The sequence below is a fragment of the Methanobrevibacter sp. genome, from assembly GCF_045611865.1.
Classification (GTDB): domain Archaea; phylum Methanobacteriota; class Methanobacteria; order Methanobacteriales; family Methanobacteriaceae; genus Methanocatella.
Genome location: NZ_JAZKXX010000026.1, coordinates 1 through 57671, shown reverse-complemented (window position 1 = coordinate 57671; position 57671 = coordinate 1). Strand labels below are relative to the sequence as shown.

Sequence of the window (57671 nt, the reverse complement as noted above, 5' to 3'; positions counted from 1 at the left end):
CCGTGGCTAAATCAAGAGAAATATCTGAAGAGTTAAAAGGTAAACTTCTTGGTTTAATGTTTTTCGAACCATCCACAAGAACAAAAATATCCTTTGAAACTTCAATGAAACGTTTGGGAGGAGACTGCATAGGTTTTGAAAACAGTGGATCAAGTTCTGTATCAAAAGGTGAGAGTATCGCAGATACTGCAAAAATGTTTGAAGGATATAGTGATGCTTTAGTTATAAGACACGAACTTGAAGGTGTGTCAAAATTTATTTCAGATATTGTTGATGTCCCAGTTATCAATGCTGGAGATGGAGCTGGTCAACACCCTACTCAAACATTATTAGATTTATATACAATTAAAAAAGAAATCGGTGAAATCGATAATTTAAAAATCGCTTTAATTGGTGATTTAAAATTCGGACGTACCGTCCATTCATTATCCAACGCTTTGGGATTATACAATAATGTGACAATATATCTAGTTTCACCACCAGAGCTAAAAATGCCTGATGAAGTGCTACATGACATGAATAAAACAAATATCACATTAAAAGAAGCTTCTTCTATTGAAGAGATTATTGATGATGTTGATGTTTTATATGTAACAAGAATCCAAAAAGAGCGTTTTGGTGATATTGATGATTATTTAAAAATAAAAGGTGCTTATATAATCAATAAAAAAATGCTTGAAGGAAAAGATGTTATTGTAATGCATCCATTGCCAAGAATTGATGAAATTGACGGTGATGTTGATAATACCAAATATAACAAGTATTACACTCAAGCAGCTAATGCTGTTCCTGTGAGAATGGCTATTTTAAAAATATTGATTAAAAACAACCCTAAATAGTGTAAAGGGTTGTTTCAAGTAATTCTTCATCACATTGAAGTTTAATAATGTTGGTTCTTCCTTTTCCACGACCACGTGAAATAGTATTTGTGGAAATAATACCTAACATTTCAAGTTCGTTGATAAAGTCAAATATTCTTCTGTAAGTAACAGCGTCTTTTTTAGAAATGTCTTTGTAAGCATCATAAAGCTTACCAGAAGTTATTTCCTCATCCTGTTTTGTTAAATTTAAAATAGATTCTAATACTCTTTGTTGTTGAAGTGGTAAAGTAGAAATGATTTCACTAACTTTATTGTGTTCAATTCTTTCTTTTGCTCTTTTTACATGATCACTTTCAACTTTTTTAGAATCTTCATCAAAAGCTAGTTCACCAGCATTTTTAAGTAAATCCAGAGCATATCTTGCATCACCTTCTTCTTTAGCAGCCATTGCTGAACATAAAGGTATTACATCACTTTCTAAAACACCATCGCAAAAAGATAATTCTGCCCTTTCAGACAATATATCAGATAGTTGATCTGCTCCATAAGGTGGAAAAACAATTTCTTTATCATTTAAACTACTGGTTACCCTTGATTTGATTAAATTTTTAAAGTCTAGGTAATTACTAATACATAAAACTGAAACATTGTCTGTTCTTGTTAATGTGTATAATATTCCATCTCCGTCTTTATCAAGTAAAATATCAATTTCGTCTAAAATAACAATTAAATGTAATTTTCTACCAAAAGCATTTGTTTTAAAAATATCTCTAAATGTGTTTACAACTTCACCTTTGGTCCAACCACGATTAGGAACATCCCGTCCAAGTTTGTTACACAATTGGGCAAGTACCTGGTATTCTGTGGTATAATCAGTGCATCTGATATATTCTACTTTAACAAAAACATTTTTCTTATTAGCAATGTCAATAAGTTGTTCACGTGCAAATTTTGATGCTGCAGTTTTACCAGTTCCTGTTTTACCGTATAAAGTTACATTAGATGGTGTCACATTATTTAAAACATCCACCCAGTATTTCGCTATCTGTCTTATTTGTTCTTCTCTGTGAACTAGTTTATCAGGTAAGAATCTATGATCTAAAGGACGTTTATCCTTGAAAATAGTATGAGTCATAGCTTCATTACTTTCTAAGTCTTCAAAAATATTTGACATATTTCCACCTTAAAAATTAAAAAAAAATATTAGTATAATTTCCAGTGTTATTATTATAAAATGTATCATAAATAAAGGTTTTTATTACAATTTCACAAATTCTTATTAAAATTGATAAATTCAAAAAAATTTATCTCATCTAAAAGATTTTAAAATACAAATAACTATTATAAAATTAATATTTATTAATATAATCAATTAAATTTCTATTAAAAAAGATTTAAAGTGAAATACATTAATTAAATTATGAAAATGAAATGGTATTATTTCAAATATAAAATAACTTTTTCAAGTGTAAATTTTAGAAAAAAACATGAATTTTACTGCCTTAAATCGCCTAAATGGCCTTGTTTTTGAAAAATTTATCATGATTTAAAACAAAGAGAGAGACATGTATTTCAAGTGAAACATATTTCATACAAAATCCGAAAATCAAGAGATGAATTTCAAGTGTAAGTGAATTGAAAAAAGAATATGAATCATTATAATGACAAAAAAAACATTTTAAAACAAATAAATAATAAAACAAAAGAAAAATAGTGGAGATAGATTTCAAGTGTTACAGATGAAATATACCTCTTCATTCTTACAAAAGCTTCGAAAACGTTATACTTGAAACGTACCTCTCCCTCTCTAGACAAACATGCTGTTTTCATTATCAGGTTTTTGCTGAGGTGATACGCTTCCGAATTTTTTGTCGATTAACCAAATACAATGTAATTTTGATTTAAATACTCTTTTTAATGTTCTAATAAATTCATTTTTTGTTAATCCATCTTCAAATATTTGATCAGTAATAATGAACTGCTGTAAAATGTTCTGGTTTACTTGAAGTTCATAATCAACCAAGAATTTATTTAAACCAAAGTTTAAATCAAGAATAAAACTTTTTTGAGTTTTTGGTTCAGCTTGTGTCATTAAGTTTATATGTTCAGGTGAAACCTGTGTAGCACAAGCAATAACGATACAGTCTTTTCCTTTTGGTTTAACAACATCCATTATATTGTCTTTTGGAAATTCAACTATAAAATGAAATTCAGCATTTTCATCATATTTCTTTTCTCTTAAGAATCCTTCGTCAACTAACCAATTTTTTATTGTTTCTTCGATTTCCATAAGCATCATCGTTTTAGTCAATTTATAATAAAATATTTATTTTTTTATTATATATAATAAAGTATGATTGATTACAATGGATTATTATTAACAAATGTTAGTAGTATTGTTTCATTTAAATTATTTTTATTTATTATATTGACATTGTTTGTATCACTTGGAATTGACATAATATTTGGTGAAATTCCAGGTAAAATTCACCCTGTTGTAATCATAGGATCAATAATTAATTTTTTTAAAAACATTTTTATTAAAATGAAGAATAAAACATCTGGATTATTCGTTGTTCTGCTGGTATTTGCTGTTGTTTCATTAATTTTATATTTAATTTATTTGATTTCATCAGTAAATCTAATATTATTATTTATAGTATTTGCAATACTTTTGTCATCTACTTATTCTGTTAATATGCTTTTACAAACAGCAGTTGACGTTAAAAACGACTTAAATGAAAGTATTGATAAAGCCAGAAAATCAGTTTCATACCTGGTTAGCAGAGACACTGATGAGTTAACAGAAAGTTTTATAGTTTCAGCTGTAATTGAAAGTCTTACAGAAAATATAACTGATTCATATGTTGCTCCTGTATTTTATTTCTTTATTTTTGCAATAATAATATTAATAAATCCAATAAATGATTATTTATATTATCTTTTATTAATTCCAGTATTATATAGAGCTTCAAATACTATGGATGCAATGCTTGGTTACCAAAATGATGAACTAAGATACATTGGTTATGTTCCAGCAAAATTGGATGATGTTTTAAATTATATTCCTGCAAGGATATCAGGTTTATTAGTTGTTGTTTCTGCATATTTGCTTAATTTGGATGGAAAAAACAGTTTTAAAGTAATGATGAGAGATGCAAGAAAATGCCCATCCCCAAATTCTGGTTACACAATGGCATCTGCAGCTGGAGCATTAAACATTCAATTAATTAAAAAGGATACATATATTTTAGGTGATGATAATAAAGTTATAATAGCTGATGACATTTCAAAAGCTGTTAAATTGTCAAAATTAACAATTATTTTATTTACAATTATTATGGTTGTTTTATTTACATTAGTATATGTGATATTATGAAAATAGCTATCATTTCTGTTTCAGATAAGGGTAAAAAATTAGCTTTAGATTTAAAGGAAAAATTAAACAATGATTCAACAATTATTAAAGCTGATTTGTATCATAAAAATGTTAAAAAGTATTTTCCAATTTTATTTGATGAATATGATGCAATAATTGCCATAATGGCTTCTGGAATATTGATTAGATCAATTGCCTCATTAATTGAATCTAAAGTTAGCGATCCTGCAATCTTAAACATTGATGATAATGGAGAATTTGTTATATCAACATTATCAGGCCATCTTGGAGGAGCAAATAAATTAACAAAGAAAGTATCCTCTTTAATTGATGCAACACCAGTTATTACAACATCCACTGATGTTAACAATAAGTTAGGAATTGATGTTTTAGCTCAAGATTTATATTTATCAATAGATAATACAAAAGAGATTTTATTTTTTAACAAAGCAATTTTAGAGGGTCGTGAGATTTTTCTTACAGTAAATCCAAATAAAAAATTTGATTATTTGTTCAATTATTTAAATAATAATACACTTGAAATCAATGTTTCAATTTACTATTCATCAAAAATGGAAATGGATGAGATTTTAGTTAGTTTAGATGACCATGAATTAATATTAAAAGAGAAAAAATTGGTTATTGGAATCGGTTGTAGACGTGGTAAAGAGTGTGAATACATTTATGAAGGATTAATGAATTCAATAAATGATTTAAATATAGATAAATCAAGAATTAACATGTTATCATCTGCTGAAATTAAAAAAGATGAAGAAGGAATTCTAAAACTATCTAAAAAGTTAAATATTCCTGTTAATTTCGTTGAACTTGACAAATTAAAATTATTTAAGTCAAATGATGTGGAAAAATCAGAATTTGTTTTTTCAAAATTTGGAATTTATGGCGTTTGTGAACCTTCAGCTTTAATTTCTGCAGGATTTGATTCAAAATTAATATATAAAAAAACGTCTTATAGTGGTGTTACAATAGCAATTGCTATTTCAAAATAAAAGAAAAAAGCTAAATTAGATTGATTCTAATTTAGAAAGAACTTCCCAAATTAAAGTTCTTGCATGAACTGGAATATTAGGGTCATTACTGATTTCATCTAATTTTCCAAGAACAGTACTTATTCTTACGGATTGATCCTGTTCATCATCTTTTAATAATTTACTAGAATCACTAGCAGCTTCTCTAATGTTACGAGGAACAGTGTTATTGTCTGCAATGTATTCTAAAATTTCACATACCTCATCAATCTGATTACTCATAATTCTCCCTCCAAAATGAATTATTAAAAACAAGTAAATAAAGTATTAAATAATATATTTGTTTACAATCACTTTAAATATTTTTTGGTAAATCAATTATATTTTTGTAGAAAAATATATATTAGTTTAAAATGCAATTATATATTATGTCAGATATAAGTAAAACAACAATAAATTTACCAGTAGAGTTAAAAAAAGAATTAAAAAAATTAGCAATTGATAATGACACTTCTTTATCAGGTTTAATCATTGAAATGATTGAAGAAGGATACGAAAAAAGAACAAATACAGTTGTTGAATCAGATGAAGATTAAACAATATCTTCTACTGAATTTAACATATAAGTAATAAATTGAGTTTTTGCAGTCTCTTCAACGAAAACTGCAAGTAATTTAGCTTCTTTTAGACAATCACTTACACAAATCACACCATGATTTTTCAAGATTAATACATCTTCATTTCCAAGTCCTTCACTGGCACTTTTAGCAAGTTCATCGGTTCCTGGTTTTTCATATTCAATATAAGAAAGATATGGAGATTTTATAGCACCGAAACCTTCGAGTCTTTTAAGTCTTTTAGATGAAAATGCAAATCCAGTTGCATATGGAGAGTGGGTATGAACAATAGCATTAACGTCAGATCTTTTTTTATATATCTCTAAGTGCATATTAACTTCAGAAGAGGGTTTACCTTTTGTTAAAATGTTACCATCAATATCAACCAAGACAATATCTTCTTCGCATAAATCTGATAATGATTTTAAAGTTGGAGTAATAGCAATTAAGTCTTTTTCATCTTTTTTAAACCTAACGCTAATATTTCCTGATTTTCCAGAAACTAATCCTTTATCATAGACTTCATTAGAAACTTCGATAATCTCAGCAATGTTTTTTTTCATCAAATAACCTCTTTTATATAAATTTTAAATGTTTATATTTTCCTTTATGAAGAACTGGTACTTCAGCAGGAGTTGGTTCAATATTATAGATTTTTTGGAATTCTGTTTGAGTCTGGAATGTACCTGAATTGATTAAATGAATTCCCTTAAATTTTTTATAAGTATTAATGTGAACGTGACCAGTGTGGAAAACATCTGGAAGTTCATCGATAACAAGATAATCTTCAAGTTCTGAAGCTAATGGAGTTCTTTCACCATAAATTGGTGCTAAATGTCTTTTTTTAAGTAATTCTTCCATTAACAAATCATTTCTTTCATGTGTAAATCCTTTAATGGCCATCACCAAATCATCAAAACTACGGCCATGGTAAATTAAGACATTTATTCCATCTAAAGATACAACACCAGGGTTTGATATAAATTCTACATTATCAAGCTGATATAATGCTTTAGCATATTCCTCAGGAACAGCTGGTTGAGGTTCAGCAACTCTAGAAGCATCGTGGTTTCCAGGAGCGATAATTATCTTAATATCACTTCTGATATTTCCTAAAAATTTAGCTGCTTCGTTGTATTGTTGTGTAATGTCTTTAATTGCTAATTCTTTTTCTTGATTTGGATATACACCGATACCATCTACAATATCTCCACCAATAATAAGATATTTAACATCTTCAGCTATTCTTCTTTGTTCTTCACTACCGTATTCACAGTTAATCCAATCTATAAATCTTGAAAATGCATCTTCTAGAAATGTTAAACTTCCAATATGAACATCAGATAAGAAAACAATTCCAAAGTCCATTTTCTTTTCAGGAACTCTTATAACACCAGGATTAATGAGTTGTTGGCCAAATGCAAAGTTAGAATCATCACTTTTATTAGCGATAACACCAATAACTTCATCCTTTACAAGTTTTTCGGCTTCAGCGAATAGTTCCTCTTTTTTATTTGAGAATAATATTGATATTGTTCCAGTATCATCTTCAAATTCAACAATTTTATGGCCGTTTTTACTTGATCTGATTTCACGAACCATTAAAATTAATGTTAAAGTGTCTTGTGAATCATCAATATCAGCTATTTTAGTGAAATTCCTGAGTTCAGGCCTTTTTTGCAAGATTGCAGATAGTTTTTCATATCTACTTTTAAAATAAGCAATTAAGTTTTCAAGTTCACCACTAGTGTAAGATTTTTTACTAGTGTCTTGCAAGATTTTAAAATCATATTTTACATTAGTTTTTTGTTCATTTCTTTTAAATGATATTTTTTCATCTTTAACAGTTTCTGAAGCTTCGAGAATCTCTTCATTAACATGTTTTTCCTTTATATCTGAATCTTTTTTGAATTCATCCATTGAAGTCTTTTTAATTTCTTTTGGTGGTGTTTTTACTTCAACTTCTTTTTTAACTTCACTATCTTCTGTTAAAGTTTTTTGAGTTTTATTTTCACCGGTTTTTTTAACACCAGTAATTTCATCAACAACATCACCACTAACAGACACCAAATCTTTTGATGTAAATTTATCGCTTTTTAACTTAACTATTAAAGATGATGCAAAATCTATAGGATTATCTGCATTAATAACAGTATTGTAAGCTTCTGGTGATAGGTTAATTCCTTTTTTTGCAAATTTTAATAAGATTTTATTTGTTGACATATCAATTAAAATTTTAAATTTCTATATTAATAAACTTTGAGAATTATTTTTTTCAATTTTGATTTTAACTTGTAAAATTCAACATGATTAGTAATGTTTATTATATATTAAAAAAAGAATTAACAGTATTATAGTAACCTATTGAAAAAATGATTGTGATAAAATGGCGAATAAAATTGTTAGAATTATCTTAATAATTGTTGTATTTATTATATTTTTTGAAGTAGGGTTAATTAGTTCATATACAATTGTAACTGCTGAACCTCCTAACGTTCCAGGATTAGTTGATATGCAAATTGAAAAAATTACTTCAATTTTCAGTCCTGAAAAAGTTAATGATGTTTTAGTTAAAGACCCAACTCCAATAAATATTTCTAATAAAAAGGATGTTGCTTTACAGCTGGAAGAGCTGTCTAAAGTTGATGGTGTTAATATTGATTCATTAAATGTCAGTACTTACGATGATACTGATAATGAAAACTTAACGGTTACTATTGAAGCTTTAGGTTATGCGTCTCCAAATTCAACATCTGGTCAAATAATTATTAGTCAAGATCCTTCATATAAGTTGATTGCCCAAGGTAATGCTGCATATAGAGGAACAGGACTAATGGTTGACACAAATACAATGGTTATAACTTCAGTATTAAAATTATATTAGTGGTTTAAATGATTAACGTAATCGGTATTGGTCAAAATAGGCAAAACATGACTTTAGGTGCCATAAAGGCTATTGAAGAATCTGATGTTATTATCGGTTATAAAAAATACATTAACCAAATTGAGGATTTAATTGCTGATAAGGAAATTATCAAAAAAGGTATGGGTGATGAGATAGCTAGGGCTGAGTTTGCTATTCAAAAAAGTAAAGAAGGCCAAACCGTATCATTAATTAGTTCTGGAGATCCAGGTGTCTTTGGAATGGCAAATGTATTATATCAGATTGTCAGCAAATATGATGATGTTGATATTAAGGTTTATCCTGGTGTATCTGCACTAAATTATGCATCAAGCCATCTTGGTGCACCTTTAAATGATTTTGCAGCAATCAGTTTAAGTAATATTTTAACTCCTTTATCTGAGATAGAAAAAAAGTTAAAGTATGCACTTGAAGCTAATTTAATTGTTGCAATATATAATCCAATTAGTAAGACACGTAAAGAACCTTTTAGAAGATTTAAAAAATGTGTTTTAGATGTTAAAGGTGAAAATGCATTAATTGGTATTGTAGATAGTGCTTATGAGCCTCCAAAAGAAACAATAGTTAAAATCAAAGATTTAACCGAAGACATTGTTAATATGTCCTGTACTTTAATTGTTGGAAACGATTTAACTTATATTCAGGAAGATAAGTTAATTACCCCAAGAGGTTATGTTATAAGGTCTAAAATTCATCCTTTATCACAAAATCATTATGAAAAATTTTTAAATGGAGAAATAGGGCATGGTCCAAATAGAGACTGTGAATTCTATCCATGTCATTGGGATGGTCAATACTGTGACTTTTGTTATTGCCCATTCTATCCTTGCGGAGATTCTTCAACTGGAGGGGAATGGATTAAAGGCAAAGGTGTTTGGAATTGTAAAGATTGCATGTGGTTACATGAAAAAGAAGCAGTTGAATGCTTAAGAGAGCCTTTGGAAAACATTTTAGAAGAAGTTGAAGATTTAAAAACAAAGAAAAAAACATTGTTGAAGATGAGAAGAGCATGTTTGTTAAAGAATAATCCAAATGATTTGTAAGAGGTAATTTAATTGTCAATCAAAAACCTTTTAATTGAAATGAAAAATTTGTCGGAACTCATGGTAGATTTAGCCTATTCGGCTGTTTTATTTAATAGTAAAGCTGCAGCTGAAGAAGTTATAGAACTTGAAAATAAAGTTAATGCAATGAATTACGAAATCAAGAAAGAATCATTGGTTGCTGCACGGTCTTATGAAGATGCAGAAAAATTAACCGCTTTACTTGAAATTGCAGAAGCTGCTGAAAGTATAGCAAATGCAGCAAAAGATTTAGCTGATTTAGTGATTACTGGATTTAAGCCACATCCAGTATTTAAAATGGTTATGGAAGAATCAGATAAAAGCATTGTTAGAGTTACAATTGACGAGTCATCTGAACTTGCAAATAATACTTTAGGAGATTTGCTTTTAGTAAACCGTACAGGTATGAGAGTAATTGCTATTAGAAGAGGTATATCTTGGATTTATGGTCCAGATAAACATACTACACTTTTAGCTAATGATACATTAATTTTAAAAGGAACAGAAGCTGGTGCTGAGTTATTAGAAAAACTTGCAACAGGGGCCTGTTCATTAGATGATATTCCAGAAGAATTAGATGAAGATTAAATTAGAGTGATAAAAATGATTGGGGGTAGTGATTTTTATGAAGGAAAAAAATCCGCAGAAGAAGATTCGCAGTTCACTATCCGCATCAGCAATCTCTGATTTTTATAATGTTCATAAATTTACAATTAAAGAAGGTTTAATTGCTCTTTTTATTTGTGCTGTTGGAGATTTAATCGCAGGTATAATTTTAGGCAAAATGACATTTTTCCTCGAAACATTTCCAGGACTTTTGGTTATAATTCCTGGAGCAATTGGAATGAGGGGAAATATATTCGGTTCTTTTGCATCAAGGTTGTCAACAAACCTTCACATTGGTTTAATAGCACCTGAATTTGAATTTTCAGAACAATTAAATTACAATATATTCTCATCATTTGTTTTAACATTGGTTCTATCAATATTTTTAGGAATAGTGGCTAAGATATTCTGTCTTTTGCTACACTATCCATCAATGTCAATAATTGATTTTATATTGATTTGTACAATAGCAGGTATTATTTCAAATTTAATCATGCTTCCAATTACAATGATAGTTTCATTTAAAAGCTTTAAACATGGTTGGGATCCTGATAATATTACAAGTCCAATTATAGCTGCTTTTGGAGATTTATTTACTCTACCAGCTATTATTTTATCAACTTTTATTCTAAATTATTTAGATATAAATATCCTAGTTAAAGATGTGGTTCTTGTAATTTTATTAATTGCTGTTTTAATAAGTTTTATTTATTGTTATAGGTTATCTGATGAAACAAAAACTATTTTAAGACAATCTACACCAATTTTACTTTTATGCTCCTTTTTAGGAGGTTCTGCTGGTGGAATCCTAAACAGTTCTGTTGAAACATTACTAACAAATCCAAGTCTATTAACTTTAATTCCTCTATTTTCAGGTGAAAGTGGAAGTTTAATTAGTATTTTAGGAGCTAGATTATCTTCAGGCCTTCACTCTGGTTTAATTGAACCATTAAGAAAACCTAAAGGAAATACAATTCATAACTTTATCATTTGCTTTATTTTAGCAATTATTGTATTCCCATTCATTGGATTTTTAGCTGAATCATCATCAATTGCACTTGGAACTATTGGAGTTGGTTTTGATAAAATTATATCAATTAGTTTAGTATCAGGACTAATCTTAGTTACAATAATGGTAATTCTTGTTTATTATGTTTCAATTACTTCATACAATAAGAATTTAGATCCAGATAATATTGTTATTCCAATTTCAACCAGTATCACAGATTCAATTTCAAGTTTGGTTTTAATTTCAATATCCCTACTTTTATTGGGTGTTTTGATTTAAAATCCTGCTTTTAATATGAATTTACATTCATTTATGGTAAAATAATCGTAATTTAAGTAATTTTTATCAAAATTTTTTGGAATGGAGACTATAACGGCCTTGGGATGTATTTTATCAATGTGAATAAATACTATTTCACTTGTATCTTTGTGGAAATCTATTTTATCATTAAGATAAATTGTTTTTGAGTAGGGTGCAATCCAATCTTCTTCGCCTTTATCTTGTGTTGTATCTATAAAGTAGTTTAAGTCTTCATTATCTTCTATTATTAGATAATAATCTGAATTTTTTAAATTTCCTTTAAAGATTTTAAAGTAATTACAGCCATTCATTTCTTGATTATGATTGTGATTACATTTTCCAGGATTTTGAAAGTCCTTTATAACATATTTTTTAAAAAAATCACATTTAACAAGTCTATTTACTGTATAAATGTTATTTGAAGAGGTATCTTCACCTATTTTTACACTTGAAATACTGCTCTTTAGTGGGGATAACTCCATAGACGATTTTAGTTTTAAGTTGAATAATTTATCAAAGACCAATTTTTTATAGTTCTTTCCTAAAACCATAAATTTTAAATAAGACACACTATTCGGCATAACTTCCCCGTTTTCATTTATAATTGCAAGGCCAGGTGTTCCTTTTTCATATTCCTCCCAGTTTTCTGGATTTCCGGGATTATTTATTAAATTATCAACTACTTCAGAACTTAGTATTTCAAAGTGTTGTGTTTCTTGTGTTTTTGTAACTTTACCTGTCATATCTTCACTAAATGTTAGAACAGCTCCAATTATCATTAATAAAATTATTAATATTATTCCTATTTCAATAAGTTTCATTTTCTATCAGTCCGTATTTTTTCCTATGGGAACTGTCTAAAATTAGACTATTCCAATCGTTTTCATCAATTTTTTGACCATTATAGTGGTCGCTAAAGACAACATGGTCAGAACAAGATAAAGATTCATTTTTAAGAGGGGTGTGAGTTTGAATAAATACTTCAAATCCATAGTGTGGACATTTCCCATCTCCTTCTAGGCGGCATAAATAACAACTTCCATCAGCACTTTCATGAAAGTAACCATTTTTAAGGCAGTCTTTTAAAACACCAGGATCTCCATGATGAGTATAAGGGTCATATGGACATTTTTTTATTATAAGTGGTGCTGTGGCTTCAATATAAGATTCAGGCGATTTTAAATTGTGTAAAACCATATATCCCGCTAAAGCAGTTCCGTAATGATATTTATTACCATAGGTTAAGATTCCAGATGCTACGGTTAGTTTGGCTATTGGAAGAGGATCTCTTAGGCCTTCAACAGAAACTAGCTTTTCTACAATATCAGAGTAACTTTCATCATCTTTTTGAATATTTAATTTAACTTTAAAAAGCAAATTCCAAGGTGAATCACTATTTTCAACAGATAAAACCTCAGATGTAATTTTAACATCGTATTTTTTTTCATATTCGACGTTTATTTCTTTTAAATGATTGTCTAGTTTATTTTTTATTTCTTTTTCACTGTTAAAAATAGGCCATCCGTCAAAAGCTTTTTGTGTTACTTCAGCAAGTGATTCTCTTTCAACAATTTCTAAGTTTTTAGAGTAATCTTCAACAATATATTTAAAATTATCATTTGATTGAAAGTCAATATTTCCATGTTCAATGTAATTTAATGTAGTTACAATAAAAATACAGAGTAATAGCAATACTACAATTAAAATTGCAGTACTACCTATGATTATATTTCCTTTAGAGTCGATTTTCATTTTTAAAAATTTGACATGTAATTTATAAATTTATTTTGCAAGTGCGACTTTGTGATTTTGCACAAAAACATATTACTATTTTTGAAAATTCAAAAAAAATAGTAATAAAAAAAATAGTTATTTATATTATTGTCAATAAATTATACTTATTAAAAATATATGGAGGATTAACATGTCAGATACTGTAAGAACATGGCGTCATATTCAACAAAGATATAATTTAATTGGTTCTAAATGTACCACATGTGGTGAGTTATTCTTCCCATCACGTGTAGTTTGTCCTAATTGTAGGAGAAAAGGTAATCTCGAACCATTCCAATTTTCAGGAAAAGGAAAAATATATACTTATTCTGTAATTAGATCCGCACCAGATGATTTTAAAAAATCAGCTCCATATGCTGTAGCTGTAATCGAACTCGAAGAAGGTGCAAAATTAACTTCACAACTTGTAGATTGTGATGTTGAATCACTTGAAATCGGTGACGATGTAGAAATGGTATTCAGAAAAATTAGAGAGGATGGAAAAGACGGAGTTATCTCTTATGGATACAAATTCAAAGTTATCAAATAATACTGCTGTAATTCTTGTAAGTCATGGAAGTACATTACCTTTCGCTGAAGAAGTATTTACAGAAATAAAAGAAAAGTTCATAAATAAATCAGGCCTTGCAGCTGAAATAGGTTACATGAAAGTTTCCAAACCTACTATTGCTGGTGCTGTTGAAATTTTAAAAGAAGAAGTCGATGATTTGAATAAAATTATTGCGCTTCCAGTATTTTTAGCTCCAGGTATTCATACAAATATTGATATTCCAACTTTACTTGGATTAGAACCATTAGAAATTGATCCAAGATGTCCTGATGGAAATTATCCAGCTGAACACTACTTATCAATAGCCGATGATGTTGATTTTGATGGTGAAATTGAGCTATTAAGTTCAATTGGGCCTCGTGATGAACTTTTAGATATTATTGATAAAAGAATTTCAGAAGCTTTATCAGAGTCCGAATTAGACGACGATGCAAAGACTGGAATTTTACTTGTTACCCATGGTTCTAGATTGAATTATAATAAAGAATTTGCAACTGAATTATATGATAAATTTGAAAAAACTTGCAGTTTACCTTCAAGTTTTGGATTTATGGAGTTATGTGGTCCTAGCATCCCGGAATCTATCAATAAATTAGCGGATGAGAATGATATTGATAGATTAGTTGTTGTTCCAGTGTTTATTGCTCCAGGAATGCATACAACACATGATATTCCGCATATTTTAGGATTCCTTGAAGATCACGAACATGAGCACTCACATGACCATGGAGATCATGACCATGTACATGACCTAACTCCTGTGGATTTTGATGGAGAAATTCTCTATCCTGAACCTATTAAAGCAGATGATATTTTAATCGATATTTTAATTGACATGGTAAATGAAAAATTATAATTTTTCATATATTTTTTTGAAAAATTTTTTAATCAAGATTACTTAAAGAAATTTAATATAAAACTTATAATTGGTGTTAAATATGGCTGATAAAAAAACCGGAATTTTATTATTATCACATGGTTCTAGATTGGACGATGGTGAAGATGTTATTAAAGCTTATAAAGAAATGTATTTAGAAGAATTTCCAGATGCTATCGTGGAATACGGTTTTATGGAAATAAGAAAGCCGGGTATTCCTGAAACAATTAAAAAATTAACATCTGAAAATGATTTAGATAAGATAATTGTTGTACCTGTGTTTGTAGCTCATGGACTTCATACTAAAAGGGATATTCCACAATTACTTGGTATTGAAAGTGATTTTGAGGAAGATGACCATGGTCATCATCACCACCATCATCACGGGCATCATCATCACCACCATCATGACCACGATGATGAGGAAGTTGAATTTGATGGTGAAATCATTTTAACTGACCCTCTCGGTATTGACAAACGTATGTATGAAATTATTAAAGACAGAGTTTCAGATTACTTATAATCTGAACACTTTTCTACTTTTTTTGTTAAGATTTATTTATTTTAAAATTTATATTAATATTCATGACTCTTAAAGTCTCTGATATTGGTGAAAAAGAATTAGTTAAATACATTATTGCTAATTCTAAAGATATTACTCCGGATGATACAGCAATAACAGAGTTTAATTCAACAAATTTGATTTCAACATGTGACATGCTTATTCAGTCAAGACATTTTCCGGATAATATGTCTTATTTTGACATGGGTTTTAAAGCTGTAACCGTTAATGTAAGTGATCTTGCAGCAATGGGAGCTAAACCTTTAGGATTTTTATTGTCAATTGCTATTTCTAAGGATTTAAAATTAGATTCATTTAAAGAAATACTTGATGGTGTTTTAAAAGCTTGCGAATATTATTCAATTCCCTTAATTGGTGGTGACACCAACGAAGCTTCAGAGATTATCATATCCGGAACAGCATTGGGATGTAGTGATAAGCCATTAATGAAGGATACCTATAATGAAGGTGATTTGATAGCCATTACTGGTGATATTGGCCTTGCAGCTTTAGGCTTCAAGTTAGATGTCTTAGATAATATTTATGTTAAAAAAGCCCTAAAGCCAAAAGCAAGACTTAAAGAAGGTATTGTTTTAAAAGATTTTGCCACATCCGCAACCGATATTACAGATGGACTTGCAAGTGAGTTATATGGGATAAAAAAAGAAGGCTTTGGATTCATGATTCATGAAGATATGCTTGAAATTTCTGATGAATATAAACAGCTTGCAGAAGATTTAGACTTAGATTATCTTGATTTAATTTTACATGTTGGGGAAGATTTTGAATTACTTTTTACAATATCAAAAGAGAATTTAGGAAAATTACCAATTGATTGTAGGGTAATTGGCGAGGTAACAGACTCTGATGTTGTTGAGATTAATTTGGAAAATGGTTTTGTTGTAAATATCAAAAATAAGGGCTATGAGCATTATGTTAGTGACTAATGACCTTTATAAAAAAAGTTCTAAAACACGAAAAGTGAGATGTGAGATTTGTGCTAATTATTGTAAAATAGCCGATGGATATTTTGGAGTTTGTCGCCAACACAAAAACATCAATGGTGAATTGTTTGATGAATCTTACGGGTTAGTGTCATCTTTAAGTCCAGATCCAATTGAAAAAAAGCCACTGCATCATTTTTTACCTAGGACTTTTACATACTCAATTGGTGGTTTTGGGTGTAACATGACATGTTTGCACTGCCAGAACTACATGATATCCCAAGAATATGATAAATATTCTAGAGGTATTAAAATAACACCAGAAGCGATTGTGGAAAATGCACTTAACTATAATTGCAAGTCAATTGCTTGGACCTATAATGAACCTACGATACACTTACCTTTCAACAAAAAAACTTCTCTACTTGCAAGGCAAAAAAACTTGAAAGTCATTTATGTCAGTAATGGTTACTTTTCAGACAAATCTATTGTGGAAGTTTTAGGATTTGTCGATGCATTCAATATAGACTTGAAGTCGATGTCTAGTGATTTTTATAAAAAGGTCTGCGGTGCAGATTTGGATGTTATCTTAGATAATTTAAAAAGGATTCACACAGAAGGAAAACATTTGGAAATTACAAATTTAATAATCAATGATTATAATGATTCAATTGATGAGATAAGTGAGTTATGTGATTTTGTTGTAAATGAACTGGGTCCTGAAGTACCGCTTCATTTTTCAAGAGCATTTCCTTATTATAAAATGAATGATATATCACCAACAAAACCTGAAATATTATATAAAGCACGTGAAATAGCTATTAAAAAAGGAATTAAGAATGTGCATTTGGGTAATATTTAATATAATGATTTAAAAAAAGAAGTTAAAAGTTAGTTTATTCGGAAAAACTAACTCTTTCGAATTTTTCAATTGTGTGAAGTGATTTTGTTGCATCCACACCAATTTTAGTGGTTGTTCCATCACTTTCAGCTACAGGATCAAGAGAAGAACCACGTACATTTGGAACAATCATAATGTCTCTGTCACCTTTAACACGTGTAGCTATTGCATATTCAACATCTTCAGCGTCAAATACATCAACATCAGTATCTACAACTGTACAGTGTTTAAGTGAAGGGTGTGCAGATAATGCGGCCATTATAGCGTTTTTACCATCCCCTTCAGTTTGTTTTCTAATGGAAACAACTGCATGTAACCAACAACAACCACCTTCGGTTAAAACGACATTTTCAACTGTAGGCACTGCATTTTTTACAGCTTTAAATATTCTTGGCTCCTGTGGAAGGCCTTGTAATAATTTATGTTCAAATCCTGCAGGTAAAATTGCATGATAATATGGATTATCTTTTTTAATATGCATTTTTTCTAGGTTAATGATTGGTTGGTCACGTATAATATCATAAGTATCAGTTAAATCGACAAATGGACCTTCAGCAACAGTTTCACTTACAGAAATTTTACCTTCCAAGATGATATCTGCTTGAGGAACTTCCAAATCACCGCATTTAATTAACTCTAAGTTTCCATCTTTAAATGCATTTGCAACGTCCATTTCATTGTAGTCAATTGGTATTGAGGTTGTACTTGCAAGTAAAATTGCAGGGTCCATTCCAATGGCAATTGCAATGTCTAGGTCTTTTCCCTGTTTTTGGGCATTTTGGAAATAGGTATAGAGGTTTCTTGGAACAATTCTAATTACAAGTCTTTTGTTGTCAAGTACCATCATCCTGTGAATTGAAGCGTTTTGAATTCCGGTTTCAGGGTCACGTGCAAAGACAACACCAGCGGTAATGTAAGCTCCACCATCTCTTGTATAATGGGTTAATATAGGAATTTTATCTAAATCAATATCTAAATTATCATAATCTGAAAAATCAGTAAATTTATCTACTTTTATAGGATTTTCCATTCCATTAATGATTTTCTGGGTTATTTCAGAAACTTCACAGTTAATTGATTTAGCTATTTTATCCCTTGTATTACAAATCCCAGAAATAACAGGCATATCAAATCCTTTCACGTTTTTAATAATTACAGTATCTTTAGGATATTTTCTTAATACTTTAGCTACTTCAAATTCGCTTGAAAGTTCTTCAGTAATTTCGATTATATTTTCATCGTTAATGTTCATGTTATCACTATAAATTAATTTTTTTATCTTTTAATTTGTCTAAAAGCTCAACAATATCCGGGTTATTAATAGATAATATTTCTCCTGCAAGTACTGCAGCATTTTTACCGTTATTTATACCAACAGTTGCAACAGGAACGCCAGGCGGCATACTTACAGTGGTAAGAATATAATCATCACCATTTTCATTGGTACATGGAACCCCAATAACCGGTCTGTCGGTAAGACCTACAATTCCACCGGTAACCTGTGAGGAGTTGGAACTGATTCCAATGAATATTTTAGCATTTTTCATACATTTTACATAATTAGTGAATTTACGATTGGATCTGATTGGGCATACTACTTTGGTATCATGGCTAATTTTAAGTCTATCCAATATTACACTGACTTTTTTAGCAGTTGCCATGTCAGTTTGCCTTCCAACAATAATTACTACTTCAGCATCTTTGTTTTTAGAGCAGGATTCATCCTCTTCAATAATATGTTTTTTAATTTCCAAATCTTTAATTCTTAAAAAGTCGTTTTGAATAAATTTTTTGTCAATTTTTTGAATAATTTCTTCGTTGCTTCTTTTTACTTTCTCAGCATATTCTTTTCTTAGATTAATAATTTTTTGGCGAATTTCTTCATCATAAAGAGCAATAAATTGAGCAGCTAATATGGCAGCATTATCTCCTCTGTCTATTCCAACGGTTGCAATAGGGGAAGGATATGGCATTTGAACAATTGATTGAAGTGCATCCACACCACCAGTTTTAACATCAACCGGAACACCAATAACAGGTCTTGGAGTGTAAGCCGCAATTACACCTGGCAAGTGTGCTGCAAGTCCTGCAATTCCAATGAATACTTCGATTCCAGCGTCTGTACCTTGTTTTACTATTTCACGAATAAGGTTTGGGGTTCTATGAGCCGATGCGATTTTAAGACTGTATGGAATCTCAAGTTTTTCTAAAATATCTATGCTTTTTTCTGCTATAGCAATATCTGATCCGCTTCCAAGAATAATCATTATTTTCGGTATCATTCAAAAATCCCTTCTAAAATAATTATACATTTATTTTATTTGAAGTCATTAATAAATTTAATAAGATTAGGTCAATATGTGTTTTGATAGAAAATTAATTAATTGAAATTAAGAATTTGAAAATAGTATTTTTTAAAGAATCATCGTTAAATTAATCCTATTTCTTTTCAAATCCACATCTAAAACTTTAACATCAACAATATCACCAACACTGACGATATCCAAAGGATGTTTTACAAACCTGTCAGCTACCAATTGTGAGATATGAACAAGACCGTCCTGGTGAACTCCAATATCAACAAAGGCACCAAAGTCAACGATGTTTCTAACGGTTCCCTGCATTATCATTCCGACTTCCAAATCTTCAATCGATAAAACATTTTTTCTCAAAATCGGTTTTGGCATGTCACTTCTTGGGTCACGGCCTGGTTTTTTAAGTTCTTTAATAATGTCTTTTAAAGTTTCAATTCCAATATCCAATTCCTTTGAAATTTCATCCAAATCAATGTCATCTAACTTCAAATTGCTCTTTCCAATGTCATCAACGGAATAGTTTAACTTTTTCAATAACTTTAAAGTAACGTCATATGATTCTGGGTGAATTGTGGTATTGTCAAGGGGATATTCTGGATTATCAATCTTTACAAAACCAGCGCATTGTTCGAATGTCTTTTTACCAAGTTTTTTAACATTTAAAAGTTCTTGTCTTGATTTAAAACTTCCGTTTTCTTCCCTGTAGTTAATGATATTTTTAGCAGTTGTGTTTCCAATTCCTGAAATGTAATTTAACAAACTGTAAGATGCAGTATTCAAATCCACACCCACTTCATTAACCACTTTTTCAACAACACCAGTTAAGGATTCAGACAATTGTTTTTGGTTCATGTCATGTTGATATTGACCGACACCAATGGATTTTGGGTCAATTTTAACAAGTTCAGCTAGTGGATCTTGAAGGCGCCTTGCAATAGAAACTGCGCTCCTTTCACCTTCTGTAAAATCTGGAAACTCTTCATCAGCAAGTTTTGAAGCTGAATAAACTGATGCACCAGCTTCATTTACAATAATGTATTCAACATTTGTATTTTTTATTATTTTGGCTACAATTTCTTCAGATTCTCTCGATGCAGTTCCGTTACCAATAGCTATAACGTTAATGTCATATTCTTTAATTAAGTCACGAACAGTTTCAATTGATTCTTTTACTTTATTTTGTGGTGCTGTTGGATAAATTAAAGCAGTGTCAAGAACTTTACCAGTTTCATCAATGATTGCTAACTTGCAGCCTGTTCTAAAGGCAGGATCCCAACCCAAAATTGTTTTTCCAACAAGCGGACTTTCCATTAATAGCTGGTTCAGGTTTTTAGCAAAAACTTCAATTGATTTTTCTTCTGCCTTTTGTGTTAAATAATTTCTAATTTCACGTTCAATTGCAGGAGCTATTAATCTTTTATAAGCATCTTCTGTAGCTTCTTTTATAATTGGAGTAGTATAAGGATTATATTCAATTTTTTCAGGGATTTTTGAAGTATTTTTTAGGACATGCCTATTTAAATATTTTATAACCTCGTCACTATCACAGACAATTTTTCCTTTAATTATCCCTTGATTTTCTGCTCTATTGATGGCTAAAATACGATGTGGAGGTATTTTTTTAATGTTTTCTGAATAATTATAGTATATTTCATATTCAGATGAGGAGTCTGTGTTTTTTGCTTTGGTTTCAATTTGACCTGTAAAGAATGTGTTTTTCCTAATTTTTTTCCTAAAATCAGAATTATCTGAAATCTCTTCAGCAATAATGTCTTGAGCTCCTTTAATTGCATCTTCAGGTGTTTTAACTTCTTTATTAGTGTAATCTTTAGCTATTTTTTTAACACTCTCTTTTATTTCCTGTTTTAGGATAATTAATGCTAACGGTTCTAGGCCGTTTTCACGTGCTTTGGTTGCTCTTGTTTGCTTTTTGGATTTGTATGGACGATATAAATCATCAAGTTCAACTTGAGTTTCGGCGTTCAGAATCTTGATTTTTAAATCTTCATCAAGTTTTCCAAGTTCATCAATTCTTTTTAAGATTTTTTCTTTTTTTTCTTCAAGATTTCTTAGATATTTTAGTCTTTCATCAAATTTTCTAAGTGTTTCATCGTTTAGTGAACCAGTAACGTCTTTTCTATATCTTGCTATAAACGGTATTGTGTTTCCATTATCAATTAGATTTATTACTTTTTTAACTTGCCAGTTGGAAAGATTTAATTCTTTTTCGAGTGTTTTAGTTATCATATTTTCACAGGTAAATTAAATAGATTTTTGAATAATTTATTATTTGTTGTAAATAACTTAAAATTTACTAAAAATTCAATAGTATTTATATTATTTGATTAACAAAATTATCAATGTAAAAAATTTTTTAATGGAGATATTAAGTGTATTGGTTTTTTGTTATCCTTGCATTTTTGCTGGCAGGTATAAAATCTGAAAAGCCTAAGAAATACCAAAAGGTTTCAGTAATTATACCAGCTTTCAACGAAGAGGGCACTGTAGCTACCGTTGTTGAGGTGGTTAAAGAGGTATCATTTGTAGATGAGATAATCGTTGTAAATGATGGGTCATCTGATAATACCGAAAATGAAGCTTTAAATGCAGGGGCACGTGTTATTAATCATGAGGTTAATAAAGGAAAAGGTGCAGCATTGCGTACAGGTTATAAGGAATCGGAATGTGATATCATTGCATTTATTGATGCAGATATTTATAATTTAAGTTCTGCTAAAGTTAAAGCAATGATTAAACCTATTTTGGATGGAAAAACTGATATTACTAAAACTAAATTTTCTCGTGCTAGTGGACGTGTAACAGAGCTTACTGCAAAACCGCTTTTAAACTTTTTCTTCCCTGAAATTAATTTTGAACAACCGTTAAGCGGTCAGTTTGCAGCACGTAAGGAAGTACTAAAGAAGATGGACTTTGAAAAGGACTACGGTGTTGATGTTGGTATTGTTATTGATGCTGATGTACTAGGAATTTCAATTACTGAGGTGGATATTGGTGCAATTGAGCATGACATGTCTCCACTTTCTGATTTAAATTTAATGGCAAATGAAGTAGTTAGAACAATTATAAGCCGTGCAAATAAGTATGGTCGTGTTGTAATGATTGATGACATTGGACATTACATTAGAATGTCAATTGTTGGTTTATCATTAATTATTCTTGGATTATTTACAATATTTTTCGTTAAATTTGTTCCATTAGCAGTTGGAGTTATAATTTCTGTCATCGGACTAATATTGGCTATTTATTATATTATTAAAGTAATTGTTAAGTCTATTGTAATGTTTAGAAAGACTCCTGGAAAGAGTTTAATAAAATCATTTATTAAAGTTCATTTTCCATTGATTATATCCATTATAGTTTTACTTTTAATGATTTCCACATTTATTGGTGCAGCTCACTTTGAGAATGGTGTTTTATCAATTGAACCAAACTCAAGAAATCTGATTATTTATGCAGATGACTCTCCATCTGATAATTCAATTTCAGTAAGAGGACCTTATACTGTTGATACAGCTATTGAAGATGAATCAGATCAAATACGTATGCCTGCAGATGCAATGATGACGTTAGGTATTAAAACAAACGATACTATGCAAATTAATGGCGAAACTTATGTGATTAATGATACACGGGAAGGAGAATCTGATGTATTGAGACTTCCTGTTGAAGTTCAAAGAGACATAGGCATTGAATCAATGTATATTATTCAAAATAGTCGTCTAAAAGAAATATTTGATGGAGCAATGGTGACTCATAGCTATGATGATGAAAATTCCACAAATATTTTAAAAGAAAACTTTAAAATTTCATCAAAAGATAATAATGCATCTGTATATGAAGTATTTATTGATAATGAAAGTGTTGTAACTTCATCTGGTATCTTTAAACAGGATGCTGCCTATGATATTGCTGTAGATGGGGAATATTTCACTTCTGTTAATTTTGAAGTTGGAACTAATACAACATTTTATCAGGATGGCCATGAAATTGTGGTTTTATTTAAAGATGTTAATTCAACTTCTATTAAGCAGTTCACACGTGAAGGTCAAGGTTATTTCTTGAATTTTAACTTCTAAAAAAATAGTAAATATAAATCAAGAGTTATAACTCAAGATTTATTTTTTATCATATGCTTTAACTGCTTCTTCAACATCATTGTAAAGACCAAGTGCAGCTAGAGCACCAACTTTTCCTTGCTCGCCAGTAACTGCAATTAATGGTATGTTTAATTCACTTGCAACTTTTTCTGCAGTTTCAACATCCATCATTCCGGACTTTGTAGCAATGGAATATTCTCTTAATTTTTCAGGGATATCTAAACCTTCTAAAATAGCAATAGCTGTTTTATCAGATAAGGTATCTCTTTTAAGGATTTCAATAACTCTATCAATTAAATCTTGCTTTTTTGATTCCTCAACAGCAAATGTAAGGGCTATTGATACACAATTTTGTGTTTTGTGAGGATTATGAGGATATAATTGGACAATAATGTGGTCCAGATATTCAAAACCTTCACTTGCAAGTTCAACACCTAAATTATGTGCCATTGTCCATGTAGCTCCAGCATCTTTAGTATCAGTATCGTCAACACCAATAACTACTTTTTCAAGTTTAGGTGTTACCACTGTTGCTTTTCCTGCTTTTGAGCCGCCTCCAACTTGAATGAGTTCAACATACTTTACACCTTCACCCATTCCTCTACACATTCCAGCTCCAACACCTGCACCTGCAAGACCGGCATGAGTCACTTTGACTTCATCACCATCAATAACGATTTCATCAATTCCTGCAGCATTAAAACTAGCTTTCAGGTTAAGTGGAGCTGAACCAACATGACAGGAGTAAACATGTTTGTTTCCATCACGATAAGCGGAATCAATTAACTCAGAGTTATTTCTGTACTGGTTTAATAACCAATGAGATCCTGAAATGCACGGGTGGTATTCTACAATTTCCACTTTATCCCCATCAACCATAGTCAATACTTTTTCGTATGGTGCAATCCAAGGATCATCAAATTTTTTTCTTAATTCATCTGGTTTTAAAATTTCCATCAAATCACTAGATTTCTTTTAATCTGTCGCACATTTTAATTGCTGCTTCAACAGCACTTTTTGCGTTTTTGACACGTCTGTGAGCATCCATTCTGGTCATTCCAGGACCGGTAATTCCAAGTGCCACAGGAGTATCGTATTCAAGCGCTAAATCAGCAATTTTACGGGAAGCGTGTTGTGCTACAATTTGATCGTGGTCAGTTGCACCTTCGATTACAGCACCGAGTGTGATAATTGCATCGTATTCACCTTTTTGTAATAATTTTTTAATTACAAGTGGCATGTCAAATACACCAGGAACGGCGACTACTTTTGTAATTTCACAATCTCTGTTTTTTGCTTCTGCTGTTGCGAGTTCTAACATCATTTGTGTAATATCATAATTAAATTCAGCAACTACTGCTGCTATTTCATATTTTGCCATTTTATCTACCTCTTTTTATTTTAAGCTCCACTAAATATAATGAGAAGGAATCCTGCAACCCCACTTACTACCATAATGAATATGATAAAAAGTGCTGCTAATTGCATTCTACTTAATTTTTTAAAATCCATATTTTTCAGTCTCCATTTAAATTATTTTTAACTTCACTGGCCAATTCCATAGTAGTGGCAGTACCACCCAAATCACCAGTTAAAGTATTAGCGTCATTTAGTACTTTTAAAACTGCTTTTTCAAATTTATCTGCAGCTTCAACCTCACCAATATATCTAAGCATCATAATAGCCGAAAGCATCATTGCTATTGGATTCGCTTTACCTTGGCCTGCAATATCTGGTGCTGAACCGTGTACAGGTTCGAATAATGCTCCATTTTCTCCAATATTTGCAGATGGGATTAAACCTAATCCACCAACAAGACCTGCACCTTCATCAGATAATATATCTCCGAAAAGGTTTGTAGTTACAATCACTTCAAAGCTTTCTGGTTGTGTGATTAGATACATTGCTGTTGCATCTACATAGAAGTCCTCGGTTGCTATATCGGGATAGTTTTCAGCAACTTCATAGAAAATTTCTTTAAATAAACCATCACTTTTCTTTAAGACGTTTGCTTTATGAACGCCTGTAACTTTGCTTTTATTGTTTTCTTTTGCATATTTAAAAGCATAGTCGATTATACGTTTTTCAGCTTCTCTTGTGATAATACGCCTTGCTATTGCACCTTCGTCAGTATAACTTTCTTCACCTGCAATATATAACCCTTCGGTATTTTCACGTACTATCATAAAGTCAATGTTATCAAATAAGGAATTAGTGTTAGGATATGATTTGATAGGTCTTAAATTTGCAAACATTTTCATTTCCTGGCGTATTTTAACAATAACATCTGCTGCAGTTTCACCGGCCGCTCCAAAAAGACATGCATCTGCATTTCTAATTATATCTAAAGTTTCATCTGGAAGAGCAGTACCAGTCTTTTCAAGACATTCATCTCCTGCTTCACCATATATATAATCGAAATTAATATCTAGGCCGTTTAAGACATGTATTGTTGCTTCCATTACCTCACGACCGATTCCATCACCTGGAATAACTGCAATTTGATATTTATCTTTTGTTTTTGAGGTATTCAATTAAACCACCTTGTTCGAGTATTTCTAACATGAATGGAGGTAATTTTTTAAATTTGATTGTATCTCCATTTGAATTAGTTATTATTCCTTCATCCATATCTACTTCAATTTCTTCTTCGTTTTCAATAAATTCTGTAATTCCTGGAGCTTCGAGAAGTGGAACTCCAACGTTTGTAGCATTTCTATAAAAGATTCTTGCAAAGGATTCTGCTATTACTGCACTGACTCCAACACCTTTAAGGGCAATTGGGGCATGTTCTCTTGAAGAACCACATCCAAAATTAGTTCCAGCTACAATAAAGTCTCCTTTTTTGCATTTTTCACTGAAATCAGAATCTAAACCTTCCATACAATGCTTTGATAATCTTTTTTCGTCAGTATAAATTAAATATCTTCCAGGAACTATAATGTCTGTGTCGATATCGTTTCCGAATTTCCAAGCTTTACCTTTCATGATTTTGCCTCCGGTGCTACAATTCTTCCTTCAATAGCTGAAGCGGCAGCAACAGCAGCAGAAGATAGATAAACTTTTCCATCAGGACTTCCTTGTCTTCCTTTGAAGTTTCTGTTTGAAGTTGAAAGGCTCACTTCTCCAGGTCCGATTATTCCGGTATGTCCTCCAAGACAAGGTCCACAGCACGGAGCGGAAACAAGGGCTCCAGCATCAACGAATATTTTAATCAATCCTTCGTCTAATGCGTTAATGTAGACTTCTTTTGATGCAGGTATTACAAGCATTCTAGTGCCTTTGGCTATTTTTTTACCTTTAAGAATTTTTGCTGCATCTCTTAAATCAGAAAGTCTACCATTGGTACAAGAACCTAAAAATACTTGGTCGATTTCAACATCAACTTCACTAACAGCTTTGACATTATCTACATTGTGAGGGCAAGCTACTTGAGGCTCTAAATCACTCACATCAATATCAATTATATCCAAAGAAGATGAATCTAAATCAGTATTATAAATTTTGTAAGGTTTATTTGAGCGGCTTTCAACATATTGGATAGTTTTTTCATCGGCTTCGACTAATCCAGTTTTTCCACCCATTTCAATTGCCATATTACATAAAACCATTCTATCTGAAACGCTCATATTTGACACGGTTTCACCAGCAAATTCGCATGCCTTGTAAGTTGAACCGTCTGCACCCATTTTACCAATAATATGTAAAATCACATCTTTTGCATAAACATTTTCTTTTAAATCACCGGTAATGTTAAATCTATTGGTTTCAGGTACTTTTAGCCATAAATTACCTTCAGCAAATACCATTGCCATATCAGTTGAACCAATACCTGTTGAAAATGCACCTAATGCTCCATGAGTACAAGTATGTGAATCAGCACCAACAATAACATCACCTGGCACTACATGACCAAGTTCAGGTAGTATTTGATGACAAACACCAGCATTTACATCATAAAAATTCTCGATGCCATGCTTTTTAACAAATTCTCTCATAACAATATGATTATTAGCGGAGTCAATAGAGTCAGCAGGGACCTGATGGTCAAATGGTATAACAATTTTTGACGGATCCCAGACTTTTTCAGCGCCAATTTTTTCAAAAGATTCTACTGAAAGAGGTCCAGTTAAATCATGAGTCATTGCTATATCAATATTTGCTATAACTATATCTCCAGCTTCTACACTATCTTTTCCAGAAGCTTTAGCTAATATTTTTTCAGACATTGTTGGCATATTTTAAACCTCTTTAATAATGATAAATATTTTTATTTTATAAATATATAAGAGTTGCTTTATTTTGAAATTTTTAATTTTTTTAAAATTTAAATAATAGTTTTACAAAAAATATATTCATGAGCAACTCATTTTTTAAAAGATTTAAAAAGGAAGAAGAACCTCTAGAAATTGAGGAGGAATCTCCAGTATGGAAAGATAGGATATATTGGATTTCAACATTACAAAGAATAGCTTTCCCAGTTTTAAACAACCTTTCAAAAGGCGCTCTTAGAAAAAACATGCCTGTAGAGTCTAAAAGTAGTGAAGGTCAAAAATTCGCATATCTTGAAGCTTTTGCTCGTGTATTCAATGGAATTGCGCCATGGTTAGAACTTGGTGTAGACTCATCTGATGAAGGAAGAGTTCGTGAGAAATATAAATTTTTAACAATTAGTGCTATTACAAATGCAGTTAATCCAAATAATAACGATTATATTTTTGTTGTTGAACCTAAACAATCTTTAGTTGATGTTGCTTTATTTGCTCAAGGATTACTCAGAGCTAAAAACGAAATTTGGCTTAATTTACCGATGGATGTTCAAGCTAGAATAATTCGTGAATTAAAAAATACAAGGATAATTGCTCCTTATGAGAATCATTGGTTGTTATATACTGCGATGATTGAAGCCACTCTTTTGGAATTCACTGGGGAATGTGATAAGGAACGTTTAGCTTATGGAGTTAGGAAATTCAGAGATGAATTATACATTGGGGATGCAATTTACTCAGATGGTGAAGATTTTGATGTAGGTTACTACAATAGTTTGTTTATCCACCCAATGCTCAATGATATTCTTGCAGTAATGAGAAAATATTCTCTTCAAGATGGAGAATTTTTGGATGTACAATTAATGAGATCTTCAAGATTAGCTTCTCAACTTGAAAGACTCATCTCACCTGAAGGAACATACCCACTGTTAGGAAAATCTCTTACTTATCGTTGTGGTGTTTTCCACTTACTTTCCCAAGCAGCTTTACTTAAAATTTTACCAAGAAATATAAGTACCGCTCAAGTTAGAAGTGCACTTACAAAAGTCTTAAAAAGACTTTTCGACGAAAATCAAAATTTCACAAGTGACGGCTGGTTATTGATGGGGTTAAATGGTTCACAAGAAGGTATTGCAGAGAAAAATGTTACAACAGGTAGTCTTTACTTATGTTGTGCAGTATTCCTACCTTTAGGTTTAGATGCAACTGATGCATTTTGGAATACTCCACCTGCTGAATGGACCAGTAAAAAAGCATGGAATGGTCATCAAATCCAACCAGACCAATCTATTACTTTTTAATTCAATTCATATAAGTTCCCGTAATTAAACAATTTAATTTCTGATGGAACTTCTTTTATTATATTTTTTGTATCAAATATTATAGGATTTGACATATTTTTTAAAATAAGTTCATAATCTAGTTTTTTAAATTCATTATGATCGCATAATACTAAAATCAAATCTGCATTTTCAACTGCTTCATCAAGACTCACGAAATTAGGATTTTCAATGTGTGGGTCGTGAATAGCAATTTCATAATCACTACTTAATTTAGCGATTATTTCATAAGCAGGACTTTCTCTGTCATCACCTGTATTTCCTTTATATGAAACACCTAAAACAGCTATTTTACCATTTTTAATAATCTTTTTAACATTTTCACATACAAAATCAGGCATTGAATTATTTGTATCACGTGCTAATTTGATGATTTTTGCAGTTTCAGGAGCCTTTGCATAAATAAAGTACGGATCAATTGCAAGGCAATGTCCTCCAACACCAGGCCCTGGTGAGTGTAAGTTAACTCTAGGATGTTTGTTCGCCATTTCAATAACGTCTAGTGCATTAACACCAATTTCTGCACAGATTTTTGCAAGTTCATTTGCAAGTGCAATGTTCACATCCCTAAATGTATTTTCCATACATTTTGATAGCTCAGCAGTTTTAGCCTCAGTAAGCATTAAATCTCCTTCAACAAACTGACCATAAACCTCACTGGCTTTTTTAGCACACTCTGGTGTTACACCACCAATAATCCGGTCATTATGAATTAATTCCTCAATGATTCTTCCGGGAAGTACTCTTTCAGGACAGTGTGCAAGATATAAGTCTTCACCAATGGCGAAACCGGCCTTTTCAAAAATAGGCTTTATTATCTCATCGGTTGACATTGGTGCAATTGTTGATTCTATAATAACTGTATTTCCTTTTTCCAGATATGGTAGAATGGATTCACAGGCATTTACTACATAGCTTAAGTCACAGCTGTAGTTTTCAACAATATATGGTGTTGGTACAGTAATAATAAAAGCATCAGCTTTTTGCGGAGTTAGGCTAGCTGTATACACTTTATTTTCCACTGCATTCTTGATTATTTCAGCTATTCCAGGTTCTTCAATGTGAATGATTCCTTTGTTTAAATTGTTAATCATATCCTCAGAAATATCTACTCCAACCACTTCACAATGGTTTCTACTGAAAAGCGCTGCAGTTGGAAGCCCAATATAGCCTTGACCAATAACACATACTTTCATAATATCTAACTCCGTCTTTTAAATATTAAATATGATATATATTTAAACTAATATTAAAAGTTTTGATGTGGATTTTATGAAGATTTTAATTACAGGTTCTAATGGGATGTTGGGCCATGACTTAGATAAGGTTTTAGCCGATAAGCATGAATTGGTCCTAACAACCTCAAAAACATTAGACATCACAGATAAACAACACATAATTGACTTTATTTGCGATGTAAAACCGGATATTGTCATTAACTCAGCAGCATACACTGATGTTGATGCTTGTGAGGAAAATCAAGGCCTCGCTTACTGCGTTAATGGGGAAGGTGTTCGTAATTTAGCACTTGCATGTAAAGAAGTTGATTGTGCATTGGTTCATATAAGTACTGATTATGTATTTGACGGAACTGCAAGAGAGCCTATTGGAGAAGATGGTGAAATAGGCCCGATAAGTGTTTATGGTAAGAGTAAACTTAAAGGAGAGGAGGCCATTTTAGAAATCCTTGATAAATACTTTATTGTAAGGACGGCATGGTTGTATGGAATCAACGGTAAAAATTTCCCAAAGACAATGTTGGAGTTAGCCAAAAATCATCATGAGATAACGGTTGTTTATGATGAGGTTGGAACCCCTACTTACACTCCCGATTTAGCTAGGGCAATTTCCGATTTAATCGAAACTGATTATTATGGAATTTATCATTTGACTAATTCTGGTAGCTGTTCATGGTGTGAATTTGCAAGATACATATTTGAGGTTGCAGAAGTTGATGTTGAAGTAATACCAGTCACTGCATCTGAATTTGCAAGACCGGCACCAAGGCCAAGCTATTCCGTATTGGATAATAAAAATTGGATTCAAAAAGGATTCAAACCACTTAGAGATTATAAGGAAGCAATAAGAGAATATATTGAGTTGATTAAATGAACAAAAGAGTAGTTTTAATTGCTGCATTAATCATTGTTTTGTTCACTGTTTCTGCTGTAAGTGCAGGATTTTTTGACTTTTTAAAGTTTGGTAATGATTCAAGCGATGTTAATGTAGTAGAGGATGGCCAATACTGCACTGTAGATGAGGTTGCAGCATACATTAAGGAATTTCACAAACTTCCGAGCAATTACATAACAAAAAGTGAAGCTAGATCATTAGGATGGCACGGCGGACCGCTTAAGGAATATGCGCCAGGAAAAAGCATAGGTGGAGATACATTTACTAACAGGCAACATGTACTTCCAGACAGCGATTCAAAATACATTGAATGTGACATTAATGCAAATGGGACAAGTCGTGGGGCAGAAAGGATAGTTTACAACACCGGTGATTTTAAGGTCTACTACACAAGTGATCACTATAACACTTTCAAAGAGGTTTAAAATGCAGCTTGACGGTAATTTAATCAAAGAAGAAGGCCATGATTATTTAGCTAGTGCATTAAACTTCCCGGATTATTATGGAAAAAATCTGGATGCTTTATATGATTGTTTATGTGAAATAGAATGTGAAATTGAGTTAATTAACTGTGAAAAAGTGGATAAGGATATCATTGACACATTTAAAGATGCAGCTAGTGAAAATGAGTTTTTAAAAATAAAGATGTTTCCATAAAATAGGTATTGTAATTTATTAATCATAAAAAATAATATGTAAATAGTGATTATTATGAAAGGTATTGTGCTTGCGGGCGGTTCTGGAACCCGTCTTTATCCGATTACTAAAGCAGTTTCTAAACAGTTGTTGCCTTTGTATGATAAGCCAATGATTTATTATCCAATTTCTGTTTTGATGCTTGCTGGAATTAAGGAAATACTAATTATATCAACTCCTAGAGACTTACCAATGTATAAAGAGTTACTTGGTGATGGGTCAAGTTTGGGAATTAAATTTGAATATGCAGTTCAGGAAAAACCAAACGGTCTTGCAGAGGCATTCATCGTCGGTGAAGAGTTCATAGGAAACGATAATGTTGCACTAATATTGGGAGACAACATATTCCATGGACACAGATTCACAGAAATCCTTGAAAGGGCAACAAGCCTAAAAGAAGGAGCAGTAATTTTTGGTTACTACACCAAAAACCCAGAAGCATTTGGTGTAGTCGAATTTGACAAGGAATGGAACGTACTGTCAGTTGAAGAAAAACCAGAAAACCCAAAATCCAATTATATTGTTCCAGGACTCTATTTCTACGACAATGATGTAATCGAAATAGCTAAAAACGTAGAACCTTCCGAGCGTGGTGAAGTTGAAATTACTTCTGTTAATGAGGAATACTTGAAAAGAGGAAAACTCAAAGTAGAACTTCTAGGAAGAGGTATGGCCTGGTTAGATACAGGAACCCATGAAGGACTACTTGAAGCATCAAACTTCATTGAAACAGTTCAAAAAAGACAAGGACTATATATAGCATGTCTTGAAGAAATTGCATATCTTAAAGGATATATAAATGATGAAGAATTGCTAGAAACTGCTGAAGAGCTCAAAAAAACCGATTATGGACAATACTTATTTAATTTAGTCAAGTGATTATATGGGGAAATTTAATTTTATTGATACAGGAATTGAGGGGATGTTTGTTGTCGAACCTACAGTTTTTGAAGACAACAGAGGATATTTCATGGAAACCTATCAAGAAAATGAATTTAAAGAAGCTGGTCATGATTTAACTTTTGTTCAAGATAATCAATCAAAATCAACAAAAGGAGTATTGAGAGGCCTACATTTGCAAATTAACTATCCTCAAGGTAAATTAGTTCGTGTTATTGAAGGAGAAGTGTTTGATGTAGGAGTTGATTTAAGAGCAGATTCACCAACATATGGTAAATGGTATGGGGAAATACTATCTGATGAAAATAAAAAACAGTTATATATTCCTCCTAAATTTGCTCATGGTTTTTTAGTATTGTCTGATGAAGCTGAATTTGTTTATAAATGTACAGAATTCTACCATGGCGAAGATGAAAGTGGAATAAAATGGGACGATGAAGATATTGGAATTGATTGGCCATTAGAAGGTATTGATGAGATAATTTTATCTGATAAGGATAAAGAATGGTTAAGCTTAAAGGAATCCCAAATTAAATATGAGTGATTATATGACAAAAATTTTAGTTACAGGCGGAGCAGGATTTATTGGAAGTAATTTCGTAAGATACATGGTAAATAAATATTCAGAATACGAAATAATTAACTTGGATGCTTTAACTTATTGTGGAAATCTTGAAAATTTAAAAGACATTGAAGATAAGGATAATTATTCATTTGTTAAAGGGGACATTAGGGATAAAAATGTTGTTGATGATTTAGTCAAGCAATGTGATTATGTTATAAATTTTGCAGCTGAAAGTCATGTTGACAGAAGCATAACCGACCCTGAAATCTTTATTAAATCTAATGTTTTGGGAACACAAGTCTTATTAAATGCGGCTAAAGAATATGGTGTTGAAAAATACATTCAAATCTCAACTGATGAGGTTTATGGAACTTTAGGTAAAACCGGATATTTCACTGAAAACACTCCACTTCAACCTAACAGTCCTTATTCAGCTTCAAAAGCTGGTGGAGATTTAATTACAAGAGCATATGGTGAAACTTTTGACCTGCCAATAAATATTACTCGTTGTTCAAATAATTATGGACCTTATCAATTTCCTGAAAAATTGATTCCATTAATGATTTCAAATACCTTGGAAGATAAGAAATTACCAGTTTACGGTGATGGAAAAAACATTAGGGATTGGTTACATGTCCATGATCACTGCCATGCTATTGATTTAGTCATGCATGAAGGCGTACTTGGTGAAGTCTATAATATTGGTGGAAACAATGAAAAACAAAATATTGAAATTGTAAAACTGATATTAAATGAACTTGATAAGGATGAATCGTTAATAGAGTTTGTTACAGATAGATTAGGTCATGACAGACGCTATGCTATTGATTCAACTAAAATTCAAAATGATTTGGGTTGGTCTCCTAAATACACATTTGAAGTTGGTATTAAAGAGACAATTCAATGGTATTTGGATAATCAAGATTGGACCAACCAAGTTAAAAGTGGCCAATATCAGGAATATTATGAAAAAATGTATTCGAATAGGTAGAATTTTACACTTGAAATCTACCTCTAATTTTTACATTTTGTTTATTTATTTTTATTATTTTTTTATTTTCATCTATTTTTTTTACATTTTTAGGTTTAAAAATTTAATTTTTTATTCAAATCTAAAAATTTTTTTTTAAGATAATTTTATATATTAATATATTCTTAATATTGAATTGTTAAGATAATCTTTTATCTTTTGGAATTTTAGGGAAATGGTGGATTAAATGTTGGAGCAATATTTGCCTTTTGTAGGTTTAATCATATTTGGGAATATTGAAAATTTGGTATTGTCTTCACAGGGTGTTGTGGCTGGTGTTAATCCTTTAAAATTAGGATTAGTCAGTATTTGTGTAGTTACAATGTGGCTTTTGATTGGAACTTTCGCAACACAAATGTTATTCGATTATGTTGATTTTATTAATTTTATTGGCGGACTTGCAATTTTAATTTTAGGTCTTCAGGCCATGGTTCAATCTGTTAGGGGTGAATAGATGGCTGATGACATAAGAAAATTTTTAGGATTAATTGTTTTCGGTAACATAGAAAACTTAATTTTAGCCGCTCAAGGTGTTGAAGCACATGTTAATCCATTAGGATTAGCTATTTTAAGTTTAATCGCTGTTTGTTGTTGGCTTTTAATAGGAACCTTTGGTACAAAAATGGCTATGAAATATGCTCGTTATATTAACTTTATTGGAGGTTTAGCAATTTTCATTTTAGGTATTCAAGCTATTCTTGAGTCAATTCCTGGAATGTTAGCATTCTTCCATTGATTACTGGTTTACATGTCTTATTTAAAACATAAAATATATGGAATTTTATTTAAATTATTTAAATCCGTCCCTATCAAAGATAATAAAGTTTCATTCATTATAGATTCAAGAGAATCCTTTAAAGGTAATTTAGACTATATTAAAAAAGAATTTGAAAAAAGAGGCAATTTCGAATTTTACTTTTTTTACAAAGATAAATTGTCTTTTACTAGTTTTAAGAATTTGGCTAGTTCTAAATACATTTTTTTAAATGATAATTTTTTCCCATTAGCTTTTATGAACTTTAAAGATGAAAATATCATTGTACAGCTATGGCACGCTCCGGGAGCTTCTAAAAAATTTGGAGGATCTGTTGAAATTGAAAATAGGGAAATACTTTCAAAAATTTCCCAAAATACTAATTACTTAATCACCACTTCAGATAAAATTAAAGAGTATTATAGTGAAGCATTTCAAATGCCTAAGGAAAAAATTAAATCTTTAGGATTGCCTAGAATGGATTATTACTTTGAAAATCATGATTTAAATCAATTAAAATCTCAATTTTGTAAAAAACATGATATTGATAATTATAAAAAGATAATTCTCTATGCTCCAACTTTTAGAGAAGAAGAAAAGTACAACAATGTATTTGATTTCCTTGATTTAGAAAAGTTCAATAAATCTTTGGGCGATGAGTATGTTTTAGCCTTAAGACTCCATCCTAAGATTAACAAGTTTTACAGTGAAGCTATTTCCGCTAAAGGCAAATACATTGATGTTAGCGGTTATGAAAACGAACAGGAATTAATGTTACTTTCAGATATTCTAATTACTGATTATTCTTCAATAATGATAGAGTTTTGTGCTCTAGACAAGCCAACTGTATTTTTCACGTATGATTTGGATAATTATTTGGCACATGAACGTGGATTTTATTATGATTTTAAGGAAACTGTTCCTGGGCCAATCGTTTATACAACAGAAGAGTTAATAGATGTAATTGAAAATAATAAATTTGATAAAAGTAAAATATTACAATTTACTTCTACACAATTTGATGTAATCGACGGCAAATCATCTAAAAGAATTGTTGATTATCTTTTAAAATAAGGTGGGCAGAATGGATAATTTAAAAGTTAGTGTTATAGTCCCGGTCTATAATTTATCACAGTATATAGGTAGCACCTTAGATTCAATAATTAATCAGGATTTTAAAAGTTTTGAACTGATTGTAATTGATGATGGTTCAACTGATGATAGCTTAAATGTTATAAATGATAAGTTATCAAAATCACTTATTTCTTATAAGGTCATTCATCAAGATAATTCTGGTGTAAGCAGTGCTCGCAATCGAGGCATTGATGAAGCTCAAGGTGAATATATAGTATTTGTTGATGGTGATGATTACATTACTGGAAATCACCTGTCTGAATTATATAATGGTGAAAGTGACTTTAGTTTGGTCCAAGTTGTTAAAAAAGATGGGGATAACATATCCAACCCATATCACTACTCAAAAACAAGCATTTCATGTGATGAGTTTATAAAAATGGAACTGAACATGGAAATACCATTCAATTTCTGCCAGTTGATGTATAAAAAAAGTATAATTGACGATAACAATATCAGATTCAATACTGATGCGGTTTACGGTGAAGATACAGAATTTGCACTTAAAGCATTAGCATTTGGTGATGAAATAGCCATTAGCAATGAGGTAACATATTATTATATTCAAAGACAGGACTCAGCAATAAGAACCACAGACTTCAGACGCTTTGAATTGGTAAGTATTTTAGAAAATTTAGCCGAATTTTACAAAAAACTTGGGAAAAATAACTTGGCAGAGTTAATAATAACATCAAGAATACCAAAAGCAATATTTGGAAATATGAATTACTTCTTTTACAATAACTATGACTTTGATGAAGTAATTTCTAAAATGAAAGAATTAGACTTATTAAATAAAATGTCTAAATTTAAGGGAGATAAGAAATTTGAATATAAAATAAAGCTATTCTTATTAAACCCGAAATTATATTATAAATCATGGAAAAAATTAAAAAATTCAATTGATTAACATGAAAGTATCTGTAGTAACGCCAAATTATAATGGGGAAAAATTCCTAAAAACATTTCTAAATTCACTTAACGAAGATAGTGAATATATTGGAGAGGTTATCATCATTGATAATGGATCTAGTGATGGTAGTGTTGAGTATATCAGAAATAACTCCTATAATTTCCCTTTGGTGTTAATTGAAAACAGTGAAAACCTAGGTTTTGCACCAGCTGTTAATCAAGGAATTTTAAAAGCTAAAAATGAACTAATTTTTTCAATAAATAATGATACAGAGGTTAAAAAAGGCTCAATTAAAGGATTAATAGATTTAATTACTACTTCAGATGATATATTTTCAGTACAAGCTAAAATGCTTCAGTATAATAACAAGCAACTGATTGATGATGTTGGGGATGAATATAACCTACTTGCCTGGACTAAAAAAACAGGAGAAAATCACCATTCAGATGAATATACAGATGTTAAAGAGATATTTTCAAGTTGTGCTGGAGCGGCAATGTATAAAAAATCAGTTCTGGAGGAAATAGGTTTATTTGACGATAATTTTTTTGCATATATGGAGGATGTTGACTTGGCTTTAAGATCAAAGATTAATGGTTATAAAAATTTGTTATGTCCACAGGCTATTGTATATCATATCGGAAGTGCAACATCTGGAAGCAGATACAACGAGTTTAAAGTCAAGCTAGCTGCTAGAAATAATGTATGGGTTGTTTATAAAAATCTTCCAATTCCGTTAAAAATTATTAACTTTATCTTTCTATTCTTTGGATTTTTAATTAAATATTTATTTTTTGTAAAAAAAGGATTTGGTTCTACTTACTTATCAGGAATTCGCGAAGGTCTATCTACTAGAAACAAAATCACAAAAGTAAAATTTAAATCTAAAAACATAAAAAATTATTTTAAAATAGAATACAAATTAATTATTAACACCTTAAAATTCTTAAAAAGTTGAGTATAATGGACCTTTCAGTTGTAATTGTAAACTATCAAACTTTTGAGCTTACAAAAAATACTATAAATTCAATACTAAAATATGATTATCCTTTTTCATATGAGATACTAGTAGTTGACAATGCATCTAGTGATGATAGCTTATCTAAACTAAAAAATTACTTTAAGGATAAGGTTAAATTCATTGCTTCAGCCGAAAATAATGGTTTTGCAGCGGGTAATAATCAAGCATTGGCTATTGCAAAAGGAAGATACATTTTACTTTTAAATTCAGATACAATCGTTTGGGAAAATACTTTAGAAAATATTTATAATTATATGGAAAAACACACAGATGTGGGAGCATGTGGTTGTAGGGTTCTTTTAGAAAACGGTGAACTTGATAAAGCATGTAAAAGAAGTTTTCCTAATGTTAAAAACTCGTTTTTCAGATTATTCCATATTTCAACAAATAGTAAAGATAATAATTACAATTTAGATAATTTACCCGATGATAAAATTTACGAAATAGATTGTCTTACTGGAGCTTTCATGTTTATAAAATCCGAAGCATTAAACAAAACAGGTTTTTTAGATGAAACATTCTTCATGTATGGTGAAGACATTGATTTATGTTATAGAATTAAAAAATCTGGTTGGAAAATAATTTATTATGGTGAGTCAAAAATAACTCATCTTAAAGGTGCAAGTAGTAAAAAACAAAAATCTAAATTAATTTATGAGTTTCATCGGGCTATGTATATTTATTATAAAAAACATCATTCAAAAGAGTCTTCATTTATAGTAAATATTGTTGTATATATTGGGATAGCTTTTTTATGCCTTTTAAAATTATTTTTAAATATTTTTAAAAAGAAAGATTAAATAATTATGATTAATATACCTATTAATGTAAAACTAGTTTTTCGGTGTTAACATGATAAAGGAGAATCAGAGAATATTAAATATATCAATGGTATTACTAGATGTTTTAGTATTAGCTGTTTCTCTCGTGTGTTCTTTATGGTTAAGATTTGATACAACTTTATTCGGCCCACTTGGGGGTCATTTAAGTTATCAAAGCTATGCTTTATTCTTTACATTTGCCGTAGTTCCTATATATTTGATTTTATATTTTGCATTCGGTCTTTACAAACCGCGCAGAACATACAAAAATATTTTTTCAGAAGCTACACAAATTATTAAGGTAAACATTGTAGCATTTGTTTCACTAGTTTCTATTTTGTTTATTATTAATCAACCTGACTTTTCAAGAATAATGCTATTTTTATTAGCTATTTTTGCCACATTCTTTGGAATCATTGAAAGATTTATTATTAGAAGTATTTTAAGGAATATTAGAATAAATAATAGAAATTTAAAACATATTTTGATTGTTGGGGATAATGATTTGGCATTTTCATTTGCAAGAAAAATTAGAGAAAATCCATATTTGGGATTTGTAGTAAGCGGATTTTTAGGAAGGGCTAATCATATAGGTATGGAAATTGAAGGAAGCAGGATAATCGGTTCTTTTAAGGATATTGACTATATTTTAAGCAATAATAGATATGATAGGGTGGTTTTGGCCATTCCATTAATGTATTATTATCGTATCAATGAGTTGGTAGAAAGCTGCGAGCGTGTAGGTATTAAAGCGGAAATTATTCCAGATTATATTAGGTATTTTCCGGCTCAACCATCAATAGACATGATTGAAGATATTCCAATTATTAATATTAGATATGTTCCTTTAGATGATAATTTTAATAAATTTTTAAAATACACATCTGATTATATAATTTCTATAATCGCGATTATAATTACATCACCAATCATGATTTTAACTGCAATAGCAATTAAATTAACCTCTCGAGGGCCAATTATCTTTAAACAAGAAAGAATAGGTCACAATGGTAAACCATTCATGATGTATAAGTTTCGTAGTATGAAGGTCCAGGATCCTAGTGAAGAAAAATCAGAATGGACAACAAAAGATGATCCAAGAAAAACTAAAATTGGAGAGTTCATAAGAAAGACTAGTATTGATGAATTACCTCAATTTTTCAATGTATTAAAAGGAGACATGAGTGTCGTAGGTCCAAGACCGGAAAGACCGTATTTTGTAGAACAATTTAGAAAAGAGATTCCAAAATACATGGTTAAACATCAAGTTAAGCCTGGTTTAACTGGTTGGGCTCAAATTCATGGATGCCGTGGAGATACTTCAATTAAAAGACGTATAAAATATGATATTGAGTATGTAGAAAACTGGCACATGGGTTTAGACTTAGCTATAATGATAAAAACCACAGTTAAGAAAAATCCAAATGCATATTAACACTTTTTCACTTTCTCACACTTGTGCACTTGGATAATATTTATATTAAATTTTTCATCAATTATCATATGAGTGATTACTTCACAAATGCTCTCTCTAATACTTTATATACATTCCAATTATAAATTAATAATTAACTTTCTATGAGGGTTTGGTATGCAAGAAGAAATTTTACAATTATACGAAAAAATACAAGATCAAATTTCACAAGAAGAATTCCTCGCTGAAATGGAGGAAGTTCGCGAAAGCTTTGGTTTAGATTTTGTAAACGACATTGATTGTGCTCGTGAAGTCTTAAAAAACCATGGCATTGACATTAATCAAGGACTCCCTAAAGAGGAATCTGGTTTTACTATGACTGACGAAATAAGGGAAATCTATGATGAAGTTAAGGATAAAGTATCTGAAGAAAAATTTTTAGAAAGAATGGAATTTCATAAACAGGAAAATGAACATGCTTCATTTATGAATGATGTTACCTTTGCAAACATGGCTAAAGGAGAATTTGTAGATGAAGAAGTTGAAACAGTTTCTGAAAAACCAGAATATTCAGTTGATACTATTGACAAACTCGAAAAAGGTAGTAGAGATGTAACTATTTCAGGTAGAGTTATTTCAATTTCAAATCCAAGGTCATTTAAAACTCGTAAAGGTGCAAGTGGTGAAGTTTGTAATGTTGAGTTAAAAGACAATACTGGTGAGATAAGAGCAGTATTTTGGACTCAAAATATAAAACTTATTAAAAACTTTAATGAAGGAGACATTATACAAATCAAAAATGTAGACATTAAAGAAGGATATTCAGGTCTTGAAGCGAACTTAAGACCAAGATCAACTGTCATACATTTAGAAGAAGACCCTTCAAAATTCCCAGTTTATGAAGAAACAATCACAAACATCGCTGATATCAAAGCAGATACTAAAGTTAATATCATTGCAAGAATCGTTAGAATTCCAACAATAAGAAGTTATGAAAAAAATGGAAAAGAAGGAAAAGTGGCATCCCTTGAATTACAAGACGCTTCTGGAAAAATTTCTTACACATTATGGAATAAAAACGTTGAATTAATTAAAGATTTAGGTTTAGAAGACGGCGATACAATTAAAATACTTCAAGCCCAAGCACGTGAAAGAATGAATAGGGATGGTGAAAATGAAATTTCATTAACTCATTGGGATGGAAGAATAGTTAAAGGAGACTTTGATGTTCCAGAAATCAAACAAGAATTTTCCCAAATTGGTGATTTAAGCGAACAAAAAGATGTTTCTATTAAAGGTATTGTAGCAAGACTCCAAGACATTAAAACATTTATAAGAAAAACAGACCAAAGTGAAGGTAAATTAAGAAACTTTGATGTTAGAGACTCAACTGGTGATATTAGAGTAACTGTCTGGGGTGACGATACTGATTTACCATTAAATAAAGGAGACATTGTTAAAATCATTGGTGGTGAAGTTCGTTATGATGAATATACTCAAAGCCAATACTCAATGAATACTAATTTCAATACTCAAATTACTATTAATCCTCAAAACTTATCAATTGAAGAATTAGATGAATTCGAATCTTTAAGAAACGAATTAAGGCCAACTCCAATTGGTGAAATTTATGCAATTGATGATGATGGAATCGAACTTGATGTAATCGGCAGAATTCTTTCAATTGATGAAGCACGTGAATTTGATAGAGATGACGGTACTGTTGGCATCGTCCGTTCTGTTCTTTTTGCTGATGAATCTGGTAAAGTTAGATTATCTTTGTGGAATGAAAGAGCTCAAGAAGAATACAATGTCGGAGATGCATACCAAATTGAAAATGCAAGAACTAGACTTGGAATGTATAGTGTCGATTTAAACATTGGTAGTGGTGCTAGATTAATTAAATTATCAGAAGAACAAGCATCTGCAATGTTTATACCTGAATTATCTACATTAGAAAAAGCTCTTTATGATTATAAAAATATTAGCGATATCGATGAAGATGATCAGGATGTCATTGTTGTAGGCAGAGTCATTGAATTGTTTGATGCACGTGAATTTGATAGGGATGATGGCAGTGTAGGTCATGTGAGAAACATGGAAATTGCAGATGATTCAGGTTCTCTTAAAGTTGTCTTATGGGATAAAGATGCTCAAAGAGAGTTTGAAATTGGTCAAGCAATCAAATTACAAAATCCTCGTTTTGGATTAGACATGGATAATCGTATTGAAGCTACTGTAACTAGAAGCACTGCTGTTCTTGAACCAAGTGAAAGTGAGCTAGAAAAATTACCTTCCCAAGAAGAATTAATGGAAATGATTTTTGTTTCAAAACCTATTGAAGCTTTAGCTGAAGACGACACTAATGTATGTGTGACTGGTACTATTAAAGAGATTGGTACTGAAAGGACTATACTTAAAAAATGTCCGAACTGTAGAGCTAATGTTGAAGAAACAATTGATGAGTATGTTTGTGATAATTGTGGTCATACATTTGATGAACCTAATTATTTATTCATGATTCCTACAAGAATCGAAGATGACACTGGAGAGATTCAAGTTACATTTTTCGATAACTTAGCTGAAGAATTAATTGGAATGAAAAAAGAAGAAGTTATTAGCCTTATTGACGATGGTTACGGAATAGAAGATAAACTTCAAGATTTGGAAGGAGTAACTGTTGAAATAATTGCTAATGTGAGTTTTGACGAATACAATGAAGAAAACAGGTTAAGTCCTAAAAGAATTATATCTAAATATTATTAAATAAATTAAAGGAATGGTTGTTATGGTTGAATTAAGTGATTTACCAGGTGTTGGTGAAAAAACCGCAGAAAAATTAGTAGATGCAGGTTTTGCAGATATGATGAGATTAGCTACCGCAACTCCAAAAGAATTATCTGTTAAAGCAGAAATTGGAGAAGGTGTGGCTGAAAAAGTTATCGAAGCTGCTCGTAGATCTGAAAATATTGATTTTGAAACTGCATACGATGTACTTGAAAGAAGAAAAGATGTTGGTCATATTACTGTAGGTAGCCAAGAATTCAATGATTTAATTGGTGGTGGAATTGAAACTCAATCTATCACTGAAGTATTTGGTGAATTTGGATCTGGTAAAAGTCAAATTTCCCATGAATTAGCTGTTACTGTTCAATTACCTGAAGAACTCGGTGGTCTTGATGGAGAATGTGTATTTATTGATACTGAAAACACTTTCCGTCCAGAAAGAATAGAACAAATAGCAAACGGATTTGAATTAGACGTTCAAGAAGTTTTACAAAGAATTCATGTTGCTCGTGCATTCAACTCTTCTCACCAAATTTTAATGGTTGATAAAATCAATGAACTTATTCAAAGTGGTAATAATATCAAATTAGTCATTGTTGATTCTTTAATGGCTCATTTCAGAGCTGAATATGTTGGAAGAGAGTCTTTAGCTGTAAGACAACAAAAATTAAATCAACATTTACACTCCCTTCAACAAATTGCTAATACATACAATGTTGCTGTATTTATTACTAATCAAGTACAAGCTAAACCGGACTCCTTCTTTGGAAGCCCTACAAAAGCTATTGGTGGGCACGTTTTAGGTCACGCTTCTACTTATAGAATCTGGCTTAAAAAAGGTTTAGCTGGAAAAAGAATCGCACGTTTAGTCGATTCTCCTCATTTACCTGAAGGTGAATGTGTATTTAAAATTACTAGCGAAGGTATCGTTAGCTAATTTTAATTTTCTTTTTTTTAATTAATTTTATATACTTTTAATTTTTAATTATTATATCATGAATACAATTGAAATTACTATTTTATCAATCATTTTAATGATTGGTTTGGGTTATTTTTTAAAAAGAATTGATTTTTTAAGTCAAAAAGATATTGATCCATTTAATAAAATAGTAATGTATATCTTGCTTCCGTGCATGATTTTTAATGCATTGTACAATGCGGACATGTCTTTAATTCCGAAATTAGGTATTTTACCATTTATTATTTTATTTTCTTCTTTAATAACTGGTGTCGTTTCATATTTTATTTTAAAGCAATTTAACTTAGATGATAAGAAATTATGGTCAGTTTTAGTCACTGTCATGATAGCTAACACCGCTTTTATGGGGTATCCCGTTACTTTGGGAATTTATGGTCAAGATGGTTTTTTAAGAGCTATATTTTGTGATATTGCAACATTAGTTATATTTTTATCACTGTCTTTTGTTTTAACTTTAAAATTTGGAGGCAGTGTTAAAAAATCTGTTAAAAAAATTGCATTGTTTCCATCATTATGGGCTGTCATTTTAGGAATTCTGCTTAATTTATTAAATATCCAAATTGGTGCTGTTTTTGAAAACACCATTAATTACTTAGGTCAAGGTGCTATTCCTTTAATTATGATTGCTTTAGGTTTATCAATTGATTTAAGTGCTATTCGAAGGTCAAAATCAATGATCGGATTCACGTCCATCATGAAATTGGCTTTTTTCCCGTTTATTGCTTTTTTATTTGCTACACAAATTGGTCTTTTGGGTTTGGAACACACTATATCAATTGTTGAAGCTGCAATGCCTTCTGGAATGATGTCTTTACTTCTTTCGATTACTTACAAACTAGATTATGAATTGACATCAGATTGTATTTTAATCAATACTGTAATCTCTTTGATTACACTACCCCTAATTATTGTGATACTTTAGCAAAAATAATTATTATTTTTTATAACCTAAATTTTTTATTTTTTAAAAAAATTATAATAAAGCTTTTTTTACCTTAAATTTCGTTAATTAATCTTTTTTATTTATTTAAAGCTAATATAACTCCGTTTTTTATTTCTAATATATAAACTTTACTCTAAGATTTTTTCAGAAAGCTTTATAAGTGTGTTCTTACTACATATGTATATCTAATACTATGTAAAAATTCTAAAAACTTATTTTAAAATTGCAATTTTTTATGTATATTAGATATTTTTCACGACTTGTACAAGGTGAATTATATGGCAGAAGAAATAAATAATAACGAAGAAGTAAGGATAGGTGTTTTCGTTTGCCACTGTGGTGTAAACGTTGGTGGAGTCGTTGACTGTCCTGATGTCGCAGAATACGCAAAGACATTACCTAATGTAGTATTTGCAACTGATTACAAATACATGTGTTCCGACCCAGGTCAAGCAATGATTCAAGACGAAATCAAAGAGAAAAACTTAAACAGAATTGTTGTTGCAGCTTGTTCCCCTCGTCTTCACGAACCTACTTTCCGTAGATGTGTAGAAGAAGCAGGATTAAACAAATTCTTATTTGAATTTGCTAACTTAAGAGAACAAGACTCATGGGTACACATGAACGAACCTGAAGCAGCTACCGCAAAAGCAAAAGACTTAACACGTATGGCAGTTGCTAAAGCTAGATTACTCGAACCATTAGAAGCTACTAAAGTAGCAGTAGATAACAAAGCATTAGTTATCGGTGGTGGAGTAGCAGGTATCCAAACTGCATTAGATTTAGGTGACATGGGATTCAAAACCTACATGGTAGAAAGAAACCCAACCATTGGTGGAAGAATGGGACAATTAGATAAAACATTCCCAACTCTCGACTGTTCAATGTGTATTTTAGCACCTAAAATGGTAGACGCTTTCAAACACGAAAACATTGAATTAATTTCTTACGCAGAAGTTAAAGAAGTTGACGGATACATCGGAAACTTCAATGTAAAAGTTGAGAAAAAACCTAGATATGTAGATGAAGATTTATGTACTGGATGTGGATCCTGTCAAGAAGCTTGTCCTATCGAAATACCTAACTACTACGACGAAGGTGTAGGTATGGTAAAAGCTGCATTCATCCCATTCCCTCAAGCTGTACCATTATGTGCAACTATCGATAAAGACTACTGTATCGAATGTAACTTATGTGTACAAGCATGTGGTCCAGGGGCTATTGATCACAATCAAGAAGCAACTGAAATTGAATTAGAAGTTGGTACTATTGTTGCAGCTATCGGTTACGACCCATTCGACCCATCTGGAATCTACCAATACGGTTACGGACGTTTCTCAAACGTAATTACCGCTATGGAAATTGAAAGAATGATTAACGCATCAGGTCCTACTGGTGGTCACGTAATCAAACCTTCCGACGGTATCGAACCTAAACGTGTAGCATTCATCCACTGTGTAGGTTCAAGAGATGAACAAATCGGTAAACCATACTGTTCCAGAGTATGTTGTATGTACTCCATGAAAAACGCTCAATTATGTATTGACCACGAACCTGACACCGAAGTAACTTGTTACTACATGGATATCCGTTCTTTCGGTAAAGGATACGAAGAGTTCTACAAAACATCTCAAGAAAAATACGGTATTGAATTTATCAGAGGTAAACCTGCACAAATCTTCGAAAACGATGATTTAACCTTAACTATCAGAGCAGAGGATACTTTACTCGGTAAAGTAACTGAATACACTTACGATTTAGTTGTATTAAGTGTAGGTCTCGAACACTCCGCAGGATCCGACGAACTCAGACAAACCTTAGGTCTTTCCAGATCTGCAGACGGATTCTACATGGAAGCTCACCCAAAACTCAGACCTGTTGACACTTTAACTGATGGTGTTTACATTGCTGGTGTAGCACAAGGTCCTAAAGATATTCCTGACTCCGTAGCACAAGGTTCAGCTGCAGCATCCAGAGCAGCAATCCCAATGGCTAAAGGAGAAGTAGAAATCGAACCTATTATTGCTTCCAACGATGAAACAGTTTGTGGTGCTTGCCAAGTATGTGTTGAATTATGTCCATTTGATGCTATTTCAATTGCAACTGGTGTAGGTGGAAAAGAATTTGCACAAATTAACTCCGCATTATGTAAAGGATGTGGTACTTGTGTAGGTGCATGTCCATCTGGTGCTATGAACCAACAACACTTCAAAACCGAGCAAATTATGGCACAAATCAGTGCTGCTCTTGAAGACTTAGGTAAATAGATTTAGAGATTTATTCTCTATTTCTTTTTTCTTTTTTTTAACTTATTTTACAAATTTTTATTAAATACTTTTTTTCATAACTCTTATATTATACGAAAAACATAAATTACATCATAATTATTTAATTGGATATTAGGTGTAGTAAATGACTAATTATCATGATGAAATTTTAAATTTTGAAAAAATTGCAAAAGAACATACTGAATACATGAGAAATAGTATCAATCTTATTGCTTCTGAAAATGTTACTAGTGTAGAAGTAACTGAAGCTTTAGCAACTGATTTTGCTCACAGATATGCAGAAGGACAAGCATTTGAGAGATTCTACGAAGGTTGTCAATACGTAGATTTAATCGAAGATAAAACCAAAAAACTTTCATGTAAATTATATGACTGTGATTATGCTAATGTTCAACCTGTTTCTGGTGTAACTGCAAATTTAGCTGCATTCTTTGGTTTTTCAGAACCTGGTGATAAAGTAATGGCACTTGAAGTACCATCTGGAGGTCACATTTCTCACGCTGATGTAAGCGCAGCCGGTATTCATGGTTTAAAAACTGTATTCCACCCATTAGATAAAAATGTGATGAATATTGACATTGATGCAATGAATAAAAAAATCTTAAAAGAAAAACCACAAATTGTTTTATTCGGTGGAAGTTTATTCTTATTCCCTCACCCTGTTAAAGAAGCTCGTGAGGCTGCTGATGAAGTTGGAGCTACAATCATGTATGATGGAGCTCATGTTTTAGGTCTTATTGCTGGAGGGAAATTTCAACAACCTTTAAAAGAAGGAGCAGATTTAATGATGGGAAGTACCCACAAAACATTCCCTGGTCCACAAGGAGGAATTATTCTCTCAAGCAAAGAAAATGAAGAAGTAATTGACGAAGCTGTGTTCCCAGGTGTAGTAAGTAATCACCACTTACACCATTTATTAGGTTTAGGTATTGCAACTGCTGAAATGTTAGAATTTGGTGAAGATTACGCAAAACAAACTATTAAAAATGCTCAAGCTCTTGGTCAGGCAATGTATGAAAGAGGATTCAATGTATTATGTGAAGACCTTGGCTTTACCGAGTCTCACCAAATCGCTGTTGATTTAAGGAATATTAGATCTGCATCAGATATTGCAAAAGAATTAGCAGACAATAACGTAATCTTAAACAAAAACCTCTTGCCAGGTGATGACAGAGATAATTCTGATGATCCATCAGGTATCAGAATAGGTACTCAAGAAATCACAAGAAGAGGCCTTAAAGAAAAAGAAATGGATGAAGTTGCTGAATTCATTAGACGTGTTGCAGTTGATAAAGAAGATATCGCTGATGAAGTTGCTGAATTCATGAACCAATACACAAAACTTGATTATTCATTCTCAGACAGAGAAGCTTACCAATACCATAGATTAGATTAAAATGAGAATAGGATTTGCATTTACTGGTGCCGGTCATTTACTTAGGGAATCAGTGAAATTAGCTGAAAAATTAGCTAAAGACCATGAGGTTACTATATTCTTGTCAGGCGCAGCTGAAGAAGTTCTTAATATGTATGGACTTTATGATAGGGTTGTTAGCTTAACTGGCGGTAAATATCGTGAACTTGCTACTGATTCAAACCAAAAATTTTCATATCCAATTACTGGTCGTTTGTCTTTAGGCAAATATGACCTACTTATAGTTTCACCAGCTACAGCAAATACTGTTTCAAAAATAGTCTATGGTATAGCTGATACTCTCGTTACTAATGCAGTGGCACAAGCTGGAAAAGGTGCAGTGCCAGTTTATATGGTACCAGTTGACATTCATCCAGGTCCAATTGACACAGTTTTACCTTCAAAGATGGAATTATCTAAGTGTCAAAGCTGTGATGATTGTGTTGCATCACTGGCATGTGAGCAAGGTGCTATTATACCTCACGAAGAGATAGACTTAACAAAATGTATTGGTTGTGGATTGTGTAGAAATACATGCCCATATGATGCTATATCTGAAGGTAAAATCATTACAATCTACATGAGAGACATTGATATTGAAAATACTCGTAAATTAACTAGTATTGATAATATTCAAATATTTGAAAATCCAGAGGAAATCTTAGATAAAATCTAATTTTTCTCCTATCTTTAATTTTAATAAATCTTTTTTCGTTTCTAGAATATATTTAGCTTGTTTTTTTGGTTTATAAAATTTCCAGGGTTTCAATGTTACTTTTTCAAAAATTACTTTGTTTTCATCTAGAAAATAGGCGTCTATTGTAAATTTCATGAAATGAGTGTGGATAGACGAGTCTTTAAGATTTGTAAATAATAGTGCAAAATCAATATCTTTTTTTCCCATCAATCCTTTAAAACGTTTAAAAAAAGTATTAGCACGTACAATTTTGATTTCAATTAGTTCATTATTTGTTTTATTTAAAATCATGAACTAATTATTTTTATTTAATATTATTTAAATTTTTAACGAGGTTAAATCAATATTGACTCATGTAAAAGTCTTTTTTTCAATTTCTCCACTTATCATATCTTTTAGTGCAGTTTCAAACTTTTCGGTTGAAAATACTCCAGGAATTATAAGTCTGTCTTCTTTTAAAAACAATATAAAACATGGGGTTGCGGTAATTCCATTGTTAATGGCTTCATCCTTATCAAGTTCCATTTCAATATTGTAATAATTTTGTTCCAAGATTTTTAAAGCTTCATATTCTTCAATACCGCAGGAAATAGCAATATCTTTTAATATTTCGGTTTTATAGATGTTTTCGTTTTTAACAAGATTTGCTTCAAATATCTTGTCAACAAGTTCTAGTGTAACTTCCGGATGTCTGTTCTGTGCGAATTTTGTTAATCTCAAAGCATCTTTGGAACTTACAAGTAACATATCTTTGTAATTGATGTTCAAACCATCTTCATTGGCTATCTTTTCTATTTCAGAAATTTCAACTTCCGCTTCGTCTAGTGGGACTCCATATTTTTCAGCGTATCTTTCTGATGTAGTCATTGTCTGCCTTTTTCCTAGTGTAGGCTCAAGTTCAAAAGATCGCATTTCCCATTCAACATCCACACCAACATTTTCAACAGCTTTTTGAAGACGTTTAAGCCCAATATATGAATACGGACAATTATAATCGATTAAATAAACAATTCTCATTTTTTATCATCTTTTTTCTTTGATTTGTCCTTTTTGGATACTTTGTAAAGTTTTACAATGTTATCTACAGTTCTAATAATTGTATTGTATTTTCTGTAAAATCCCATAGATTAATATTTAAAATTAGTATTATATGTATTTTAGTCTAAAATCAATTTAAATCTTATAATAATAGTTAAATGTAGAGTTTGATAAAGATATTATAAAGGCAAAAAAGAGTGAATTTTGATGAATCTTAAAAAATATTTTTTAATTTCTGCTTTATTAGTCGTGTTATTAGTTAGCATCAGCGCTATTAATGCCACATCGGATGATTCACTGGTTAATTCTACATTTTCAATTGATGATGGTAATCTTATTTTGCAGAATACCACACAAGATAATCTAGAAAGCAATGTTGACTCATCTAGTAGTTTAGAACAATCAAACAAAAACAGTAATACATTAAATACTACTGCTAAGACTACTTCATCAAAATCAAATTTAAAAATCAATACTCCATCTAACTTTGTTAAGAAAGGAAGCAAGTACTATTTCTATTTAGTTGACTCAAAGGGCAATCCAGTAACAAATAAAAAATTGAGCTTAACTTTCAATGGAAAAATCTATGAAAAATCAACAGATAAAAATGGTAGGATTGCTCTTAAGGTTGGATTGTCAAAATCATCTTCCTCTATTAAAGTCACCTTTAAGGGAGATAAGAAGTATAAAGCATTTTCTAAAAAACTTAATTTTTACATTGAAGAATCAGTTCCATTCAAAATTGGAAACTCAAAATTACTCACTAACGGTTATCTTAGAATTTATTTGAACGGTCCTAAAAAATTGATTTCTCATAAAACCGTTAAAATCATCATTGGAAAGAAGGTTTTTACAAAAAATACATCTTCTGAGGGATTTGTCGTTATAAAACCTCAGGTTGCTCCTAAAAAATATACTGTCACTGTTAAATACAATAAGTATAGATATTCCAAAAAGATTAATTGTATAAATGGTAATGTATCAGATCCTCTAAAAGTGTCCATTCCAACTAAAAAGGGTGTTCCAGACATTGATTTAATGCCTGGGAATTATGTTATGGGTGATAATAATGGGCGATACACCCTTAAAAAATCACAATATCTTGAAGTTATCAAAAGGGATAGCTATTCTTTATATCTATATGGAAAATTATCAAAATACACATTCTTTAAAGTAAAGTCCTCTCCTAATACTTATCACATCATGAAACGTGAAAAGTGGAATGTAATTGAAAGGACAATCAATACAATTGTTGTTAAGAAGAACAAGTATAACTATTGGCCAAGTTCAGTCACGGTTTCTCTTAAGGGAAAGTCATATACGTACTCTGAGGTTCGTGATATCCAAAATTCAATTTATTCCTGCGGACATGCATCAGCCAGTGTCTGTAGTCAGGCTTTAAGAAATTATCATTCTGAAAAATTCTTCGAGAAAAACATGGTTGGGAAAAAGGGAGTAAATATACCGGAAGTTAAGAAAGGTCTGGAAAAATATAATTTCAAAACATATTATTTTAATAAAAAAACTCTCAACGATGCCTTGAAGGAATTAAAAAATGGAGCTGCACTAATAGCATATCTTCCACGCCATTATGTGTCCATTATTGATGTAAGTCCGGATGGTAAGAAGATTTTGGTAAGTAACTCTTATGGTGATTATAATGTCGGTGGATTAAATAAGGTTCCAACAAATTGGGTTTCGTTGAAGTATTTCAAGACCAAATTTGCCAATACGGGTTTGGTTGTTAAACTCGATTATAAACTATCGAAAAATACTGAAAACCAGATTAAGAACTTTTACTCAAGCATGGGTCCTAACTGGCAAAGACAAAATACTAAGGAAAGAATTCCAAATATAGGATTATAACTTATTTTCTTGATAATCCTTTCAATTTTTAAAAATTTATATATAAGGTTTACAATATAACTTATAATGACTTGATAATTTTTATTATACTATCATTATAATGAGAATTTAACATTAATTAATTGGTGAAAATATGAATGAAATAGCTAGGACATTTACATCAGAATCAGTAACTCAAGGGCACCCGGATAAAGTTGCAGATATTATTTCTGATGCTATATTGGATGCATATATGGCACAAGATAAATTTTCACATGTTGCATGTGAAACTTGTGTAACAACTGATTTTTGTATGGTATTTGGTGAAATAACTTCCTCAGCCCACATCTCAGATGAAGAAATTGAAAAAATCATAAGGGATACAATTATCGAAATTGGTTATGATAAGCCTGATTTAGAGTTTGATGGTCATACTTGTGAAGTTGTAAACAGACTCCATGAACAATCCGCTGATATTAATCAGGGAGTAGACCGTGGAGATGAAGAAACTGGAGCTGGAGATCAAGGTATGATGTTTGGATTTGCAACTAATGAAACTGAATCATTAATGCCATATCCAATTGATCTTGCTCGTAAATTAACTAATAAATTAACTGAATTAAGAGAGTCTGGTGAAATTCCATACTTAAGACCTGACGGTAAAGCACAAGTGTCAGTTAACTATGATGAAGAAGGCAATGTTGTTTCACTTGATGCAGTAGTATTGTCAACTCAGCATGATGAGACAGTTTCTGACAATCAGGAACAATTAAAAGCTGATATTCGTGAAAAACTCTTTAAAGCAGTTATTCCAGAAGAATTAATGACTGAAGATACTAAAGAACACATTAATCCAACTGGAAAATTTGAGATAGGTGGTCCTCATGGAGACGCAGGACTTACCGGTCGTAAAATCATTGTAGATACTTATGGAGGATATGCTCGCCACGGTGGAGGAGCATTTTCAGGAAAAGACTGCACAAAAGTAGATAGAAGTGCATGTTATATGGCAAGATATATTGCAAAAAATATTGTAGCAAGCGGGCTTGCAGAAAAATGTGAAATTCAATTATCTTATGCAATTGGAGTTCCAGAACCAACTTCCGTATTGGTAGATACAAAAGGCACTGCTGTAGCAGACCTTGATTTTGATAAAATAGTACGTGATAACTTTAAATTAACCCCTGATGGAATTATTGAAACATTAGGTTTAAGAGACACTTCTTACAAACAAACTGCTAAGTACGGTCACTTCGGTATTGAAGGTCTTCCATGGGAAAAAACCGATAAAGCCGAAGATTTGAAAAAATATATTAAAAATTAAGAATTTTTAAGTGATTTTCAATTTGAGAGTTTTTAATACTCTCCATTATTATTTTTTTGTTTTCAATTTAATCTTTTTTTTTAAATTTAATTTCTATTATTAATCTAAAATTTTTTTTAATTTTTAAAATATTCAAAAATCGTAAAAACCTTTATTTAATATCTAAAACAAAATATAGAATATTATAAATTATTAATTTTGAGGAGTTACAATGCCAATAAAAGAGGCAGATAAATCATACGATCACGATAAAATAGAAAAGAAAGTTCAAAAATTCTGGAAAGATGAAGATACTTTCAAAAAAGTAAATGAACTTAGAGAAAAAGGACCTAAATACTCATTTTTGGATGGTCCCCCATACTGTAGTGGAAAAATACACTTAGGTACAGCCTGGAACAAAATCATTAAAGATTCCTATTTGCGTTATAAGTCAATGAATGGATTTAGTTTAAGACGTCAGGCTGGATGGGACATGCATGGACTTCCAATTGAAAATAAGGTAGAACATTTAATGGGCATTCAATCAAAACAGGAAATTGAAGACACTATCGGAATGGCAGCTTTTGTAGATAAATGTAGAGAATTCGCTATTGAAAACAAAATAGCTATGGAAGGCCAATTTGACCAGTTAGGTGTTTGGATGGATTGGGATGACCCATACATGACTTTGGACCCAAAATATATGGAATCCTCTTGGTGGACACTTAAAAGAGCAAATGAGCAAAATTTACTTGTCAACGACCAAAGAGTAATCAGTTGGTGTCCTCACTGTGGAACAGCTCTTGCCGCTGCTGAAATTGAATATGAGGAAAAAGTTGATCCCTCTATTTTCATTAAATTCCCAGTCACTGGTGAAAAAGACACTTATTTCTTGGTTTGGACAACTACTCCATGGACACTTCCTGCAAACCTTGCAATTTGTGTAAATCCTGAATTTGATTATGTTTATGTTTTAAAAGACGGCGAAACTTACATTTTAGCTGAAAACTTAATGGAAGATGTTTTAGGTAAACGTATTAAAATCCACAGAACTAAAATTCCTGCAGAAAATGAAGGTGAAGAAGACCAAATCATTGAAGAGGAAGAAGTAAGATATGAGATTATAAAAACAGTTAAAGGTTCTGATTTAGTTGGATTAAGTTATGATTATATTTTAGCTGATGAAATTCCAAAACAAATGGAATTTGATAAAGAAATTGAAAAAGTTCACACAATTTTACCTGGAGACCATGTAGAGCTTGGTGAAGGTACTGGTTTAGTACATACCGCACCGGGACATGGTCCAGATGATTTTGAAGTAGGTCAAGCTAACGGACTTCCAATTTTCTGTCCTGTCGGCGAAGATGGATGCTTCACAGAAGATGCAGGTAAATATGCTGATAAATTTACAAAAGATGAAAACTCCCAAATTATTGATGATTTACAAGCTAAAAACTTAATGTATCATGTAGAAACCATTGAACACAGATATGGAGTATGTTGGAGATGTAAAACTCCTATTATCTATCGTGCTACCAAACAATGGTTCTTGAAAGTAACAGACATTAAACAAAAAATGTTGGATGAAATTGGAAAAGTTGAATGGGTACCTAAATGGGCCGGAGAAGGCAGATTCTATGATTGGGTAGACAATGCTCGGGACTGGACAATTTCAAGACAAAGATTCTGGGGTATTCCAATCCCTATTTGGGAATGTCCTGATTGTGGAGAACTAAAGGTTATTGGTTCTCTTGATGAATTAAAAGCTGAATCATTAAATGAAATCACTGTTTCAGATTCCGAGCTCATTCACAGACCATATGTTGATGAAGTCGAAGTAAAATGTGATAAATGTGGTCAGACAATCAAAAGAATTCCTGATGTATTGGACGTGTGGATTGACTCTGGAGTTGCAGGTTGGGCATCTCTATACTATCCTGAAGAAAAAGAAAAATTCGAGGAATGGTATCCATATGATTTCATTACAGAAGGCCATGACCAAACCAGAGGATGGTTCTACTCTCAACTAGGTACTGGAGTAATTTCAATGGGTAGAAGTCCATATCAAAAAGTATTGATGCACGGATTTGTATTGGATGAAAATGGAAATAAAATGTCCAAATCCCTTGGAAATGTTGTATCTCCAGAGGAAGTAATTGAAAAATACGGAGCAGACGTACTTAGATTCTACTTATTGTGGGCTTCAAAGCCATGGGATGATTTAAAATTCGTATGGGAAGAAATTTTAAACATTAACAAAATGTTTAACATTTTATGGAATATATATGTATTTTCAACAACTTACATGTCTTTAGATGACTTTAATCCGATTGGTTTAACTGATGATGACATGATTTTAAGAGCTGAAGATAAATGGATTATATCCAAAGCAAATACATTAGTTAAGGAAGTAGCTGAGGATTTAGATAATTTATTCTTCCATAAAGCAACTAGAAAAATCAATAATTTCATCCTAGAAGATTTAAGCCGTTGGTATGTAAGACTCATTCGTGGAAGAACATGGGTTGAAAGTGATGATCCGGATAAATTAGGAGCATATTACAGCTTATATACAGCACTTGTCAAATTAATTTCTGTATTATGTCCAATTGCGCCTCATGTAAGTGAAGAAATCTATGAAAACCTTGTAAAAGGAGTAAATCCGGATGCACCTGAAAGTATTCACATGAATGATTGGGGATATGATGAAGATGCAATTGATACTAATTTAGAAGCTAAAATGGATGTTGTTCGTGAAGTAATTGATGCATCTATTAGAGCACGTGATATTGCACAATACAAACTCAGATGGCCGGTTTCAGATATCACTGTTGTATCTCAAGATGAAGATGTCTTAAGTGCTATTGAAGAATTAACTGACATTATTAAAGACCAATCCAATACTAAAGAAGTTTTATGTGCTAGTGAATTTGAAAAATTATCATTTATTGCAAAACCGAATCTTAAAATTTTAGGTCCAAAACTCAAAGGAGATATGGGTAAAGTTGTAAAAGGCCTAAAAGTAGCTGATGGTAATCAAATCAAAGCTGAGTTAGATGCTAATGGTAAGGTCATAGTTGAAGGAATTGAATTGACAAGTGAAGAAGTATTGTTCGATTCAGAACTTCCAGATGACTTTGTATCATCAGAGTTTGAAGGCGGAAATGTATTTGTAAATACTAATATCACATTAGAGATTAAGCAAGAAGCTATGGCTCGTGAATTAATCAGAAGAATTCAGGACATGAGAAAAGACCTTGATTTGGATGTTGAAGCAAACATCAATGTCGATGTTGAAACCTCAACAGAATTTAAGGACTTAATTGTTCCACAATCTGAATTTATATCTCATGAAGTAAGGGCAAATAGCTTAATCATTACAGATACAGAAGAATGCAGTAAAGATTCTAAAGATTATACCAAAGAATGGGATATTGAAGGAGAAAAAGTAATTATTTCAATTAAAAATTAAGGGTGTTAACATGACTTTAGCCGATTCTGAAATTGAATATATTGAGGGAATCCTTGGAAGAGAAATGAATGAACTTGAAGAAGGAATGCTTGATGTAATGTTTTCAGAGCATTGTTCTTACAAAAGTAGCAGACCATTTTTAAGAGC

At 31.2% G+C, this 57671-nt stretch carries 56 protein-coding genes (1 of these 56 running past the window's edge); 38 read left to right on the top strand and 18 right to left on the bottom strand.

Annotation, left to right across the window (positions count from 1 at the left end; translation table 11 throughout):
* Nucleotides 1–839: the 3' portion of an aspartate carbamoyltransferase gene (gene pyrB / locus ACKI32_RS03005; RefSeq protein WP_407413354.1), read on the top strand. 97 nt of this gene lie to the left of the window's left edge; 839 of the gene's 936 nt are visible here — the last part of the coding sequence; its start codon lies beyond the left edge, outside the window; the stop codon is at nt 837–839.
* On the opposite strand, the gene ACKI32_RS03000 is transcribed toward pyrB, so the two are convergent.
* Together ACKI32_RS03000 and ACKI32_RS02995 are read right to left on the bottom strand one after the other, a co-directional pair.
* The gene (locus ACKI32_RS03000; protein WP_407413348.1) at nt 832–1995 is read right to left on the bottom strand and encodes a Cdc6/Cdc18 family protein; all 1164 of its coding nucleotides are present in this window, start codon (nt 1993–1995) and stop codon (nt 832–834) included. The two genes, pyrB and ACKI32_RS03000, sit on opposite strands and share 8 nt — an antisense overlap.
* Nucleotides 1996–2628: 633 nt before the next feature.
* Entirely contained in the window at nt 2629–3111 is a 483-nt protein-coding gene (locus tag ACKI32_RS02995) for a DUF2299 domain-containing protein (protein ID WP_407413346.1), read from the bottom strand.
* Between the two features lie 63 nt (nt 3112–3174).
* Between ACKI32_RS02995 and ACKI32_RS02990 the strand changes: the two genes are divergently transcribed.
* Together ACKI32_RS02990 and ACKI32_RS02985 are read left to right on the top strand one after the other, a co-directional pair.
* Complete coding sequence (locus tag ACKI32_RS02990; RefSeq protein WP_407413344.1) at nt 3175–4200, top strand: cobalamin biosynthesis protein; 1026 nt, start codon at nt 3175–3177, stop codon at nt 4198–4200.
* A complete protein-coding gene (locus ACKI32_RS02985; protein WP_407413342.1) occupies nt 4197–5210 on the top strand; it encodes a cobalt-precorrin 5A hydrolase in 1014 nt (337 codons plus the stop codon). Before ACKI32_RS02990 ends, ACKI32_RS02985 begins: the two co-directional genes overlap by 4 nt.
* 15 nt (nt 5211–5225) lie before the next feature.
* On the opposite strand, the gene ACKI32_RS02980 is transcribed toward ACKI32_RS02985, so the two are convergent.
* Entirely contained in the window at nt 5226–5471 is a 246-nt protein-coding gene (locus tag ACKI32_RS02980) for a UPF0147 family protein (RefSeq protein WP_407413340.1), read from the bottom strand.
* Nucleotides 5472–5617: 146 nt separating this feature from the next.
* Here ACKI32_RS02980 and ACKI32_RS02975 point away from each other — a divergent pair, with 146 nt between their 5' ends.
* On the top strand, nt 5618–5785 hold the full coding sequence (locus ACKI32_RS02975; protein WP_407413338.1) for a CopG family transcriptional regulator: 168 nt from the start codon (nt 5618–5620) through the stop codon (nt 5783–5785).
* Here the strand turns inward: ACKI32_RS02975 and ACKI32_RS02970 are convergent.
* Together ACKI32_RS02970 and ACKI32_RS02965 are read right to left on the bottom strand one after the other, a co-directional pair.
* The gene (locus ACKI32_RS02970) at nt 5782–6369 is read right to left on the bottom strand and encodes a class II aldolase/adducin family protein (RefSeq protein WP_407413336.1); all 588 of its coding nucleotides are present in this window, start codon (nt 6367–6369) and stop codon (nt 5782–5784) included. The genes ACKI32_RS02975 and ACKI32_RS02970 overlap by 4 nt on opposite strands.
* Nucleotides 6370–6382: 13 nt before the next feature.
* The gene (locus ACKI32_RS02965; RefSeq protein WP_407413334.1) at nt 6383–8029 is read right to left on the bottom strand and encodes a DNA-directed DNA polymerase II small subunit; all 1647 of its coding nucleotides are present in this window, start codon (nt 8027–8029) and stop codon (nt 6383–6385) included.
* A gap of 163 nt (nt 8030–8192) precedes the next feature.
* On the opposite strand from ACKI32_RS02965, the gene ACKI32_RS02960 reads away from it, so the two are divergent.
* From ACKI32_RS02960 to ACKI32_RS02945, 4 genes are read left to right on the top strand one after another with little or no spacing between them, the layout of a single operon-like run.
* Complete coding sequence (locus ACKI32_RS02960; protein ID WP_407413332.1) at nt 8193–8690, top strand: hypothetical protein; 498 nt, start codon at nt 8193–8195, stop codon at nt 8688–8690.
* An 8-nt stretch (nt 8691–8698) separates the two neighbouring features.
* The gene (cobJ, locus tag ACKI32_RS02955) at nt 8699–9772 is read left to right on the top strand and encodes a precorrin-3B C(17)-methyltransferase (RefSeq protein WP_407413330.1); all 1074 of its coding nucleotides are present in this window, start codon (nt 8699–8701) and stop codon (nt 9770–9772) included.
* Nucleotides 9773–9784: 12 nt separating this feature from the next.
* The gene (locus ACKI32_RS02950) at nt 9785–10381 is read left to right on the top strand and encodes a potassium channel family protein (protein WP_407413328.1); all 597 of its coding nucleotides are present in this window, start codon (nt 9785–9787) and stop codon (nt 10379–10381) included.
* 37 nt (nt 10382–10418) lie between these two features.
* Nucleotides 10419–11687 carry a magnesium transporter gene (locus tag ACKI32_RS02945; protein ID WP_407413326.1) on the top strand — a complete coding sequence of 423 codons (1269 nt, stop codon included), beginning with the start codon at nt 10419–10421 and terminating at the stop codon, nt 11685–11687.
* On the opposite strand, the gene ACKI32_RS02940 is transcribed toward ACKI32_RS02945, so the two are convergent.
* Together ACKI32_RS02940 and ACKI32_RS02935 are read right to left on the bottom strand one after the other, a co-directional pair.
* Nucleotides 11684–12529 (bottom strand): hypothetical protein, encoded by an 846-nt coding sequence (locus tag ACKI32_RS02940; protein WP_407413324.1) that lies wholly within the window; start codon nt 12527–12529, stop codon nt 11684–11686. The genes ACKI32_RS02945 and ACKI32_RS02940 overlap by 4 nt on opposite strands.
* Entirely contained in the window at nt 12516–13460 is a 945-nt protein-coding gene (locus ACKI32_RS02935) for a hypothetical protein (RefSeq protein ID WP_407413322.1), read from the bottom strand. Before ACKI32_RS02935 ends, ACKI32_RS02940 begins: the two co-directional genes overlap by 14 nt.
* Nucleotides 13461–13632: 172 nt before the next feature.
* Here ACKI32_RS02935 and ACKI32_RS02930 point away from each other — a divergent pair, with 172 nt between their 5' ends.
* The 5 genes from ACKI32_RS02930 to amrS all read left to right on the top strand — a co-directional run bounded on the left by ACKI32_RS02930 (nt 13633) and on the right by amrS (nt 17297).
* Nucleotides 13633–14031 carry a Zn-ribbon domain-containing OB-fold protein gene (locus ACKI32_RS02930; protein ID WP_407413320.1) on the top strand — a complete coding sequence of 133 codons (399 nt, stop codon included), beginning with the start codon at nt 13633–13635 and terminating at the stop codon, nt 14029–14031.
* Complete coding sequence (cfbA, locus tag ACKI32_RS02925; RefSeq protein ID WP_407413318.1) at nt 14003–14908, top strand: sirohydrochlorin nickelochelatase; 906 nt, start codon at nt 14003–14005, stop codon at nt 14906–14908. Before ACKI32_RS02930 ends, cfbA (ACKI32_RS02925) begins: the two co-directional genes overlap by 29 nt.
* Before the next feature lie 82 nt (nt 14909–14990).
* On the top strand, nt 14991–15452 hold the full coding sequence (gene cfbA / locus ACKI32_RS02920; protein WP_407413316.1) for a sirohydrochlorin nickelochelatase: 462 nt from the start codon (nt 14991–14993) through the stop codon (nt 15450–15452).
* A gap of 62 nt (nt 15453–15514) precedes the next feature.
* On the top strand, nt 15515–16438 hold the full coding sequence (thiL, locus tag ACKI32_RS02915) for a thiamine-phosphate kinase (RefSeq protein ID WP_407413314.1): 924 nt from the start codon (nt 15515–15517) through the stop codon (nt 16436–16438).
* Nucleotides 16425–17297 (top strand): AmmeMemoRadiSam system radical SAM enzyme, encoded by an 873-nt coding sequence (gene amrS, locus ACKI32_RS02910; RefSeq protein WP_407413352.1) that lies wholly within the window; start codon nt 16425–16427, stop codon nt 17295–17297. The genes thiL and amrS overlap by 14 nt, the downstream gene beginning before the upstream one ends.
* A gap of 34 nt (nt 17298–17331) precedes the next feature.
* Here the strand turns inward: amrS and ACKI32_RS02905 are convergent, their stop codons facing one another.
* The 3 genes from ACKI32_RS02905 to ACKI32_RS02895 all read right to left on the bottom strand — a co-directional run bounded on the left by ACKI32_RS02905 (nt 17332) and on the right by ACKI32_RS02895 (nt 21898).
* Nucleotides 17332–18588, bottom strand: coding sequence for a UbiD family decarboxylase (locus ACKI32_RS02905; protein ID WP_407413312.1), 1257 nt, complete (start codon nt 18586–18588; stop codon nt 17332–17334).
* A gap of 7 nt (nt 18589–18595) precedes the next feature.
* A complete protein-coding gene (gene purE / locus ACKI32_RS02900) occupies nt 18596–19618 on the bottom strand; it encodes a 5-(carboxyamino)imidazole ribonucleotide mutase (RefSeq protein ID WP_407413310.1) in 1023 nt (340 codons plus the stop codon).
* 132 nt (nt 19619–19750) lie between these two features.
* The gene (locus ACKI32_RS02895) at nt 19751–21898 is read right to left on the bottom strand and encodes a Tex family protein (RefSeq protein WP_407413308.1); all 2148 of its coding nucleotides are present in this window, start codon (nt 21896–21898) and stop codon (nt 19751–19753) included.
* A 143-nt stretch (nt 21899–22041) separates the two neighbouring features.
* Here ACKI32_RS02895 and ACKI32_RS02890 point away from each other — a divergent pair, with 143 nt between their 5' ends.
* On the top strand, nt 22042–23748 hold the full coding sequence (locus ACKI32_RS02890; RefSeq protein WP_407413306.1) for a glycosyltransferase: 1707 nt from the start codon (nt 22042–22044) through the stop codon (nt 23746–23748).
* Between the two features lie 39 nt (nt 23749–23787).
* Here the strand turns inward: ACKI32_RS02890 and mmp11 are convergent, their stop codons facing one another.
* The 5 genes from mmp11 to hacA form a co-directional block, all read right to left on the bottom strand.
* Nucleotides 23788–24726, bottom strand: a complete 939-nt coding sequence (gene mmp11 / locus ACKI32_RS02885) for a methanogenesis marker protein 11 (RefSeq protein WP_407413304.1) — start codon at nt 24724–24726, stop codon at nt 23788–23790.
* A gap of 7 nt (nt 24727–24733) precedes the next feature.
* Nucleotides 24734–25150, bottom strand: coding sequence for a 6,7-dimethyl-8-ribityllumazine synthase (gene ribH / locus ACKI32_RS02880; RefSeq protein ID WP_407413302.1), 417 nt, complete (start codon nt 25148–25150; stop codon nt 24734–24736).
* A 136-nt stretch (nt 25151–25286) separates the two neighbouring features.
* Entirely contained in the window at nt 25287–26303 is a 1017-nt protein-coding gene (locus tag ACKI32_RS02875) for an isocitrate/isopropylmalate family dehydrogenase (RefSeq protein ID WP_407413300.1), read from the bottom strand.
* Nucleotides 26278–26757: a 3-isopropylmalate dehydratase small subunit gene (locus ACKI32_RS02870; protein ID WP_407413298.1), complete on the bottom strand. Its 480-nt coding sequence runs from the start codon at nt 26755–26757 to the stop codon at nt 26278–26280. The genes ACKI32_RS02875 and ACKI32_RS02870 overlap by 26 nt, the downstream gene beginning before the upstream one ends.
* Nucleotides 26754–28007 carry a homoaconitase large subunit gene (gene hacA, locus ACKI32_RS02865; RefSeq protein ID WP_407413296.1) on the bottom strand — a complete coding sequence of 418 codons (1254 nt, stop codon included), beginning with the start codon at nt 28005–28007 and terminating at the stop codon, nt 26754–26756. The genes ACKI32_RS02870 and hacA overlap by 4 nt, the downstream gene beginning before the upstream one ends.
* A gap of 119 nt (nt 28008–28126) precedes the next feature.
* Between hacA and ACKI32_RS02860 the strand changes: the two genes are divergently transcribed.
* Nucleotides 28127–29338, top strand: a complete 1212-nt coding sequence (locus ACKI32_RS02860; RefSeq protein WP_407413294.1) for a DUF2264 domain-containing protein — start codon at nt 28127–28129, stop codon at nt 29336–29338.
* Here ACKI32_RS02860 and ACKI32_RS02855 read toward each other — a convergent pair.
* On the bottom strand, nt 29335–30573 hold the full coding sequence (locus tag ACKI32_RS02855; RefSeq protein ID WP_407413292.1) for a nucleotide sugar dehydrogenase: 1239 nt from the start codon (nt 30571–30573) through the stop codon (nt 29335–29337). The two genes, ACKI32_RS02860 and ACKI32_RS02855, sit on opposite strands and share 4 nt — an antisense overlap.
* A 76-nt stretch (nt 30574–30649) precedes the next feature.
* Between ACKI32_RS02855 and rfbD the strand changes: the two genes are divergently transcribed.
* From rfbD to ACKI32_RS02760, 19 genes are all read left to right on the top strand, one after another.
* On the top strand, nt 30650–31489 hold the full coding sequence (gene rfbD, locus ACKI32_RS02850) for a dTDP-4-dehydrorhamnose reductase (protein ID WP_407413290.1): 840 nt from the start codon (nt 30650–30652) through the stop codon (nt 31487–31489).
* Nucleotides 31486–31935: a ribonuclease domain-containing protein gene (locus tag ACKI32_RS02845; RefSeq protein WP_407413288.1), complete on the top strand. Its 450-nt coding sequence runs from the start codon at nt 31486–31488 to the stop codon at nt 31933–31935. The genes rfbD and ACKI32_RS02845 overlap by 4 nt, the downstream gene beginning before the upstream one ends.
* Nucleotide 31936: 1 nt before the next feature.
* Nucleotides 31937–32167, top strand: a complete 231-nt coding sequence (locus ACKI32_RS02840) for a barstar family protein (RefSeq protein WP_407413286.1) — start codon at nt 31937–31939, stop codon at nt 32165–32167.
* 54 nt (nt 32168–32221) lie between these two features.
* Nucleotides 32222–33085, top strand: coding sequence for a glucose-1-phosphate thymidylyltransferase RfbA (gene rfbA / locus ACKI32_RS02835; protein ID WP_407413284.1), 864 nt, complete (start codon nt 32222–32224; stop codon nt 33083–33085).
* A gap of 4 nt (nt 33086–33089) precedes the next feature.
* A complete protein-coding gene (gene rfbC, locus ACKI32_RS02830; RefSeq protein WP_407413282.1) occupies nt 33090–33650 on the top strand; it encodes a dTDP-4-dehydrorhamnose 3,5-epimerase in 561 nt (186 codons plus the stop codon).
* A 4-nt stretch (nt 33651–33654) separates the two neighbouring features.
* Nucleotides 33655–34662 (top strand): dTDP-glucose 4,6-dehydratase, encoded by a 1008-nt coding sequence (gene rfbB, locus ACKI32_RS02825; protein ID WP_407413280.1) that lies wholly within the window; start codon nt 33655–33657, stop codon nt 34660–34662.
* 226 nt (nt 34663–34888) lie between these two features.
* Entirely contained in the window at nt 34889–35155 is a 267-nt protein-coding gene (locus ACKI32_RS02820) for a hypothetical protein (RefSeq protein ID WP_407413278.1), read from the top strand.
* On the top strand, nt 35156–35437 hold the full coding sequence (locus ACKI32_RS02815; RefSeq protein ID WP_407413276.1) for a hypothetical protein: 282 nt from the start codon (nt 35156–35158) through the stop codon (nt 35435–35437).
* A 12-nt stretch (nt 35438–35449) separates the two neighbouring features.
* Nucleotides 35450–36529: a CDP-glycerol glycerophosphotransferase family protein gene (locus ACKI32_RS02810; protein ID WP_407413274.1), complete on the top strand. Its 1080-nt coding sequence runs from the start codon at nt 35450–35452 to the stop codon at nt 36527–36529.
* Between the two features lie 10 nt (nt 36530–36539).
* On the top strand, nt 36540–37499 hold the full coding sequence (locus ACKI32_RS02805) for a glycosyltransferase family 2 protein (protein WP_407413272.1): 960 nt from the start codon (nt 36540–36542) through the stop codon (nt 37497–37499).
* Nucleotide 37500: 1 nt separating this feature from the next.
* Nucleotides 37501–38460, top strand: a complete 960-nt coding sequence (locus ACKI32_RS02800; RefSeq protein ID WP_407413270.1) for a glycosyltransferase family 2 protein — start codon at nt 37501–37503, stop codon at nt 38458–38460.
* A gap of 5 nt (nt 38461–38465) precedes the next feature.
* On the top strand, nt 38466–39323 hold the full coding sequence (locus ACKI32_RS02795; RefSeq protein WP_407413267.1) for a glycosyltransferase family 2 protein: 858 nt from the start codon (nt 38466–38468) through the stop codon (nt 39321–39323).
* Between the two features lie 52 nt (nt 39324–39375).
* Nucleotides 39376–40779, top strand: a complete 1404-nt coding sequence (locus tag ACKI32_RS02790) for an undecaprenyl-phosphate glucose phosphotransferase (RefSeq protein ID WP_407413265.1) — start codon at nt 39376–39378, stop codon at nt 40777–40779.
* 156 nt (nt 40780–40935) lie between these two features.
* Complete coding sequence (locus tag ACKI32_RS02785) at nt 40936–43524, top strand: OB-fold nucleic acid binding domain-containing protein (RefSeq protein ID WP_407413263.1); 2589 nt, start codon at nt 40936–40938, stop codon at nt 43522–43524.
* 22 nt (nt 43525–43546) lie between these two features.
* Nucleotides 43547–44482 carry a DNA repair and recombination protein RadA gene (gene radA / locus ACKI32_RS02780; RefSeq protein ID WP_407413260.1) on the top strand — a complete coding sequence of 312 codons (936 nt, stop codon included), beginning with the start codon at nt 43547–43549 and terminating at the stop codon, nt 44480–44482.
* Nucleotides 44483–44540: 58 nt separating this feature from the next.
* Nucleotides 44541–45446, top strand: a complete 906-nt coding sequence (locus tag ACKI32_RS02775) for an AEC family transporter (RefSeq protein ID WP_407413258.1) — start codon at nt 44541–44543, stop codon at nt 45444–45446.
* A gap of 299 nt (nt 45447–45745) precedes the next feature.
* A complete protein-coding gene (locus ACKI32_RS02770; protein ID WP_407413256.1) occupies nt 45746–47734 on the top strand; it encodes a 4Fe-4S binding protein in 1989 nt (662 codons plus the stop codon).
* Nucleotides 47735–47879: 145 nt separating this feature from the next.
* Nucleotides 47880–49151, top strand: a complete 1272-nt coding sequence (glyA, locus tag ACKI32_RS02765; RefSeq protein WP_407413254.1) for a serine hydroxymethyltransferase — start codon at nt 47880–47882, stop codon at nt 49149–49151.
* 1 nt (nt 49152) lies between these two features.
* On the top strand, nt 49153–49845 hold the full coding sequence (locus ACKI32_RS02760; protein WP_407413252.1) for a dihydromethanopterin reductase (acceptor): 693 nt from the start codon (nt 49153–49155) through the stop codon (nt 49843–49845).
* Here the strand turns inward: ACKI32_RS02760 and ACKI32_RS02755 are convergent.
* Complete coding sequence (locus ACKI32_RS02755; RefSeq protein ID WP_407413250.1) at nt 49831–50157, bottom strand: DUF192 domain-containing protein; 327 nt, start codon at nt 50155–50157, stop codon at nt 49831–49833. The two genes, ACKI32_RS02760 and ACKI32_RS02755, sit on opposite strands and share 15 nt — an antisense overlap.
* Nucleotides 50158–50217: 60 nt before the next feature.
* Nucleotides 50218–50883, bottom strand: a complete 666-nt coding sequence (locus ACKI32_RS02750) for a DsbA family protein (protein WP_407413248.1) — start codon at nt 50881–50883, stop codon at nt 50218–50220.
* 228 nt (nt 50884–51111) lie between these two features.
* On the opposite strand from ACKI32_RS02750, the gene ACKI32_RS02745 reads away from it, so the two are divergent.
* The 4 genes from ACKI32_RS02745 to ACKI32_RS02730 form a co-directional block, all read left to right on the top strand.
* A complete protein-coding gene (locus tag ACKI32_RS02745) occupies nt 51112–52770 on the top strand; it encodes a hypothetical protein (protein WP_407413246.1) in 1659 nt (552 codons plus the stop codon).
* A gap of 133 nt (nt 52771–52903) precedes the next feature.
* Nucleotides 52904–54073 carry a methionine adenosyltransferase gene (gene metK / locus ACKI32_RS02740; protein WP_407413244.1) on the top strand — a complete coding sequence of 390 codons (1170 nt, stop codon included), beginning with the start codon at nt 52904–52906 and terminating at the stop codon, nt 54071–54073.
* Between the two features lie 211 nt (nt 54074–54284).
* A complete protein-coding gene (gene ileS / locus ACKI32_RS02735; protein WP_407413242.1) occupies nt 54285–57524 on the top strand; it encodes an isoleucine--tRNA ligase in 3240 nt (1079 codons plus the stop codon).
* A 10-nt stretch (nt 57525–57534) separates the two neighbouring features.
* The coding region (locus ACKI32_RS02730) for a hypothetical protein (RefSeq protein WP_407413350.1) at nt 57535–57671 on the top strand (137 nt) is incomplete at its 3' end.

Excerpts from the sequence above, each read along its gene's own strand:
- ACKI32_RS02975 (WP_407413338.1), top strand. The coding sequence starts at position 5,618 with ATGTCAGATATAAGTAAAACAACAATAAATTTACCAGTAGAGTTAAAA.
- glyA (WP_407413254.1), top strand. The coding sequence starts at position 47,880 with ATGACTAATTATCATGATGAAATTTTAAATTTTGAAAAAATTGCAAAA.
- ACKI32_RS02945 (WP_407413326.1), top strand. The coding sequence starts at position 10,419 with ATGAAGGAAAAAAATCCGCAGAAGAAGATTCGCAGTTCACTATCCGCA.
- radA (WP_407413260.1), top strand. The coding sequence starts at position 43,547 with ATGGTTGAATTAAGTGATTTACCAGGTGTTGGTGAAAAAACCGCAGAA.
- ACKI32_RS02775 (WP_407413258.1), top strand. The coding sequence starts at position 44,541 with ATGAATACAATTGAAATTACTATTTTATCAATCATTTTAATGATTGGT.
- purE (WP_407413310.1), bottom strand. The coding sequence starts at position 19,618 with ATGATACCGAAAATAATGATTATTCTTGGAAGCGGATCAGATATTGCT.
- metK (WP_407413244.1), top strand. The coding sequence starts at position 52,904 with ATGAATGAAATAGCTAGGACATTTACATCAGAATCAGTAACTCAAGGG.
- ileS (WP_407413242.1), top strand. The coding sequence starts at position 54,285 with ATGCCAATAAAAGAGGCAGATAAATCATACGATCACGATAAAATAGAA.
- cfbA (WP_407413316.1), top strand. The coding sequence starts at position 14,991 with ATGGCTGATAAAAAAACCGGAATTTTATTATTATCACATGGTTCTAGA.
- ACKI32_RS02905 (WP_407413312.1), bottom strand. The coding sequence starts at position 18,588 with ATGAACATTAACGATGAAAATATAATCGAAATTACTGAAGAACTTTCA.
- mmp11 (WP_407413304.1), bottom strand. The coding sequence starts at position 24,726 with ATGGAAATTTTAAAACCAGATGAATTAAGAAAAAAATTTGATGATCCT.
- ACKI32_RS02820 (WP_407413278.1), top strand. The coding sequence starts at position 34,889 with ATGTTGGAGCAATATTTGCCTTTTGTAGGTTTAATCATATTTGGGAAT.
- ACKI32_RS02965 (WP_407413334.1), bottom strand. The coding sequence starts at position 8,029 with ATGTCAACAAATAAAATCTTATTAAAATTTGCAAAAAAAGGAATTAAC.
- ACKI32_RS03000 (WP_407413348.1), bottom strand. The coding sequence starts at position 1,995 with ATGTCAAATATTTTTGAAGACTTAGAAAGTAATGAAGCTATGACTCAT.
- ACKI32_RS02800 (WP_407413270.1), top strand. The coding sequence starts at position 37,501 with ATGAAAGTATCTGTAGTAACGCCAAATTATAATGGGGAAAAATTCCTA.
- amrS (WP_407413352.1), top strand. The coding sequence starts at position 16,425 with ATGTTAGTGACTAATGACCTTTATAAAAAAAGTTCTAAAACACGAAAA.
- rfbD (WP_407413290.1), top strand. The coding sequence starts at position 30,650 with ATGAAGATTTTAATTACAGGTTCTAATGGGATGTTGGGCCATGACTTA.
- ACKI32_RS02745 (WP_407413246.1), top strand. The coding sequence starts at position 51,112 with ATGAATCTTAAAAAATATTTTTTAATTTCTGCTTTATTAGTCGTGTTA.
- ACKI32_RS02935 (WP_407413322.1), bottom strand. The coding sequence starts at position 13,460 with ATGAAAATCGACTCTAAAGGAAATATAATCATAGGTAGTACTGCAATT.
- ACKI32_RS02960 (WP_407413332.1), top strand. The coding sequence starts at position 8,193 with ATGGCGAATAAAATTGTTAGAATTATCTTAATAATTGTTGTATTTATT.
- ACKI32_RS02845 (WP_407413288.1), top strand. The coding sequence starts at position 31,486 with ATGAACAAAAGAGTAGTTTTAATTGCTGCATTAATCATTGTTTTGTTC.
- ACKI32_RS02980 (WP_407413340.1), bottom strand. The coding sequence starts at position 5,471 with ATGAGTAATCAGATTGATGAGGTATGTGAAATTTTAGAATACATTGCA.
- ACKI32_RS02930 (WP_407413320.1), top strand. The coding sequence starts at position 13,633 with ATGTCAGATACTGTAAGAACATGGCGTCATATTCAACAAAGATATAAT.
- ACKI32_RS02895 (WP_407413308.1), bottom strand. The coding sequence starts at position 21,898 with ATGATAACTAAAACACTCGAAAAAGAATTAAATCTTTCCAACTGGCAA.
- ACKI32_RS02995 (WP_407413346.1), bottom strand. The coding sequence starts at position 3,111 with ATGGAAATCGAAGAAACAATAAAAAATTGGTTAGTTGACGAAGGATTC.
- ACKI32_RS02760 (WP_407413252.1), top strand. The coding sequence starts at position 49,153 with ATGAGAATAGGATTTGCATTTACTGGTGCCGGTCATTTACTTAGGGAA.
- ACKI32_RS02755 (WP_407413250.1), bottom strand. The coding sequence starts at position 50,157 with ATGATTTTAAATAAAACAAATAATGAACTAATTGAAATCAAAATTGTA.
- ACKI32_RS02840 (WP_407413286.1), top strand. The coding sequence starts at position 31,937 with ATGCAGCTTGACGGTAATTTAATCAAAGAAGAAGGCCATGATTATTTA.
- rfbC (WP_407413282.1), top strand. The coding sequence starts at position 33,090 with ATGGGGAAATTTAATTTTATTGATACAGGAATTGAGGGGATGTTTGTT.
- ACKI32_RS02805 (WP_407413272.1), top strand. The coding sequence starts at position 36,540 with ATGGATAATTTAAAAGTTAGTGTTATAGTCCCGGTCTATAATTTATCA.
- ACKI32_RS02790 (WP_407413265.1), top strand. The coding sequence starts at position 39,376 with ATGATAAAGGAGAATCAGAGAATATTAAATATATCAATGGTATTACTA.
- hacA (WP_407413296.1), bottom strand. The coding sequence starts at position 28,007 with ATGCCAACAATGTCTGAAAAAATATTAGCTAAAGCTTCTGGAAAAGAT.
- ACKI32_RS02770 (WP_407413256.1), top strand. The coding sequence starts at position 45,746 with ATGGCAGAAGAAATAAATAATAACGAAGAAGTAAGGATAGGTGTTTTC.
- ACKI32_RS02815 (WP_407413276.1), top strand. The coding sequence starts at position 35,156 with ATGGCTGATGACATAAGAAAATTTTTAGGATTAATTGTTTTCGGTAAC.
- ACKI32_RS02750 (WP_407413248.1), bottom strand. The coding sequence starts at position 50,883 with ATGAGAATTGTTTATTTAATCGATTATAATTGTCCGTATTCATATATT.
- ACKI32_RS02970 (WP_407413336.1), bottom strand. The coding sequence starts at position 6,369 with ATGAAAAAAAACATTGCTGAGATTATCGAAGTTTCTAATGAAGTCTAT.
- cfbA (WP_407413318.1), top strand. The coding sequence starts at position 14,003 with ATGGATACAAATTCAAAGTTATCAAATAATACTGCTGTAATTCTTGTA.
- rfbB (WP_407413280.1), top strand. The coding sequence starts at position 33,655 with ATGACAAAAATTTTAGTTACAGGCGGAGCAGGATTTATTGGAAGTAAT.
- ACKI32_RS02940 (WP_407413324.1), bottom strand. The coding sequence starts at position 12,529 with ATGAAACTTATTGAAATAGGAATAATATTAATAATTTTATTAATGATA.
- ACKI32_RS02855 (WP_407413292.1), bottom strand. The coding sequence starts at position 30,573 with ATGAAAGTATGTGTTATTGGTCAAGGCTATATTGGGCTTCCAACTGCA.
- ACKI32_RS02860 (WP_407413294.1), top strand. The coding sequence starts at position 28,127 with ATGAGCAACTCATTTTTTAAAAGATTTAAAAAGGAAGAAGAACCTCTA.
- ACKI32_RS02985 (WP_407413342.1), top strand. The coding sequence starts at position 4,197 with ATGAAAATAGCTATCATTTCTGTTTCAGATAAGGGTAAAAAATTAGCT.
- rfbA (WP_407413284.1), top strand. The coding sequence starts at position 32,222 with ATGAAAGGTATTGTGCTTGCGGGCGGTTCTGGAACCCGTCTTTATCCG.
- ACKI32_RS02795 (WP_407413267.1), top strand. The coding sequence starts at position 38,466 with ATGGACCTTTCAGTTGTAATTGTAAACTATCAAACTTTTGAGCTTACA.
- cobJ (WP_407413330.1), top strand. The coding sequence starts at position 8,699 with ATGATTAACGTAATCGGTATTGGTCAAAATAGGCAAAACATGACTTTA.
- ribH (WP_407413302.1), bottom strand. The coding sequence starts at position 25,150 with ATGGCAAAATATGAAATAGCAGCAGTAGTTGCTGAATTTAATTATGAT.
- ACKI32_RS02870 (WP_407413298.1), bottom strand. The coding sequence starts at position 26,757 with ATGAAAGGTAAAGCTTGGAAATTCGGAAACGATATCGACACAGACATT.
- ACKI32_RS02990 (WP_407413344.1), top strand. The coding sequence starts at position 3,175 with ATGATTGATTACAATGGATTATTATTAACAAATGTTAGTAGTATTGTT.
- thiL (WP_407413314.1), top strand. The coding sequence starts at position 15,515 with ATGACTCTTAAAGTCTCTGATATTGGTGAAAAAGAATTAGTTAAATAC.
- ACKI32_RS02785 (WP_407413263.1), top strand. The coding sequence starts at position 40,936 with ATGCAAGAAGAAATTTTACAATTATACGAAAAAATACAAGATCAAATT.
- ACKI32_RS02810 (WP_407413274.1), top strand. The coding sequence starts at position 35,450 with ATGTCTTATTTAAAACATAAAATATATGGAATTTTATTTAAATTATTT.